The following is a 57,296-nucleotide window of genomic DNA, read 5'->3' on the forward strand; positions in this document are numbered from 1 at the left end:
CATACCCCCACGTTCGCCGACGCTCCGCCGGGACATTTCAGATAGCTGTTCTGCTTTTCCGGTACCAGGTCAACGGAGGCATCGCCGATAACCCAAACCTTATTCATGGCCTTCATTTGCGCCTCCTTATGCCTGTTTCTGCGCCAGGGCGAGCTGAATATCACGATAATATTCGTTGTTAATCAGATACTTTTTCATAAGCAGCCCAACCGCAAGGTGGAACAGAGCCGGAATGAGCGTCATCATCAGCGCAATACCGGTGAGCGAACGTGCGGTCTGTTCAACATCGGCCTGATAGCCAAAGTGGCTCAGCAGGAATCCAAGTATCCCGCCCGCGATCCCCATCCCAAACTTCTGGAAGAAGAGGATGCCGCCAAACGCCAACCCGGAAACGCGCAGACCGGTTTTCTTTTCTCCGTAATCCACCGCTTCGGCGATAGAGGACCAGAACACCGGCATTTGCATATCGCAGAAGAAATTAATAAGAAAATAGAACGCAAACGCCAGGATAAGATTTTCACGCCCGACGGAGAAATACATCAGCGCGCTCAGGATAAAGGTAATAATCTGGGTGTAGCGGAACATCTTAATTTTGTCCCAGAACTTGGTTATCCAGGTGGTAGCGATCATCGCTAAAATAGAGGCAACGACGCCGGTAGTCAGGAAGGGTGAAATCAGGCTATCTCCGCCGTTCAGATAATACTTGGCGTAATAAGCGGCAACGGAACCGCGAATAACATAACCGCACATCAGCAGCAGAATAACAACGCCGAGAATAATCCACTGATCGTTACGTAACAGATATTTAAACTGTTTCCCCACCGATAGCGAGGTAATTTCCGGCTCGCTGCGTTCACGCGTGGTAAGAAAACAGAAGATAAACAGTAAGGCGCCCATCGCCCCCATCAGCCCCATCGAAAACTGGTAACCCAGCGCCTTGTTGCCCTGCCCCAGCCAGACGGCAAGCATCGGTACGACGATAGTCACCAGGAAAGCGGCAATCTTAGTCATCACAAAACGATAGCCGTTGGCGCTTAACCGTTCGACGGGGTCGCTGGTAATGACGCCAATCATCGAAATATAGGGAATGGTGATCGCAGTATAGACCAGGGTCATAAGAATATAGGTGCCATAGGCCCACGCCAGCTTGGCCATATAAGCCATATCAGGCGTAATAAACATCAAATACACGGCGAAACCAAAAGGAATGGCAAACCACAGCAGCCACGGGCGATAACGTCCCCAGCGCGTATTCAGTTTATCGGTCAGAACCCCCATGGCCGGATCGATAATGGCATCAATCATCCGCACAACCACAAACAGTACGCCAACATCAGCGGCGCTCAGGCCGTAGATATCGGTATAGAAATAGGCGAGGAGCAGCTGCATGGCGATAATCACAACGTTTATCGCCATATCTCCCGCGCCGAAGCCGATTTTTTCCACGATAGAAAGTTTCATGTTGATATTCCTTTACGCTTAGCAGCGCAAATCTGGTGAACAATTAATGATGTCACTACATGAAATAAAAACGTTTTTATATATAAGCCATCCACCAGACAATCTATGGAGGCTATGAAGAGAGTGTAACTAACCATCAAAAGATATAAAGGTATACCTTTATATCTTTTGATCGGTTTCACATATTTTTATAGACACGATCTTACCCCAGTTTTAAACCGGGATAAGAATCAATAAGATAATGAGCAGGGGGTGTAACGAAAATCAGCGGGAAGACAAAATGGCGCAACTATGGTCCTGAATCTCTTCCGCCGATGCGCGATTAAGCGTCAGCAGGTTACGCTCGGTCGCCAGCAGAACAAAAGAGTCGTCGCTTTGGCGTACCACCGCCAGCGCATAGCGTCCCATATGATCGCGCGCTTCCGGCACCTCTTCCGCCAGCATCATAAACGGACTACGCTGCGCCAGTTCGCTCTCGGTTACCCGGCGCGCCAGGTATTCATGCCCCATCAGGTCGCTCGGTAGCGGAAGCCAGCGAGTGCTGATACGCGTGAGATCGTTATCCAGTTGTTCCCGAACGTCAGGACGGATGCAAGAAATATGGATATGCAAATGGTCCTGTGAACGACCAAGCCGCGAATTAATCGCCAGCGAGACCGCGCTATCCGGAATATCATGCCCGTATTTTTTACTCATATAGCCGCGAGCCTGCCAGGCCAGCCAGAAAAAGTTGGGCGTAGCGGGTTCCAGCAATAGCGGGCTTTCTGTACCGTTGATACGGTAGGTGGGCATCAATAAATATTGCAACGGACCGTGACGATCTTTAAAGACGACATAGCCGGCGCGAGGTTTGACTTCCGCGCAAGGCGCTGGGTTTTGATGCTGTAACTGATCGGGCAGGCATTGTTCAAGCACGATTTCCCGTAATGCATCAGGGTTGCCGGAAAATTTCCAGTAACCGACGCCCGCCGCGGCGACAATCACTATCACCGCCAGTAAAAAGTAGCCTGTTTTTTTCATGATATGCGTTCCCTGTGACCCATAGACGGGGAAGAGTAACGCAAAATTGTGGCAAAGAAAAAACCCGGTAACATAATACGTTACCGGGTTTATAAACGGTTTAGCGTTTGCTGATTTGGTCGAACGTACCGCCATTAGCGAAGTGATCTTTTTGCGCCTTCGCCCAGCCGCCAAACACCTCGTCAATGGTGAACAGCTTCAGCTTCGGAAACGCATCGTCGTATTTTTTCGCCACGTCAGCATCGCGCGGACGGTAGAAGTTTTTCGCTGCTATCTCCTGCCCTTCCGGCGAGTAGAGATACTTGAGATACGCTTCCGCTACCGCATTCGTCCCTTTCTTCTCAACGACTTTATCCACCACGGACACGGTCGGCTCTGCGAGAATAGATTCACTCGGGGTCACTATCTCGAATTTATCTTTACCCAGTTCGTTCGTCGCCAGCAGCGCTTCGTTTTCCCAGGCAATCAGCACATCACCGATACCGCGTTCAACGAAAGTATTGGTTGAGCCACGCGCGCCGGAGTCCAGCACTTCAACGTTTTTAAACAGGGCTTTGACAAAGTCCTGCGCTTTGGCCTGATCGTTATTGTTGTGGTGCAGGGCGTAGCCCCATGCCGCCAGATAGTTCCAGCGGGCGCCGCCGGAGCTTTTCGGGTTTGGCGTAATCACCGACACACCGGGTTTAATCAGATCGTTCCAGTCATGAATTTGTTTTGGATTGCCTTTGCGGACCAGGAAAACGATGGTGGAGGTGTAAGGTGCTGAGTTATCCGGCAGATGCTTGATCCAGTTTTTATCGATACGACCACGTTCCGCAATAGCGTCCACATCGTAAGCCAGCGCCAGCGTCACGACATCGGCTTCAATGCCGTTAATAACGGAAGTCGCCTGTTTACCCGAACCGCCGTGCGATTGGCGGATCACGACGTTGTCGCCGGTTTCCTGCTTCCAGTGCGCGCTAAACGCTTTGTTGTACTGCTCGTACAGCTCACGCGTTGGATCGTATGATACGTTAAGTAACTGAATATCCTTTGCCAGAAGGCTGGTTGACGCCAGCAATAATGTGAACCCCACGCCCCACTTTTTCATCGCCCGACTCGCTTATGTTGTGTTGTGATGAGCAAAGCGTGCCAGAAAGAGATCCAAACATTAAAGAATAAAAAAAGATTGGCTATAACTTCGAGGAATAAATCTGAGGGATTGCCGGATGGCGGCTAGCGCCTAATCCGGCCTACACGTTTCTGCAACCTGTAGGCCTGATAAGCGTAGCGCCATCAGGCGCGCAAAAACAATCAGTACAGTTTTTTCGCGCACTCCATCCAGTCGCTTTTGAACGGACGCTTCATGTTTTCAATCGCATCGATGATGTCATGATGAACAAGCTGCTCGTTCTGGATACCGACACAACGACCGCCATGGCCTTCCAGCAGCAGGTCAATAGCATACGCGCCCATACGGGAAGCCAGAATGCGATCGTAAGGTACCGGGGAACCACCGCGCTGAATGTGGCCGAGCACCGTCGCACGCGTTTCACGGCCCGTTTCTTTTTCAATAAAGTGCGCCAGTTCGTCAACATCACACATATGTTCGGTGATAGCGACGATAGCGTGTTTTTTCCCTTTCGCGATCCCGGCTTTGATTTCCGCCACCAGATCCTCGCGATTAAATTCAACTTCCGGCACCACGATAAACTCACAGCCGCCAGCAATAGCCGCCGCCAACGTCAGGTCGCCGCAATAACGGCCCATCACCTCAACGATAGAGATACGCTGGTGAGAAGAGGAGGTGTCACGCAGACGGTCAATCGCTTCCACTACAGTGCCGAGAGCAGTGAAATAGCCGATAGTGTAGTCGGTGCCTTTGATGTCGTTATCGATAGTGCCTGGCAGACCGATGCACGGGAAGCCCATTTCAGTCAAACGTTTTGCACCCATATAAGAACCGTCGCCGCCAATAACTACCAGCGCATCGATACCGCGTTTTTTCAGGTTTTCGATCGCGACAGCGCGAATATTTTCGTCACGGAATTCCGGGAAACGGGCAGAACCGAGGAAAGTACCGCCACGGTTGATCATGTCAGATACGCTGTAACGGTCAAGCTGAACCATACGATCTTCATACAGGCCCAGATAGCCGTCATAAATGCCCATGACTTCCAGCCCTTCCGTCAACGCTGCGCGCACAACACCGCGGATTGCCGCGTTCATGCCCGGCGCATCACCGCCGCTTGTCAACACACCGATTTTCTTAATCATGACTACCTCTGAACTTTGGAATGCAAAATGAAATCTATTGCCGGAAGCCGATTTCGCACTTCGAAACGATCCAACGAATATACAGATAGTATAACAATCCCTTCCTGCTGAATTGATTCAGGTCAGGCCAAATGGCGGTAATTTATACACAAAATGCTGGCCTGGCTCACTTTTTAACAATCAATTATACAAGCTCGAACTTCCTGCCTTCCCTGGGGACGACTGAACAGGGATCCTGATGAATAATGACATCTGAACCCGGAAAACGCCGCAAAATCGCCTGCTCTACCTGGTCAGCCACAAAATGCGCCTGAACGAGCGGCAGATTATCTTCCATTTCCAAATGAATCTGAATAAAGCGAGTCGGCCCTGACTGCCGCGTGCGGAGATCGTGCGCGCCGCTGACTCCCGGCCATGACGTCACGATATCAATAATTTCCTGTCGTTCCGCATCGGGCAGCGCGCGATCCAATAATGACTGCACCGCCTCATACCCCATACGTAACGCGCTATACAAAATATAGATGCCGATACCTAACGCAAACAGGGCATCCGCACGATGCCAACCGTACCAGGATAACCCCAGCGCGATAAGAATCGCTCCGTTCATCATAACATCAGACTGATAATGAAGCATATCCGCCCGTACCGCCTGACTTTGGGTCTTGCGTACCACCCAGCGCTGAAACGTGACCAGTATAATAGTGCATATCAGAGCGATGACGGTAACGCCAATCCCCACGCCGGGGTCGTTCATTGGCGTCGGCTTAATCAGATTCTGGATACTGGTCAAAAACAGAAACAACGCCGAACCGGAAATAAACATACTTTGCGCCAGCGCCGCCAGCGACTCCGCTTTACCGTGCCCAAACGTGTGTTCATCATCTGCGGGTTGCAGCGAATAACGCACGACCAACAAATTCGTCAATGACGCGGCAATATCCACCAGCGAGTCCACCAACGCCGCCAGAATACTCACCGATCCCGTATACCACCACGCAAAAATTTTGATCAAAAGTAACGCTGATGCCATCGCCGTTGCCGCGATAGCCGCCCGGCTAACCAGCCGTCCATAGGTTTGATTCATAAATACTCCCGCTATCTTCTGCCGGTAGTATAACGGATGGTTTAAAACAGTAAGCTAATAACAGAATGACAAACTGGAGATAAAAAAAACCCCCACATCATGTGGGGGAAGACAGGGATGGTGTCTATGGCAAGGAAAACAGGGTTGTTACTGGGAACGTGAGTTGCTACTACTCAATAATTTCAACGATGAACTTTTTTGCCATTGCGCCACGTCGCGCAGTTGCTCCATTCGTTGCTGATGCTTTTCATTCAAAACCGCTTGCTGCTCCGGCGTTAACAGGCGATACATCTGGTTACGCACGCGCGCCATTTCGACCTGGCGGGCAACCTGCTCTTGCGCCATTTTTTCTGCCTGAGCGCGCACAGCGCTTTCATCAAATTTTTCTGCGGTGACAAGCCGATGCATTGTCTCCATTTCGCTAACATTAACAGGAGGCTGTTCGTGCCTTGCCTGTTGCATAAGATCTCGCATCTGCTGACGCTGATGTTCGGTTAAACTTATGCCGTCAAACATATGATTTTGCGCGCTACGCTGCGTGGCCCCGTCACCGGGGTGCCAGTTATCGCTTGTAACAACTTCAGCTGCGTGGCTTAAAAAACTGAATGCCAGCGTTGAGGCCATAACAGCAGCGGTAACTTTGCGCATCGCTTGCTCCCAAAATCTTTTCTGTCGCGATTCAACGAGAGACAGTTTACGATTCGGGCTGCAAACATGCGTCAGGGGGTGTAAAACAACGTAAAGTCATGGATTAGCGACGCCTGATGACGTAATTTCTGCCTCGGAGGTACGTAAACAATGAATAAAATCCTGTTAGTTGATGATGACCGAGAGCTGACTTCCCTGTTAAAAGAGCTCCTCGAAATGGAAGGTTTTAATGTCCTGGTGGCCCACGACGGCGAGCAGGCGCTTGAGCTTTTGGATGACAGCATCGATTTACTTTTGCTTGACGTCATGATGCCGAAGAAAAACGGTATCGATACGTTGAAAGCGCTTCGCCAGACACACCAGACGCCTGTCATTATGCTGACCGCGCGCGGCAGCGAGCTGGATCGCGTTCTCGGCCTTGAGCTGGGCGCGGACGACTATTTGCCCAAACCGTTTAACGACCGCGAGCTGGTAGCGCGCATCAGGGCTATTTTGCGCCGTTCCCACTGGAGCGAGCAGCAGCAGAGCAGCGACAACGGCTCGCCGACGCTGGAAGTCGATGCGCTAAGCCTTAATCCGGGCCGCCAGGAAGCCAGTTTCGATGGCCAAACGCTGGAGCTGACCGGTACGGAATTCACCCTGCTCTATTTGCTGGCGCAACACCTCGGCCAGGTGGTTTCCCGTGAACATTTAAGTCAGGAAGTGCTGGGTAAGCGCCTGACGCCGTTCGATCGCGCCATTGATATGCATATTTCTAACCTGCGCCGCAAACTGCCGGAACGCAAAGACGGTCACCCGTGGTTTAAAACATTGCGTGGTCGCGGCTATCTGATGGTTTCCGCTTCATGATAGGAAGTTTAACCGCGCGCATCTTCGCCATCTTCTGGTTGACGCTGGCGCTGGTGCTAATGCTGGTACTGATGTTGCCCAAGCTCGATTCACGCCAGATGACCGAGCTGCTGGACAGCGAACAGCGCCAGGGATTGATGATAGAGCAACATGTAGAAGCTGAACTTGCGAACGATCCGCCCAACGACCTGATGTGGTGGCGTCGCCTGTTCCGCGCGATCGATAAGTGGGCGCCGCCTGGACAGCGGTTATTACTGGTGACCTCTGAAGGACGCGTGATCGGCGCTGAACGCAGCGAAATGCAGATCATTCGTAACTTCATTGGTCAGGCGGATAACGCCGATCATCCGCAGAAGAAAAAATATGGCCGCGTAGAGATGGTGGGGCCGTTCTCCGTTCGCGACGGAGAGGATAATTACCAGCTTTACCTGATTCGGCCGGCCAGCAGTTCGCAATCCGATTTTATTAATCTGCTGTTTGACCGCCCGCTTCTGTTGCTCATTGTCACGATGCTGGTCAGTTCGCCGCTCTTGCTATGGCTGGCATGGAGTCTGGCGAAACCGGCGCGTAAGTTGAAAAACGCGGCTGATGAAGTGGCGCAAGGCAACCTGCGTCAGCATCCGGAGCTGGAGGCGGGTCCGCAGGAGTTCCTCGCCGCTGGCGCCAGTTTTAACCAGATGGTGACGGCGCTGGAACGGATGATGACCTCGCAGCAGCGTTTGCTGTCAGACATCTCCCATGAGCTGCGAACGCCCCTTACGCGCCTGCAACTGGGTACCGCGCTGCTGCGTCGTCGTGGCGGCGAAAGCAAAGAGCTGGAGCGTATTGAAACCGAAGCGCAGCGTCTGGACAGCATGATCAATGACCTGCTGGTGATGTCGCGTAACCAACAGAAAAATGCGCTGGTCAGCGAAACGATGAAAGCCAATCAGCTATGGGGCGAAGTGCTGGATAACGCCGCCTTTGAAGCCGAACAGATGGGCAAGTCGTTAACGGTAAATTATCCGCCGGGGCCGTGGCCGCTCTATGGCAACCCAAACGCGCTGGAAAGCGCGCTGGAAAATATTGTTCGTAATGCGCTGCGCTATTCACATACGAAGATTGAAGTCGGCTTCTCGGTGGATAAAGACGGTATTACGATCACGGTCGATGACGACGGGCCGGGCGTCAGCCCGGAAGACCGCGAGCAGATCTTCCGTCCGTTCTATCGCACTGATGAGGCGCGCGACCGCGAATCTGGCGGCACCGGGCTGGGGCTGGCGATTGTCGAAAGCGCCATGCAGCAGCACCGCGGCTGGGTTAAGGCTGACGATAGCCCGCTGGGTGGGTTGCGGCTCACGCTGTGGCTACCGCTGTACAAGCGAACCTAATGTTATTCATGGCTCGGTAATACTTTCCCTTACCGAGCCTTAACCATTTAAAGCGTATCAAGGATGCTGTCCAATTCATCACCATTCACGCCATACTTTTCCGTTATGAACTTAAACTGTTGATACAACTCAGCTAAAAACTCCTCATCCAGAGACCGCTCCCAAAGCTCCTCAAGAGATTTGAGGTGATACTCTTCGAATAAGATGTGCTTAACTTCTTCCGTACAAGCCTCGAGAATATGTGCGTCCATAATTTACATATCTTTTGTGAATAATTAATAGGTTACCAGCGGAATAAGGCAAATGCCGTCATCCGGCAATGTACACCTGACTGCCTGATGGCGCTACGCTTATCCGGCCTACGCACCGCGCTATCGGGAGATTTCCGGCGTTAAAATCCACTCGGCGCTGTCATTCCACACGTCCATCCGGGTAATTTTGCCATCGCGCACTTCGAAGCGGTCAATAAAGCGGTTATCGGCAAACGGGCGACCGTCGGGCCATTCGCCATACAACGTACCGTTGGAATAAATCACAACGTAATCATCATGCTGCACCGCATCAAACTCGCCCAGCGCCTTCTTCACCCACTTGTAGCGAGCGCCGTTAAACTGCGCGATATCTGCCGCGCCCGCCATCGCCCGGCCTCCGGTGAAGGTAATTTTCACCTCCGGGTGCATATACGTTGCGGCGCGTTCAGCATCGGGAATCATCGAGGCCACCAAAAATTCTTTTACGATCGCCACCGCATTTTCAGCTTCAGTCATAATCCTTCCTTTCATTTTGGCGGAGTTTTATCCCCCCACAGTCGTCTGGCGCTATCTTCAATTTTGCCGCTCAAACGACGCTTCTGCATGGTGCGGCTCCAGCTCGCCGACAGCCCGGCGGCGCTCAACAGCCGGTGATATTGTTCGTCATCAAACGGCATAGACCAGGCGATAACACCCGCTTCATGAACCGAGACATCGCTCAGACGCGACGCCAGTTCCAACGGCGCATCGCTGGAGACCTTACCTGGCGCAATGACCCGATACAGCCAGCCGGTTTTTCCGCTGTTCTGCATAAGGAGGGCCATGTCGCTGATGACAAGGTGGAAATTAAGTTTAAAGCATGGAGAGCGCGGCTGAGTGACCTGGATCAACGCCTCGCCCCAGCGGTAGATGTCGCCAATAAACACGTTGTGTTCGGTCATTCCGTTCGTCGACAGATTCTCGCCAAACGCCGGGGCGCAAAACAGCGTCGCCTGCTCGGGGAACTGGCGAATCCAATCAGCATAGTGTTCGCGGGGGTAATGGCATAGCGCGCGGTCGGGGCCGCCGTGGATTTTCTTTTCGGCCTGCTGATCGCCTGCCAGACCCAGCTCGGTCAGCATGAGTTCGCCGTCGATTTGCACCTTGGCGATAGCGCTCGGGCGGCTGCCGTCATAGTCACGAATTTTGCCAATAAACACGTCAACCGGATAATGCATCTGCTGCTCCTTACGCGGATACAAAAAAAGCGAGTCATCAGACTCGCTTCTACAGACGTGCAATGCAAATTATTTTTTAGCGGCGAAACGCGCTGCTGCTTCGTCCCAGTTCACCACGTTCCAGAACTCTTTGATGTAGTCCGGGCGGCGGTTCTGGAATTTCAGGTAGTAAGCGTGTTCCCACACGTCCAGACCCAGGATCGGGAAGCCAGAAGCGCCGGAAATGGCTTCACCCATCAGCGGGGAATCCTGGTTTGCGGTAGAAACCACAGCCAGTTTGTCGCCTTTCAGCACCAGCCACGCCCAGCCGGAGCCGAAACGGGTTGCTGCTGCTTTTTCGAATTCAGCTTTGAAGTTGTCAACGGAACCGAAGTCACGCTCGATAGCCGCTTTCAGATCGCCCTGCAGAGTGGTGCCTTTTTTCAGCCCTTTCCAGAACAGGCTGTGGTTAGCGTGGCCGCCGGCGTTGTTACGCAGCACGGTTTTTTTGTCCGCTGGCACCTGGTCCAGTTTAGTAATCAGTTCTTCAACCGGCAGGTCAGCAAACTCAGGCAGGTTTTCCAGCGCCGCGTTAGCGTTGTTGACATAGGTTTGATGGTGTTTGGTGTGGTGAATCTCCATCGTCTGCTTATCGAAGTGCGGTTCCAGTGCATCATAAGCGTACGGCAGGGATGGCAGTGTATAACTCATAATCATCTCCATTATTGTCGAGCGGCACAGTGTTAACGCCGCGTAAGCAGTTGGTTCATTATAGTTAATTAAATGATATTGAAAATGATTATCAATGCCGTACTTTTTCCAGGGTTATAAACGTTACGGCATCCGCTGAAAAAAACCGATTTTTACGCCTCCAACCGAAACCGCCTGTTGATGAATTCCTGGAAATCATGAAATGTGAAACAGGGTTTCAAAATCTTTCTTTTGGTGCCAATTTTTATCAGCGGTGGCAAAATCAAGAAGGTTATAATTTCACCATGCAATTACATTCCCGGTAAATTATTACAATTGCGAGGGAATTATGAAGCAACCTGGTTTTATACGTCTGGCTACGTTGGCCTTACTCTCCACACTCTCTTTCTTCTCCCACGGCGAAACCATTTTGCGCCTGGCCTACGCTGAAAATAGCCAGCCGGTAAAAGATGCGTTGCACTTCCTGGGGCAGCAAGTTGAAGAGAAAACGGGCGGCGATATCAAAGTACAGTACTTCCCGGACGGACAGCTTGGCGGCGAGCGCGAACTGGTGGAGTTGACGCAGGTCGGCGTCGTCGACATCACTAAAGTGTCGTCCGGGCTGATGGAGAGTTTTTCGCCTGAGTACGGCGTGTTCTCACTTCCCTACCTGTTTGCCACCGTCGATGAATACTACCGCGTAATGGATAACCCACAGGTGATGGAGCCTGTTTATCAGTCCACCGCCGCACAGGGGTTTGTCGGCGTAGGCTGGTATGATTCCGGCGCGCGTAATTTTTATATGAGCAAAGCGCCGGTTAAACGCATTGAGGATTTACGCGGGAAGAAGATCCGCGTCATGCAGAGTGAGACGGCGATCCAAACTCTCAAACTGCTGGGCGCTTCGCCCATCGCCATGAGCCAGGCGGAGGTCTATACCTCGTTACAACAAGGCATTCTCGACGGCGCGGAAAACAATGAGTTCGCTCTCACCATCGCCCGCCACGGCGAAGTCGCCCGTTATTACACCTACGATATGCACACCCGCATTCCCGATATCCTGCTAATGAGTACCCTCACGCTGGAAAAGCTGACGCCGGAACAGCAGCGCATCGTCGAAGCCGCCATCAAGGCGTCGATCGAATTTGAGAAAGCCGCATGGGACAAGGAAATAGAGAAAACCAGGCTGGCGGCGGTAAAAGATTTCAACGTTGAATTCTACGAGATCGACAAAAAACCCTTCCAGAAGGCAGTACAGCCTATTTACGACGGTCTGAAAAACAAACCACGGCTTTACGGGCTGTATCAACGTATCCAGACAGCAAAAAATTAATCTAATCAGGAAATTAAGATGAACACATTCAGAAAAGGACTTGATTTATTGCTGGGCGCTATCTGTTGCCTGGTGCTGGCGATAATGGTTGGCATCGCCTGCTGGCAGGTGGTGAGCCGCTACATTCTGGGCGTTCCCAGCACCCTTACCGAAGAGATGCTGCGATTTCTCCTGGTGTGGGTATCAATGCTGGGCATGGCTTTTGTCGCCGGTCAGAAACAGCATATCAGCCTGACTCTCTTACTGGATAAGGTGTCGCCGACGATTCGTGGCTGGTGGGATATTATTCTGCAGGTCATTTTTATCGCGTTTTCCATTTGGGTATTGATTATCGGCGGCTTAAAGATTTCTGCGATTTCTATGCTGCAAATCTCCCCTGCGCTGGGCATTCCGATGGGGAAAATTTATTACGCACTCCCCTGCGCGGGCGTACTGATCATCCTCTATGGGCTGCTGAATATCGTTGACGCCCTGAAAGCTATCCATTCCGCCACGGATACCACTGAGCACACTCTGGAGAAATCACATGATTGACCCTATTTTTGCGTCCTGTACGCTAATTGCCGTCTTTGTTGTTTTACTGGCCATGGGCGCGCCTATCGGGATCTGCATCGTTATCGCCTCTTTTAGCACCATGATGCTGGTACTGCCTTTCGATATTTCGATGTTCGCCACCGCGCAAAAAATGTTCTCCAGCCTGGACAGTTTTGCCTTGCTGGCCGTGCCGTTCTTCGTTTTATCCGGGGTGATCATGAATAGCGGGGGAATTGCCGCCCGACTGGTCAATTTTGCCAAACTGTTTACTGGCAAACTGCCCGGCTCGCTCTCTTATACCAACATCGTCGGCAATATGATGTTCGGTGCAATTTCCGGATCGGCAATTGCCGCCTCAACCTCCATCGGCGGCGTGATGGTGCCGATGAGCGCGCGCGAAGGTTACGATCGCGGCTTTGCGGCCGCGGTGAATATCGCCTCCGCGCCGACGGGAATGTTAATTCCGCCCACCACGGCTTTTATCCTTTATGCGCTGGCTAGCGGGGGAACATCGATTGCCGCTCTGTTCGCCGGCGGTCTGGTCGCGGGAGTGCTGTGGGGCGTTGGCTGTATGCTGGTCACGCTGGTAGTCGCTAAGCGTCGAAATTATCGGGTTTTCTTCACCGTCCAAAAAGGCATGGCGCTAAAAGTTGCCGTTGAGGCCATTCCCAGCCTGTTACTGATCGTGATTATCGTCGGCGGCATTGTGCAGGGGATTTTCACCGCCATTGAAGCCTCCGCGATTGCCGTGGTGTATACATTATTGTTGACGATGGTGTTTTACCGCACGCTGAAAATTAAGGATTTGCCTTCGATTTTGCTCCAGACAGTGGTAATGACCGGGGTCATCATGTTCCTGCTGGCAACCTCTTCGGCGATGTCCTTCTCGATGTCGATCACCAATATTCCTGCGGCGCTGAGCGATATGATCCTCGGTATTTCCGCCAATAAACTGGTTATCCTGTTAGTCATTACCGTCTTTTTGTTGATTATCGGCGCATTTATGGATATCGGTCCGGCCATTCTGATTTTTACCCCGATTCTGCTGCCGATCATGGCTAAACTGGGCGTCGATCCGGTGCATTTCGGCATTATCATGATCTATAACCTGGCGATTGGCACCATTACGCCGCCAGTTGGCAGTGGTTTATATGTCGGGGCGAGCGTCGGTAAGGTCAAAGTTGAGGAAGTGATTAAACCGTTGCTGCCTTTTTACGGCGCGATTATCGGCGTTCTGTTATTAATTACCTACATTCCGGAAATCACACTGTTCTTACCCCGTCTACTGGGCATCATGTAAGCGCATAGTTTCCTGCGCATCTCGTTGCCGGATGGCGATTCGCGTCTTATCCGGCCAACGCGCGATAATAATTATCCGCAGGTCATCAACAGGTAAAAAAAACCGGCTACCTATAAAGTAGCCGGAAAAGGGAATAAATAATAAACAGGGATAATGATTAGAATGTGTAGCCTATACCCACGCGGAAACGGGTTTGTCTTTCATCGCTGTTGCTATTGACGGAAACATTACCTACCTCAACGAATGGCGACCATTGATCAATAATATAGGCAGTTCTGAAGTTATATTCATAGTTATCTTTGCCGCCATCGTAAAGATCATATTTATCAGCTTTCTTATAAATTCCTTCGATTGTCCAGTCAAAGTTGTTCCATTTATAACCCGCCCAGACATCCATACGATTGATGGTATCATCATCACGGATATCAGAAGAACGGCGTACATATTCAAAACGATAGCGCGCGCCAACCCACCAGCTTTCATTTAATGTCCACGTCGCGCGGAAGTAAGGCTTATAGGTAGAGTAACCGTTGCCTGTTTCCAGCACAAAACCCGGTTGCCAGGCGACATCACCGGTTTTAAATTGGTAGCTTATCGTATATTCGTTACCCTGTGTTTCCAGGTCATTAAACGCTTTATTGGTGTCATCCCCGCCTGATTTTGAGATAGCTTCTATCGCAAAACCAACACCATTCGCAAACCGATGAGAAATATACGCACGGTCATAGTTAGCTTTACTGTCATCAAGATATTCATGACGAACATCGACATATACTGCATGCGCATTTGTTACAACAAGAGGTAATAGTAAGAAAAGAGATTTTCTCATAACAGAATCCATTTAATTTAAAATTAAAACGTTGTTTCATGTCAGACCGTTACAACCATAATACGCAATGTGAATGGCGACAATATAGACAAAGATCTTTAATTTAAAATTGGGATAATGTTCAAAAAGCAAAATAAAATAAATGAAATTCATATTCGTCATATAAAATAAAAATCAAAACTCCATCAACAACGCCAATATAGGGATTTCCTTATATTTATATTTCATTGATTCCTAACGTTAATTTCAATATATTTAAATTGTAAATACAAATAAAACAATTAAATAATTACTGTATAACTACCCTTTTATCAAACGGTAAGTCAGACTATTCCCATTATGTGATCTCACGCAGCGTTTTCTTTGCATTGTTGCCAGCTAAGTCGTTTCGTGTCGTTATGATGAAGGTATTTTAGAAAACAAATATTACCCACTGATTTAAATAACATCCAGACGGTCACGATGCGCTCCGACTTTTTTAAAACGTGAAGTTAATCACTTCATTAACGTGCTGATTGCCAGAATACACCCAACGGCGGCAATCGTTATAAGGTTACCAGGCTGCGTAATTTTTAAACTCATGCAAACGGAAGGGGTATCCCGTCCATAAAAAATAATGAGGAACATGTCATGAGTAACGCGATTACGATGGGTATTTTCTGGCATTTGATAGGGGCGGCCAGTGCAGCCTGCTTCTATGCCCCGTTCAAGCAAGTGAAACAGTGGTCATGGGAAACCATGTGGTCAGTGGGCGGCATCGTCTCATGGCTTATTCTGCCGTGGACAATTAGCGCTCTGTTACTGCCTGATTTCTGGGCCTATTATGGGCAGTTTAACCTCTCCACCCTTTTACCGGTTTTTCTGTTCGGCGCCATGTGGGGCATCGGCAATATTAACTACGGTCTGACTATGCGTTATCTCGGGATGTCGATGGGTATCGGCATCGCTATTGGCATTACGCTTATCGTCGGCACGCTGATGACGCCTATCATCAACGGTAACTTCGATGTGTTAATCCATACCGAAGGGGGACGCATGACGCTACTTGGCGTTTTTGTCGCGCTGATCGGCGTCGGGATTGTGACGCGCGCCGGACAGTTAAAAGAACGCAAAATGGGCATTAAAGCGGAGGAGTTCAATCTGAAGAAAGGGCTTCTGCTGGCAGTGATGTGCGGTATTTTCTCGGCGGGGATGTCTTTTGCCATGAACGCCGCGAAACCGATGCATGAAGCTGCTGCCGCGCTTGGCGTTGACCCGCTCTATGTCGCGTTGCCGAGTTACGTGGTGATTATGGGCGGCGGCGCGCTGGTGAACCTCGGTTTCTGTTTTATCCGCCTGGCAAAAGTGCAAAATCTGTCGATAAAAGCCGACTTCTCGCTGGCAAGACCGTTGATTATCAGCAATATTCTGCTGTCCGCGCTTGGCGGTCTGATGTGGTATTTACAGTTCTTTTTCTATGCCTGGGGTCACGCGCGCATTCCCGCGCAATATGACTACATGAGCTGGATGCTGCACATGAGCTTCTATGTGCTGTGCGGGGGGCTTGTCGGTCTGGTGCTAAAAGAGTGGAAAAATGCTGGCCGCCGTCCCGTTGCCGTATTAAGCCTCGGCTGCGTGGTAATTATTATCGCGGCGAATATTGTCGGTTTAGGCATGGCCAGTTAATCGCTTTGATTACTGAGATGACGCCATTGGCTCGGCGTCATCCCGGTTTCCCGCGTGAACACCACTGAAAAATAATTACTATCTTCAAAACCGCACTGCATCGAAATCTCGCTAATCATCAGCGGGCTATGCTGAAGCAGATACTGCGCGTGGCAAATACGGACCTGGCGTAAATATTGATTAATCGTCATCCCGGTTTGGGTGCGAAACTGCTGCCGCAGCACCCGTTCGCTGCATTGTTCCTGCTGGCAAAACGCATCCAGCGCAAAGGGACACTCAAGGCTATTAGCCAAAGCGGTAATTAATTTATCCAACAGGGTTTCTCGGGAGGTTGCCGGAAGATCGTCGGTCGCGTAGCGATGCCGTTTTAACGTCATCACCAGTTGACCAAACAGCAATTCCGCCATCTCATTCGCCAGCGGATCGCGTCCATTACTCTCATGTTCAAGCTGGTTAATGACCTGCCGCGCCTGATTCATTCCCATACTGCCCAGCCGCCAGTGAGGATGCCACTGCGCTCCCTGAAAGCCGGGAATCATCGCCTGCCAGTTTACATTGAGTTTCAAACGCTCCGGGCAGTAAATGATATTTTGCAGCACCAGATCGTTAACGGAGGTATAGGAGTGTTTGTCTTCAGCACGAATGTAAAACAGATCGCCGCGGGTAATTCTGTATGGGCGCTCATTAAGAACGTGTAGGCCATTGCCCCGCCAGACCATCACCAGTTCACAAAACTCATGCGTATGTTCCGCAAAAACATCCTGTGGATAGCGATCGGCAACCGTAACGGCCTGCTGCTCATCAGTAAAAAAATCTTTTTTCAAAAGGATTAACTGATTTGCCACCGCAGCACCTCATGTTGAATGCTTGCCGGATGGCGCTACGCTTATTCTGTCTACCGCTCGCCGCCGTAGGCCAGGTAAGGCGCAGCCGCCATCCGGTATTAAAGGGTATAATTATCAGCATATTGGCGACGAAAACGTTGATAGCGTTCGCGTTACTGGATTATCGCATCGCGTCCCTGGCGGATATCCCGCGGCGACCAGTTAAATTCTCGGCGAAACAGAGTCGAAAAGTGGTTACTGTCGCCAAAACCGCAGCGGTACGCGATTTCTGTCACGCTATGATCGCTATGGCGCAATAAATGCCGGGCTTTGATCAAACGCAGGCGATTAAGGTAACGTTGCGGCGTCAGGCCGGTATGCTGTTTAAGCTGACGATGCAGTGTGCGTAGCGACAGCGAAAACTGTTCGGCTACCGCCTCCCAGCAGACCTCCTCCGCAAAATGGTCTTCCAGCCATGCCATCAGTTGGTTGAGTTTGGCGTCGTTATTGGTCGCGCCTTCCATCAGGCTACTGCGGCGTAATAACACCAGTAGTTGCATAAACAAAATTTCGCGATTCGCCACGGCAGGCGCATCCATACCGTCTCCGGCGCGCTCCATCAGACCGACCAACTGGCGCACCTGCTGCAACACACTCTGATTCACCCGCCAGTGAGAAGGATAGTAACCATCCTGCTCCTGCGGCAGCAATTGATCCAACCCCGCCAGGAACTGGAAGGCGTCCGGTGAACGCCACAGTACATTCGTCAGGCATAGGTTGTCGGTATGTTCATATAAATGCCGGTCGTGATCGCGAACAAAACACACGGTACCGCCGCTGATGGTATACGGCTGCCCGTTGAATACATGAATGCCCGTACCGTGTTCCACAATCACGATTTCATGAAAATCATGATGATGTTCAGGGAAAGCGGCTTGCGGCAGACGAGGTTCAATCGCCACGGGCGCTTTACCTGATGGAAAAAAATCCACGCTATGCAGTACGGTCATGGTTGCTTCCTCCTGAATTCAACATGTCCGAATAGTAATTAAGGGTTATCGGCCTCACCTTAAATTTTTGACGCTAAAGCGCGCAAACATGGTCTTTTTTTCAAGAAAAGGCGGGAAAAAGCGGGAAATGCGGACGACATCACACCGGCCTATTAGTAGAAACTGTGAACGCTATCACGTTCATCTTTGCCTTGTTGCCAGCGGCTCATTTTCCTGTCAGTAACGAGAAGGTAGGTCTTTGAGGGCTTTTTTAGACTGTGCGCAATGACTCTAAGAAGGACCTGATTATGACTTTTCGCCATTGTGTCGCGGTTGATCTCGGCGCATCCAGCGGGCGCGTGATGCTGGCGCGTTACGACAGCAAACACCGCACCCTGACGCTACGTGAAATTCACCGTTTTGTGAACTGCCTACAAAAAACAGACGGGTTTGACACCTGGGACATCGACAGTCTGGAAAAGGATATCCGTCTTGGTCTGAAGAAAGTCTGCAATGAAGGCATTCTTATCGACAGCATCGGCATCGACACCTGGGGCGTCGATTATGTCCTGCTGGATAAACAAGGTCAGCGTGTCGGCCTGCCGGTCTCCTACCGCGATAACCGTACCACGGGCATCATGCCGCAAGCGCTGGTCCAGATCGGCAAAAGCGAAATCTATCGCCGCAGCGGGATTCAGTTTCTGCCGTTTAACACCATCTATCAGCTACGCGCGCTGACGAAACAACAGCCTGAGTTAACAGCGCAGGTCGCTCATGCGCTGCTGATGCCCGATTATTTCAGTTACCGCCTGACCGGTGAAATGAACTGGGAATACACCAACGCCACGACCACCCAGTTGGTCAATATCAATACCGATGACTGGGACGATACCCTGCTGGCGTGGACTGGCGCGAAAAAGAGCTGGTTCGGTCGCCCCTCGCACCCTGGCAATGTTATCGGCGACTGGATTTGCCCGCAGGGCAACCGTATTCCGGTGGTAGCCGTCGCCAGCCACGATACCGCCAGCGCCGTTATTGCCTCTCCGCTGGCAAATAAACATAGCGCTTACCTGTCTTCAGGCACCTGGTCGTTGATGGGTTTTGAAAGCAAAAAACCTTACACCACTGACGAGGCGCTGGCCGCCAATATCACCAACGAAGGCGGCGCGGAAGGGCGTTATCGGGTACTGAAAAACATTATGGGTTTGTGGCTGCTCCAGCGTGTGCTGAAAGAACGGCGCATTACCGATCTGCCTGCGCTTATCGCCCAAACAGAAGCGCTGCCGGCCTGCCGTTTCCTGATTAACCCGAATGACGATCGCTTTATCAATCCTGACGATATGCGCGCTGAAATCCAGGCAGCCTGTCGCGAGACCGACCAGCCCGTTCCCGTCAGCGATGCCGAACTGGCGCGCTGCATTTTCGACAGTCTGGCGCTGTTGTATGCCGACATTCTGCACGAACTGGCAAATCTGCGCGGCGAAAAATTTACCCAACTGCATATTGTCGGCGGCGGATGCCAAAACGCGCTACTCAACCAGTTGTGCGCCGATGCATGTGGCATTCGCGTGATGGCCGGGCCGGTTGAAGCCTCCACCCTTGGCAATATTGGTATTCAGCTTATGACCCTCGACGAATTAAACAACGTCGATGACTTCCGTCAGGTCGTCAGCGCTAACTACGACCTGACAACCTATATCCCTAATCCTGATAGTGAAATTGCCCGCCACGTTGCGCAGTTTCAACCCAAACGACAGACAAAGGAGCTTTGCGCATGACCACTCAACTGGAACAAGCCTGGGAACTGGCAAAACAACGTTTCGCCGCAGTAGGTATTGATGTCGAGGAGGCGCTGCGCCAGCTCGATCGCCTGCCGGTTTCCATGCACTGCTGGCAGGGCGACGATGTTGCCGGATTCGAGAACCCGGAAGGTTCGCTGACGGGCGGAATTCAGTCGACCGGCAACTATCCGGGCAAAGCACGCAACGCCACCGAACTGCGCGCCGATCTGGAACAGGCGCTGCGTCTGATCCCAGGACCAAAACGGCTGAACCTACACGCCATTTACCTTGAGTCGGATACGCCGGTTGCCCGCGACCAGATCAAACCGGAGCATTTTAAAAACTGGGTGGAGTGGGCGAAAGCGAACCGGCTGGGGCTGGATTTCAACCCCACCTGTTTTTCTCATCCACTGAGCGCTGACGGTTTTACCCTCTCTCATCCAGACGCGAAAATTCGCCAGTTCTGGATCGATCACTGCAAAGCCAGCCGCCGCGTCTCGGCATACTTTGGTGAGCAGCTCGGTACGCCGTCGGTGATGAACATCTGGATTCCGGACGGCATGAAAGACATTACCGTCGACCGTTTAGCCCCGCGCCAGCGCCTGCTGGAAGCGCTGGATGAGGTCATTAGCGAGAAATTCGACCCGGCGCATCACATCGACGCCGTCGAAAGCAAACTGTTTGGCATCGGCGCGGAAAGCTACACCGTCGGCTCCAATGAGTTCTACATGGGCTACGCCACCAGCCGTCAGACCGCGCTGTGCCTGGATGCGGGCCACTTCCATCCCACTGAAGTGATTTCCGACAAAATTTCCGCCGCCATGCTCTACGTGCCACGGCTGCTGCTGCACGTCAGCCGCCCGGTACGCTGGGATAGCGACCACGTGGTGCTCCTGGACGATGAAACCCAGGCAATTGCCAGCGAGATCGTCCGTCATAACCTGTTCGACCGTGTGCATATCGGCCTGGATTTCTTCGACGCCTCTATCAACCGTGTCGCCGCGTGGGTTATCGGTACCCGCAACATGAAAAAAGCGCTGCTGCGCGCTCTGCTGGAACCCACAGATCAACTGCGTCAGCTTGAAGCCAGCGGCGATTACACCGCGCGTCTGGCGCTGCTGGAAGAGCAAAAATCTCTGCCGTGGCAGGCCGTCTGGGAAATGTATTGCCAGCGTCACGACACGCCGGCTGGCAGCCAGTGGCTGGACAGCGTTCGCGTCTATGAAAAAGAGATCCTGAGCAAACGTAGCTGACAGCGACACCTGATCTGTAGGCCGGATAAGACGCCCGCGTCGCCATCCGGCAATAAATGAAACACGATTGCCGGATGGCGCTGCGCTTATCCGGCCTACGTAAGACCCGAATAACCTTCGGGCAATGAATGGGAACACGAACATGCAAAATATTACCGATTCCTGGTTTGTCCAGGGCATGATTAAAGCCACGTCTGATGCGTGGCTGAAAGGGTGGGACGAACGTAATGGCGGTAACCTGACGCTACGTCTGGATGAAACCGATATCGCGCCTTTTGCGACTAATTTTCACGAAAAACCACGCTATATCGCGCTAAGTCAACCCATGCCGCTGCTGGCGAATACGCCGTTTATCGTTACCGGTTCCGGCAAATTCTTCCGCAACGTGCAGCTCGATCCGGCAGCCAATATAGGCGTGGTCAAAATCGACAGCGACGGCGCAGGCTACCACATTCTGTGGGGCTTAACCCACGACGCGGTACCCACCTCTGAACTCCCGGCGCATTTCCTCTCCCACTGCGAACGCATCAAAGCCACCCACGGCAAAGACCGCGTCATTATGCATTGCCATGCGACTAACCTGATCGCCCTCACCTACGTACTGGAAAACAACACTGCGCTGATCACCCGCAAACTGTGGGAAGGCAGCACCGAATGTCTGGTGGTATTCCCGGACGGTGTCGGCATTCTGCCGTGGATGGTGCCAGGCACCGATGAAATCGGCCAGGCCACCGCGCAAGAAATGCAGAAACATTCGCTGGTGCTGTGGCCGTTCCACGGCGTGTTCGGAAGCGGACCTACGCTGGATGAAACCTTCGGTTTGATAGATACCGCAGAGAAATCCGCTGAGGTATTAGTCAAAATCTATTCGATGGGCGGTATGAAGCAGACCATCACGCGCGAAGAACTGGTCGCACTCGGCAAACGTTTTGGCGTGACACCGCTGGCCAGCGCCGTAGCGCTGTACTGATACCTCCCAACTCAACGCCGGATGCGGCTTTGCCTTATCCGGCCTACAGGCCGGTGCGCATTTTACCGTAGGCCCGATAAGCGTAGCGCCATCGGGCAACAGGGAATTTTTTTAAGGAGAATAGTGATGAGCTTTATGTTGGCACTGCCAAAAATTAGCCTGCATGGCGCTGGAGCGATTGCCGATATGGTGAACCTCGTGGCGAATAAGCAATGGGGCAAAGCGCTGATCGTTACCGATGGTCAACTGGTAAAGCTGGGCCTGCTGGATAGCCTGTTTAGCGCACTGGATGAACATCAAATGTCTTACCACCTGTTTGATGAGGTGTTCCCAAACCCGACAGAAGAGCTGGTGCAGAAAGGTTTTGCGGCGTATCAGAGCGCAGAATGTGACTACATTATCGCCTTCGGCGGCGGCAGCCCGATCGATACCGCAAAAGCGGTGAAAATTCTGACCGCCAACCCAGGTCCATCTACCGCCTACTCCGGCGTCGGCAAAGTGAAAAACGCCGGCGTACCGCTGGTAGCGATTAATACTACGGCAGGTACCGCGGCAGAGATGACCAGCAACGCGGTGATTATCGACTCTGCCCGTAAGGTCAAAGAGGTGATCATCGACCCGAATATCATCCCGGATATTGCCGTGGATGACGCCAGCGTCATGCTGGAAATCCCGGCGTCTGTGACCGCCGCAACCGGCATGGATGCCCTGACCCATGCGGTGGAAGCCTATGTCTCCGTTGGCGCGCATCCGCTCACCGACGCTAACGCGCTGGAAGCGATTCGCTTAATCAATGTGTGGCTACCGAAAGCGGTTGACGATGGTCATAACCTCGAAGCCCGTGAGCAAATGGCATTCGGCCAGTACCTGGCGGGTATGGCGTTCAACAGCGCCGGTTTGGGGCTGGTTCACGCGCTGGCGCACCAGCCGGGCGCAACCCACAACCTGCCGCACGGCGTCTGCAACGCTATCCTGCTGCCAATTGTCGAGAACTTTAACCGTCCGAACGCCGTCGCGCGTTTTGCCCGCATCGCACAGGCGATGGGCGTGGAGACGCGCGGTATGTCTGACGAGGCCGCAAGTCAGGAAGCGATTAACGCTATCCGTACGCTGAGCAAACGCGTCGGCATTCCAGAAGGTTTCAGCACGTTGGGCGTCACAAAAGAAGATATCGAAGGCTGGCTGGATAAAGCCCTCGCCGACCCGTGCGCGCCGTGTAACCCGCGCACCGCCAGCCGCGATGAAGTTCGCGAGCTGTACCTGGAGGCGTTATGATCCGCAAAGCCTTTGTGATGCAGGTAAATGCCGACGCGCACGAGGAGTATCAGCGTCGTCATAACCCAATCTGGCCGGAGCTGGAAGCCGTATTAAAATCTCACGGCGCGCATCACTACGCGATTTATCTCGATCAGGAGCGCAATCTGCTGTTCGCCACCGTTGAGATTGAATCCGAGGAGCGCTGGAACGCCGTTGCCAGCACCGACGTTTGCCAGCGTTGGTGGAAACATATGCGTGACGTTATGCCCGCGAATCCGGATAACAGCCCGGTCAGCGCAGAGCTAAAAGAGGTGTTCTATCTGCAGTAAGTCGTGTGCCCGGTGGCGCAAGCTTACCGGGCCTACGGTTTTATTTTTTGTCGGCCGGATAAGGCGGTTACGCCGCCATCCGGCAATTTCAATTCTGCTCCGCTACCAGGATAGCCTGAGTATCCGGTTCCAGCGCTTTAAAGATATGCGCCTGGTCGCCGGGATAACAAATGTAATCGCCCTCCGCCAGCTCTTCCGGCGCCTCGGTTAAGCCGACGAGGGCTTTTCCCTGCGTAACAATAATATGTTCCACCGACCCCGGCGGATGCGGATGAGAGATCCGGTCGGCCCCCGGCTGCGTCAACAGCAGATAGATATCACGCCGCGCGCCGGGCGGACACGCCGCCAGTAATATCGCCTGATAATGCGCCTGCTCCGCCACGACTTTGGTGCCCTCTCCGCGGCGAATCACCTGCGTTTTTTGTACCTGCGGCTCCAGCAGCCTGGCAAAGGGAATGTCGAGCGCGACGCATAGCGACCATAACGTCTCCAGGCTGGGGTTGCCGTTCCCTGCTTCCAGTTGTGAAAGCGTAGATTTAGCGATGCCTGCGCGCCGCGCAATCTCCGCCAGCGACAGTCCGGTTCGCTGGCGTTCGCGTACCAGGCTTCTGGCAATGACGCTAATAGGTTGTGTCATAAAGCATCCAACGTTCACTATAACGAACGAAATGTTCGTCTTGTAAAGCAAATCTGTTCCGTTCATTATAATGAAAATTCGTTCGATATGACTAAAGAAGATGAAACACTATTTTTCCTGTCTCAAGGGAGACACGATAAAAGCGATATTTTTAGTGTGCCTGGCCGTGGGCGTCGTCGGCATGTCCTATGGCTCACTGGCGATGGCCTACGGTTTCCCACTGTGGGTGCCGTTTGTCCTCTCTATTTTTGTGCTGGCGGGCGCGTCCGAATTTATGTTTATCGGCATTGTTGCCAGCGGCGGCAATCCGTTAGCGGCGGCGGCGGCAGGACTACTGGTGAATGCGCGCCACGTGCCGTTTGGCGTAACGGTGCGCGATTTGGTTGGCACCCGCGCCGCCAGCTTTTTCGGCTGCCATATTATGAATGATGAGAGCGTGGTGTTCGGCCTGTCGCAAAAAACACCCGAACAACGTAAAGCCGCCTACTGGCTATGCGGTCTGGGCGTCGCCCTATTCTGGCCGATTGGCACACTGATTGGCGCAGGTGTCGGCAAACTGCTCCCGGCCCCAGAAACCATCGGTCTGGATGCCGTATTCCCGGCAATCTTACTGGCGCTGGTGATCCCGGCGTTTAAAAACCGCACCACATTGATTCGTGGTTGCAGCGGCGCCGCGCTGTCGCTTGCCGCCGTTCCCTTTGTGGCTGCCGGATTGCCGGTGTTGCTTTCGCTGCTTGGCCTACTGGCGAGGAAAAAATAATGGGCAATATGACGCTATTTATTATCGGTATTGCTCTTTTGTCTGCGGGAACCTATTTGATGCGCCTCGGCGGCGCGAAACTTGGCAGCCGTCTGGCGCTGTCTGAGCGTTCACAGGCGCTGCTCTCGGATGCGGCAACGGTGCTGCTATTCTCCGTCGCGCTGGCGACCACCTTTTACGAAGGCGAACATTTTGCCGGAATGGCGCGCGTTCTTGGGGTTGGCTTCGCCGTATTTTTAGCCTGGCGTAAAATGCCGCTTATTGTGGTGATTATCGCCGCTGCAGTGGTGACCGCGTTATTACGAATGGCGGGTATTAATTAACGTCTTACAGAACAGTTGGACGTGACACCCTATAAGTGATGAAGGCTGGGCCGCCCTATGCTGAAGTGGCTCAGAATTTTCGCATCAGGCGGGATAAATGCTTTCCATATAAATGCCGATCCTCAATGACACTACCAGTACCTTCCAGCGTGACGTCAACATCTTGTGATAGCTTCAGATTACTGGTTTTTCTAATAGCTCTCTTTAGTTAATGTTTACGTCAGCTATTTTTACGGATATTGCCTGATGAAGAATACATAAACGAAAAAAGCGCCTGATCGGCGCTTTTTATTGGCGTTATAGCGTAATTTTATAGGCACTTGCGCCAGCATGTGCGCAGTTAATGTGCCGTCACTCAACGCAGGCGGTTATAATCATCCACCATCTCGTTATAACTTCTCAACGACGCCGGATAAGAATCCGCAACCATCCATCCTGTTGCAGGGTCCTGCACCCGTTTCTTTTCAAAATCAGAATACTCAACATTGTCTCTGATGCGACGAATATATTTTTTAGCTTGTAGCTGATAATCAGCCGCAGAGCTGATGAAAGAAGAATTACGGCCATCAGTATTCACTTCTTTCAATTGCGCAATCATTGTTTCCAGTTCCGCGACTTTTTTCATCATCGCTTCGGCATCAAAGGTATCGGCAGAAATAACCTTGTTGATCTGCTTTGCCGAAATCATGACAGCCAGAGAATAATAGTTAAATGTTTTACCTTCCGCTTCTTCTATTCTCTTCAACTGTGTCAATTGCCGCCTGTCATTTATTTCCTGAATAGCCTCATGATATTTTTCCGAGACGGGTTTAAAATCCTCGATATTCTTCAGTAATGTCTGATGCAGCGCCTTACCTTTAGCAAAGGCATCATCTTTATAGTTTTCCTGGGTATAATATTTTTCCATTTCGTTAATGGTATTACCCAGCGCGGCGGCGCTATCAATATAGCTAACGGCAACGCCATCAATAGGCTCAAGTAATGGCGTTAAGGCGGCCACCTGTTTCATCTCTTTCTGGCAATTCGTTATGTAAGACTCCGTAATACCATAAATGCCATAAACCAGGCTCTCTTTCCCTGTCGGACCTTTTTTAAAGTCTTTCACCCAATCCGCGTAACGCGCCAGACTGCGCTGAACGGGCAATTGAAGTTTATTAAAACAATCGATATAGACATCCATTTTTTCACTATAAACTTCTTCAGCGTCAACCTCCGGCTGAGCTGGCGTTTCTGGCTTCGCCGCCGGGGGCTGAGTTGCCGTTTCTGGCTTCGCTGCTGGGGGCTGCGCTGGACTTTCGCCAGATTGCGTTTCCGGCGTCTGAGAAGGCGCTGGCGTCGCAGGCTGACTGCTGGCGGCCGGCGTCGCCTCGGTTTTAACATTATTGTCATCACATCCTGTTGCGCCCAGGGTCATTAGCGCAATGATTATCGCTGAGGATAATAAATTCCTTTTCATTTAATTGCCTTTTGTATATTTACGTTGGGGTTCTCTTATTTTAACGAACACATTGATATTGATAATGTTAATTATAATGAAATATGGATTAAGTATTTTTTGTGTTGAATAAATTACATACCTGTTTTTTTTCATTAAAATGAATCTGTAAATTTCAATGATATTATTTATAGGTTATTCTAATGAAAAAGGATTTGTTATCATCAATTATTATCGCTATGCTGATGACTGCCGGGCTAAGCGCTTGTGATGAAAAAAAAGCGGACGAACAACCTGTAGCTCAGAGTGCGGATTCATCAGCGAGCAATACACAACCCACATCAGCGGAAAGCGCAGATGCGAACGATGTTCTGAACCAAAAGCTGAATGTTTACATTGATTGTTATAATAATCTCCAGGCAGATATTTACCGTGCTGTAAATCGTTATGCTAACACATTCGACGATTTCCGCATCGGTCCTACCGGTAAGGAAGACGATCCCTCTCCGCTGGTTCCTGTGTATCCTGCATTTATCCAGGACTGCCGGAAAGACATCAAGGCGGCGGCTGAATTAAAGCCGGCGTTTGCCTCTCTGGATAGTGCTGCTCTGGCATTTATTAATGCGGCTGGGCCACTAGCTGAAACAATCAATAGTATGAATAAATACTATGATCAAGATAACTTCAAGGATGATGCCTTTGCTGGCGCTAAAGCGTTCCATAAAACGTTTATAAAACAGTTCGATGAGTTTGATCCCATTGCGAAGAAATATATCGCCGAGATTACCATTATGAGTAAGCAGCATGCGGCTAATGAAATTAAGGCGACCGAGAAGAAAGAAGGTAAATCCATTAAGTACTATACGCTTTTGACGATGCAGGAAGCCGAGACGCTTAATGACGCTGTAGCTGATGATTCTTTTGATGTGGCGGCAGTAAGCAAACAGCTCGCTGATTTTGAAGAGCATACTCAGAAGCTAAACGAGAAGATCAACGTTGATATAGATAAACATCGTAGCTTCCCTGGCTTTATTTCTGAGCTGGAAAAATTCCAGGGCAAGGTGAAAAAACGCATTCGGCGTGTGCGCGATAACGTGGCGTATACCTCGCATGAGCAGGACTACCTCAATAGCGGCAGCGGCGATATGGTAGATGGTTCTTATGAGGCTGTGGTTAAAGCTTATAACGAACTCATCGATACCTATAATGGCTATCATCTTGAGCGTGAGTTCTAAGCTTTTCACGCTGCAAATCGCGTGCATATGACCGCTAAACTGAGCAAATAAGTCGTTAGCGACTGCCGAAAGAGCGCCCCAGGGGCGCTTTTTTCGTTCGAAGTATTACCGGGTAGCAAGCGCCTCGTGAATGGCTGGAATAAGCTGCGGCCCAGCATAAAAACGATTAAAACCTGTATGGCCTCGCCATTATACGTGATTCCGTTATCAAGAGAGGCTGTAAAATTGAGAAAATATATATTTTACGAAAATGTAGAGGGTACTATTTTAGTCTGCGATTAACCGCTGCGGATGGGTATAAATCGTCGCCCGACCCGGCTTACAGAACCCCACCAGCGTAAGATTACACCGTTCAGCGACGTCAACCGCGAGCGTGGTGGCAGCAGAAACCGCAAACAAAATTTCCACACCGCACATCGCCGACTTCTGCACCATTTCGTAACTCGCACGACTGGAAACCAGCGCCGCGCCTTGCCGCCATTCCTCACCCTCCGTGGCGCGGCGGCCGAGCAGTTTATCCAGCGCAACGTGGCGTCCGACATCTTCATGGCCCCCCGCCAGTTCACCCGACGGCATGACCCACGCCGCAGCGTGCGTACAACCCGTCAGCTTACCCGTCGGTTGAAAATCATTCAGATGTTTTAACGCGCGATCAAGGTTACCGAGATTAAACGTTTGGCTAAACGGCAGCGGTTGCACCGGCTTACCGATGTCATTGAGCTGTTCCACGCCACATACGCCGCAACCGGTACGTCCGGCCAACGCGCGACGACGCGCTTTCAGCCCCATAAATCGACGGCTGGAAAGATCAATCTGCACTTCAAGTCCGTTACAGGACGGCACAACGTCCATGCCATAGATTTCACGCGGGCTGTCAATGATCCCTTCCGACAGAGAAAACCCTATTGCGAAATGCGTCAGATCTTTCGGAGAGGCCATCATAACGACATGCGAAATACCGTTATACACCAGTGCCACTGGCACTTCCTCGGCAACATCATCAAGTTGGGGGGACTGCAAATCCTCGCGTTTCCAGAGAGTCAACTGGCGTGAGGTTGTGAAATCAGTCACATTTAGGACTTCTTCAGACAGTATATTGTTCACTTTCTTTTAACCATATAAGAACACACACACCAACATTATGGTATTCTGTTACAACTCCTCCCGGATGGAGGAAAATTTATCCAATTCTGAACCTTTGCGGGCCCGTCCGCAAAGAAAAATAACAACCACTCCCTGAGCGTTTCGGATAGAGAAATGTGAAAGAGAAGTGACAATGTCGAAACAAGGAGCAAACCATGCAGGTCAGCAGAAGGCAGTTCTTTAAGATCTGCGCTGGCGGTATGGCAGGCACCACGGCGGCGGCACTGGGCTTCGCGCCCGGCGTAGCGCTAGCGGAAACACGGCAATATAAACTGCTGCGCACCCGCGAAACCCGTAACACCTGCACCTACTGTTCCGTTGGCTGCGGGCTGTTGATGTACAGCCTCGGCGACGGTGCGAAAAACGCCAAAGCATCTATTTTCCATATCGAAGGGGACCCGGATCATCCGGTAAGCCGTGGCGCGCTGTGCCCGAAAGGGGCCGGTCTGGTGGACTTTATCCACTCTGAAAGCCGCCTGAAATTCCCGCAATACCGCGCGCCGGGTTCAGATAAGTGGCAACAGATCAGTTGGGAAGAAGCGTTTGACCGAATCGCTAAACTGATGAAGGAAGATCGCGACGCCAACTATCAGGCGCAGAACGCCGAAGGCGTTACCGTTAACCGCTGGCTCACCACCGGGATGCTGTGCGCTTCCGCATCCAGTAACGAGACGGGTTATTTAACGCAAAAATTCTCCCGCGCGCTGGGTATGCTCGCGGTCGACAACCAGGCGCGTGTCTGACACGGACCAACGGTAGCAAGTCTTGCTCCAACATTTGGTCGCGGTGCGATGACCAACCACTGGGTCGACATCAAGAACGCCAACCTCGTCGTGGTGATGGGCGGTAACGCCGCAGAAGCTCACCCGGTCGGGTTCCGCTGGGCGATGGAAGCCAAAATTCACAACGGCGCGAAGCTGATTGTGATCGATCCGCGCTTTACGCGTACCGCGTCGGTGGCCGATTTCTATGCGCCAATACGCTCTGGTACTGACATTGCCTTCTTGTCAGGCGTGATGCTGTATCTGCTGACCAACGAAAAATACAACCGTGAATACACCGAGGCCTATACCAATGCCAGCCTGATCGTGCGTGAAGATTTTGGCTTCGATGATGGTCTGTTCACCGGCTATGACGCAGACAAGCGGCAGTACGATAAAACCAGTTGGCACTATGAGCTGGACGAAAACGGTTTTGCCAAACGCGATACGACACTGCAACACCCGCGCTGTGTCTGGAATCTGTTGAAACAGCATGTCTCACGCTATACGCCGGACGTGGTAGAAAATATCTGCGGTACGCCGAAAGCGGACTTCCTGAAAGTGTGCGAGTACATTGCAGAAACCAGCGCAAAAGATAAAACCGCGTCGTTCCTGTACGCGCTGGGCTGGACGCAGCATTCCATCGGCGCGCAGAACATCCGTACTATGGCGATGATCCAGCTTCTGCTCGGTAACATGGGGATGGCGGGCGGCGGCGTTAACGCCCTGCGCGGTCACTCCAACATTCAGGGACTGACCGACTTAGGACTGCTGTCGCAAAGTCTGCCGGGCTACCTGACGCTGCCGAGCGAAAAACAGACCGATTTGCAAACCTATCTGGCTGCCAATACGCCGAAGCCATTGTTGAAGGATCAGGTCAACTACTGGGGCAACTATCCGAAATTCTTCGTCTCGATGATGAAGGCCTTCTTTGGTGATAAAGCGACAGCGGAAAATAGCTGGGGCTTCGACTGGCTACCGAAGTGGGACAAAGGGTACGATGTGCTGCAGTACTTCGAGATGATGAAACAGGGCAAGGTCAACGGCTATATCTGCCAGGGCTTTAACCCGGTGGCCTCATTCCCGAACAAAAACAAAGTGGTCGCGTCGCTTTCCAAACTGAAGTACCTGGTGACTATCGATCCGCTCAACACCGAAACGTCCACCTTCTGGCAAAACCACGGTGAGTCGAACGACGTTGATCCCGCAAAAATCCAGACCGAAGTGTTCCGTCTGCCTTCCACCTGTTTTGCCGAGGAAAATGGTTCCATCGTTAACTCCGGTCGTTGGTTACAGTGGCACTGGAAGGGCGCGGACGCCCCGGGAATTGCCATGACCGACGGCGAAATCCTCGCCGGTATCTTCTTACGCCTGCGTAAGATGTACTCTGAACAGGGCGGCGCCAACCCGGAACAGGTGCTGAATATGACCTGGAACTACACCAAACCATACGAACCCGCCTCTGAAGAAGTGGCGATGGAAAGTAATGGTAAAGCGCTGGCCGATCTTATCGACCCGGCAACCGGCGCGGTGGTAGTGAAGAAAGGTCAACAGCTCAGTTCGTTCGCGCAACTGCGTGATGACGGTACGACGTCCAGCGGCTGCTGGATTTTCGCCGGTAGCTGGACGCCGGAAGGCAACATGATGGCGCGTCGTGATAACGCCGACCCGTCTGGTCTCGGCAACACGCTGGGCTGGGCATGGGCATGGCCGCTTAACCGCCGCATCCTCTATAACCGCGCCTCCGCCGATCCGCAGGGTAATCCCTGGGACCCGAAACGTCAGCTACTGAAATGGGAAGGCGGAAAATGGGCCGGATGGGATATTCCGGACTACAGCGCTGCCGCGCCCGGCAGCGACGTCGGACCGTTTATCATGCAGCCGGAAGGGATGGGTCGCCTGTTTGCTATCGATAAGATGGCGGAAGGGCCGTTCCCGGAACACTACGAGCCGTTTGAAACGCCGCTGGGCACTAACCCGCTGCACCCGAACGTTATCTCTAACCCTGCCGCCCGTATCTTTAAAGACGATGCCGACGCGCTGGGTAAAGCGGATAAGTTCCCGTATGTCGGAACCACTTACCGTCTGACCGAGCACTTCCACTACTGGACCAAGCACGCGTTGCTTAACGCTATCGCCCAGCCGGAACAGTTTGTGGAAATTGGCGAGAAGCTGGCGAATAAGCTCGGCATCGCGCATGGCGATACCGTGAAGGTCTCCTCAAACCGCGGCTATATCAAAGCCAAAGCGGTGGTGACCAAGCGTATTCGCACGCTGAAAGCGGACGGCAAGGATATCGATACCATCGGTATTCCTATTCACTGGGGCTACGAAGGCGTGGCGAAAAAAGGCTTTATCGCCAATACGTTAACGCCTTTCGTCGGTGATGCGAACACGCAAACGCCGGAGTTTAAATCCTTCCTTGTGAACGTGGAAAAGGTGTAACGGAGACGACCTATGGCTTATCAATCGCAAGACATCATTCGTCGTTCCGCCACTAACGGTTTCACCCCCGCGCCCCAGGCGCGGGACCACCAGGAAGAGGTGGCGAAACTCATCGACGTCACCACCTGTATCGGCTGTAAAGCGTGTCAGGTGGCGTGCTCCGAGTGGAACGACATCCGTGATGAAGTGGGCAATAACGTCGGGGTGTATGACAACCCGGCTGATTTGACCGCGAAATCCTGGACGGTGATGCGCTTCTCGGAAGTGGAACAGAACGACAAACTGGAGTGGCTGATCCGTAAGGATGGCTGTATGCACTGCGCCGATCCCGGCTGCCTGAAGGCCTGTCCGGCGGAAGGGGCGATCATTCAGTATGCTAACGGTATTGTCGACTTCCAGTCCGAGCAGTGTATCGGCTGCGGCTACTGTATCGCTGGCTGCCCGTTCAACGTGCCGCGCCTTAACCCGGAAGACAACCGCGTCTATAAATGTACGCTGTGCGTCGACCGCGTGACCGTGGGGCAAGAACCGGCCTGCGTGAAGACCTGTCCAACCGGCGCCATTCATTTTGGCTCGAAAGAGGATATGAAAACGCTGGCGGGCGAGCGGGTGGCGGAACTCAAAACCCGTGGTTATGACAACGCGGGTCTGTACGATCCGGCGGGCGTAGGCGGTACGCATGTCATGTACGTGCTGCATCATGCCGACAAGCCGAATCTGTATCACGGTCTGCCGGAAAACCCGGAAATCAGCGAAACCGTTAAGTTCTGGAAAGGCGTCTGGAAACCGCTCGCCGCGTTCGGTTTTGCCGCGACCTTTGCCGCCAGCGTCTTCCACTATGTCGGCGTCGGCCCGAACCGCGCGGAAGAGGAAGATGACAACCTGCATGAAGAGAAAGACGAGGTGCGCAAATGAAACGACGTGACACCATCGTGCGCTATACGGCGCCGGAACGCATCAACCACTGGATCGTCGCCTTCTGTTTCGTGCTGGCGGCGGTGAGTGGGCTGGGCTTTTTATTCCCATCCTTCAACTGGTTGATGCATATCCTGGGCACCCCACAACTGGCGCGAATTCTGCACCCGTTTGTGGGCGTGGTTATGTTTGCCTCGTTCATCATCATGTTTTTCCGTTATTGGCACCACAATCTAATCAATCGGGATGATATCTTTTGGGCGAAGAATATTCGTAAGATCGTCGTCAACGAGGAAGTGGGTGACACCGGGCGTTATAACTTCGGTCAGAAATGCGTATTCTGGGCGGCGATTATCTTCCTGGTGCTGCTGCTGGTGAGCGGGGTAATTATCTGGCGTCCGTACTTTGCGCCTGCTTTCTCAATCCCGGTGATCCGATTCGCGTTAATGTTGCATTCTTTTGCCGCAGTAGCGTTAATTGTGGTTATCATGGTGCATATCTACGCCGCCCTTTGGGTGAAAGGCACCATTACCGCGATGGTGGAAGGCTGGGTAACCCGGTCGTGGGCGAAGAAACATCACCCACGCTGGTACCGAGAAGTCCGCAAGACAACGGAAAAAGAAACTGAATGAGTATTCGCATAATCCCGCAAGATGAGCTGGGGTCGAGCGAGAAACGTACGGCGGATATGATTCCGCCGTTATTGTTCCCCCGACTCAAAAACGTCTACAACCGCCGCGCCGAACGTCTGCGCGAGCTGGCTGAAAATAACCCGCTGGGCGATTACCTGCGCTTTGCCGCGCTTATCGCGCACGCGCAGGAAGTGGTGCTGTACGACCATCCGCTGGAGATGGATCTGACCGCACGTATTAAAGAAGCGAACGACCAGGGCAAGCCGCCGCTGGATATCCACGTGCTGCCGCGTGATAAGCACTGGCAAAAACTGCTGCATTCGTTAATTGCCGAGCTAAAACCCGAGATGAGCGGCCCCGCGCTGGCGGTGATTGAGAACCTGGAGAAAGCCTCCGAGCAGGAGCTGGAGCAGATGGCCAGCGCGCTGTTTGCCTCGGATTTTGCCTCCGTCAGCAGCGATAAAGCCCCGTTTATCTGGGCCGCGCTCTCCCTTTACTGGGCGCAAATGGCCAGCTTGATTCCAGGCAAAGCCCGCGCGGAATACGGTGAAGCGCGCCAGTATTGCCCGGTGTGCGGTTCGATGCCGGTCTCCAGCATGGTGCAGATCGGCACCACGCAGGGGCTGCGTTATCTGCACTGTAACCTGTGCGAAACCGAATGGCATGTCGTGCGCGTAAAATGCAGTAACTGCGAACAGAGCCGCGACTTACACTACTGGTCGCTGGAAAATGAGCAGGCTGCGGTGAAAGCCGAAAGCTGCGGCGATTGCGGGACTTACCTGAAGATTCTCTATCAGGAAAAAGACCCGAAAGTGGAAGCCGTGGCCGACGACCTCGCCTCGCTGGTGCTGGACGCGCGCATGGAACAGGAGGGCTTCGCCCGCAGTTCCATCAACCCGTTCCTGTTCCCGGGGGAAGGGGAATAAGTTCTCTGGTATACCGGCTAGCAATCTACGTTAGCCGGATCATTGCTCAATAACGCAATGCTTGTATAACGTTTCTCGGGTCGTTGGCAATGGCGCGAAGTAACGCTTTGGCTGGCCCTGTCGGTGAACGTCTTCCTTGCTCCCAGTTGCGCAGCGTATCCACGTTGACCGAAATCAGCTCTGCAAACTTAGATTGCGACAACCCAGATGCCTGCCGTATTTCTTTAATCTTCATTGCATCAATATGAAAGGTACGAGAAGGCTCACGGGTCCCTTCAATGATTTCATTCATTTGAGACATACTTTGAGTTAATCGCTCAAATAACACTTTATCCATCTACCACCTCTCATTCAGCATACGAAGCACCGCTTTTTCCTGCGGCGTGAGATCATCTTTAATGCCTTTTTGATAAATCAGAAGCAAGCGAATCTCATACCGTTGACTACGGTGAAAATAGATAATTCGCACGCCACTACGCTTTCCTTTGCCTCGCACTCCCCAGCGCATTTTTCTCAGGCCGCCCGTTTCCTGAATGACATCACCACAATCTGGATGCTGAGCCATAAAAACCTGAAACTTATGGTATTCATCATCATCGAGCAGTTTTTTAACATCTTCAGTAAAGAGTTCCGTTTCTATAAATTGCATATTCCATACGCCATTGGCTTATAGTAGTGAAAATAATCTATACGTCAATGGCGTATAGCATCATCGTTTCACAGTACAAAAATTAAAAACCCAGCGCCAACCGCATTCCATTTTTTGCGAACCTCTATCCAGAATCATCATCCCCTCGTTTCACCACTTTCCATCCCCAACGAACCAAGTTATAAACTGTACATACATACAGTCAAAGGAGCGTTATATGCCACTGGAAAAAGGAATTGCCGAACTGGTCGCCGGGTTTATCGCGGCGGGACGCCCCTCTTCTCGCGAACAGAATATTGATGACCGGAGGGCGGGCTACATCGCCAGCACGACACTGGCGGGTGAGAAAGAAATTCGGGTGAGTTCGGAAGATATCGTGCTGGAAGGGATGACATTTCGCGTCGTTTCGCCGCCAAACGCATCCGGTTCTCTACCCTGTATCCTCTACTATCACGGCGGCTGTTTTGTTAGCGGCGGCTTTCTGACTCATGACCCCCAGCTACGGCAACTGGCCTGGAAAAGCGGCTGTAAGGTGATTGCCATTCAGTATCGTCTTGCGCCAGAACACACCTTCCCTGCGGCTCATGACGACGCTGAACGCGGGGCCAATATCGTCCATCAATACGCGGAGCAGTTAGGCATCGATCGTGAACATATCACGCTTGCTGGCGACAGCGCAGGCGGGCACCTGGCATTGGTCAGCGCGCTACGCCTGAAATCCACCGCCCACTGGTCTCCGGCGAAGCTGCTGTTGATCTACCCGATGCTTGACGCTACTGCCAGTTTCCCCAGCTATGCCAGCAACGGGCAAGACTACATCATCACCCGCGACACACTACTATCAGGCTTCGAAATGTATCTCCACGATACCGACCTCCGTCACCCGGAAGCCAGTCCGATATGGCGTGAAGATTTTGCCGGTTTACCGCCGGTGCATATCCTCACCGCAGAGTTCGACCCACTGCGTGATGAAGGCGAAGCGCTATATCACCGTCTGAACGACCAGGGCGTGGCGTGTACTTGCCAGCGCTATCTCGGTGTCATCCATGGCTTTTTCCAGCTCGGAGGCGTGAGCCAGGCGGCACGAAGCGCCATGCGAGATGTGGCCTGGCGTGTTGTAAGTCCATCAACAGGCAAAATGACCTAAAATTCAATTTTGTTTTCAACTTGAAAACTGGATAACGTTGCGCTAAATTGTTTTCAGGTTGAAAACTTTGTAATGGAACTACATTGTGCATGTTATCAGCCGAAAACCGTTCAATGAAGCGATGCTCATGTATCCAAACCATGAGCTTGCCCTCACTGAGTTGCTGAATGTTCTTGAGAAAAAAACATTCACTCAGCCTGAAGAGATGAAGCGGTATATTCCTTCACTGGATAATTTTAAGTACAGAGATAAATGGTGGGTGATTGATGTTTCTGGTAACAGCCTGAAACTCATTTCCTACATAGATTTCAGGTTACATAAGATATTTGTGAAACATATCGTTTCCCATGCCGAATATGACAAACTGACCGCATACTATCGAGGTAATAAAGAATGAGAACTCATCGCCAGATGGATGCAACCAGCGCAAAAAAGATCGTTGATACCTTCAGCGATGCGGTAAAAACCGTCCCACTGATGGGGGAAGACCGAAATGACAATGAGTATCGCAGGGCACTAGCGCTAGTGGAGTTTCTGGTCGACCACGACGATCTTGAAAACCCACTATTTGAATTGCTCTGTGCCCGAATCAGTGAATACGAAAAACATGCGCCGGAATTCAAAGCACTCAACCAACACCTGGAGAAAACGCCCCCTGGCGTTTCAGTATTGCGAACGCTCATGGATCAATACGGTCTCAAAGCAGCAGATCTTGCCAACGAACTTGGTTCTAAATCGAACGTCAGCAACATCTTAAATGGCCGCAGAGCACTAACGGTTAATCATATCAAAGCGCTTACACAACGCTTTAAACTACCAGCGGATGCCTTCATCGAGTAGTTGGAGATGTCCAGCTACTCCTCCTCATTCCCGCCCTCTTCATACGGGCCGAACGGTTTCGCAGGTAGTACGATATAAATGCCTTCGAAAATTGCCCCAGCGGTCTCGCCGCCCAACAGTTCAACCTGCAACTGGACACGCGCTTTTTTACCCCGCGCCAGCCTGTCCAAATCACCGCTTAGCGACCCCAAATCAGCCACGGCGTTTGGCTTTCCGCTAATGGGTTTACTGTAGCGAATATGGGCGTCAGCAAGAATAATCGTCCCGCCAAGATGGCGTTCACGGAGCATCAGCCAGATAAGTCCCCATCCGGTCAGCGTCGCCAGGGAGAACAGGCTGCCGGCAAACACCGTGTGATGCGGATTTTGATTACCGGTTTCCGGCATCGTGGTGATAAATTTTTGCCCGGTGTACTGCTGAATGCGCACCCCCATCTTTTCACTCAATGGAATATGCTCATACCAGGCCTGCTGAAGCTGCCCGCACCAGTCGCCGCGATGCAGGATATCATCCAGCGATGCTACCGGTTTAATCATCAGAAAATGGCGGATTGGCGTGGTTGTGGGCGTAGTAATCTCCCCCTGATTGACAAATCCGAGTTTGGCAAAGAACTCAACCGCATCTTCGCGCGCACTGCATGTGACGCGCTTAACGCCTTCCTGGCGAGCAACAGACTCCAGGGTCATCGCCATTAATGTCCCCAGCCCTTTATCCTGTACCGAGGGATGTACAGCCATAAAACGGATAGACGCCTCGTTATCTGCATTGATATACAGGCGGCCCACTGCAACTAAATTTCCTTCTTCGTCCACCACCATTTGATGGTGCGCCAACGCATCCCAGCCATCCCGCTCCGACCCTTTCGGCTGGTGCAGCGGTTTACGCAGCATCTCCCAGCGAAACTGGTAGTAACGTTCTAATTCTTCTTCTGTTTGCGGAACTCGAAGGTGATACATAGCCGTACTCTCTCTTGTTATCCGCGGCCACGCCGGAAGCTGACTCATACCTGGAGCCAGAATGTCACGGGACCGTCATTAACCAGCTCAACCTGCATATCGGCAGCGAAGCGTCCGGTTTGCGTGTTTATCGCCTGCTGGCGGCAGCGTTCGACAAAATATTCATAAAGCGCCTGCGCGCGATCCGGCGCAGCCCCGCCGGAAAAGCTTGGCCGCATACCGCGTTCGGTATCTGCCGCCAGCGTAAACTGCGACACCACCAGCACGCTGCCGCCAGCCTGTTGTACATTCAGATTCATCTTGCCGTCAGCATCGCTGAAGATACGGTATCCCAGCACGCGCTCGCACAGACGATTCGCTTTTTGTTCGTCATCTTCTTTTTCGACACCCAATAACACCAAAAGTCCTGGGCCGATTTCACCCGTCACCTCGTCCTCCACGGTGACGCTGGCACGGGTTACGCGTTGAATTAATGCAATCATGGTTGGTCAGCTTCTTGTTCTGCGGCTTGTTTGAGTTTTCGGTATTCCCCGAGAGTGACAGTTATTTCTGCGCCAAGCAAGACTATACACCAGGTCCAGTATACCCAGACAAACAGGATTGGGATCACTGCCAGTACGCCATAAATGAGCTGATATGACGGGAACATGGTGATATAAAGCGCGAAACCTTTCTTTCCGGCCTCGAACAGCAACGCTGCGACAAACGCGCCGACAAGGGCGTCACGGTTCGGTACGCGAGTTGTTGGGACAATACTGTAAAGTAACCAGAATGAGATCCACGAGAGCAGCAGCGGAAGGATGCGCAATACATTGTCGATGACCGTATTCAGATCGCTGGCCCAGCGTAAAGAAAGCAGGTAGGAGCTGATCGCCAGGCTGGCGCCAGCGAGAAGCGGGCCGAGCGTGAGGATCATCCAGTACACCGCAAAAGAGTACACTTTTGGCCGTGTGCGTTTGCTGCGCCAGATAGTGTTTAAGGCGCTATCAATGGCGTACATCAACAGCAATGCCGTCACAATCAGTCCACAGGCGCCCACCGCCGTCATTTTGTTGGAGTTAGCGACAAACTGCTCAATATAGCGCTGAATCACGTCTCCGGTGGCTGGCATAAAGTTAGCAAAAATAAAATGGCGTAACTGAATGCTGACATCAGAAAACATCGGAAAAGCAGCGAAAAGGGCAAAAACGACGGCAATAAGCGGTACTAAGGAGAGTAATGAGACATAGGCGAGATTTCCCGCCAGAGTCGTCATATTATCCTCATCGATACGCTGCCATAATAGCTTGAGCCAGGCCCGAACAGGGCGCGTATGGCGTCCAGCTTTTTGGTGAACGGTTTTTAGCATAACAGCTTCGCGAAATAGTCAGGGATGGTGGCTTTATCCTTCACCAGAATGCTGGTGATCCCCAACTGGTTGGCCCCTTCTATATTATCGGCATTGTCGTCGAAAAAGACCGCATCGGCAGCGGAAAAACCTTCTTTCTGCAGGACGTGCTGATAAATACGCGCTTCCGGCTTACGCATTCCCAAGTCCTGCGATAAATAGATATGGTCGGCGGCAGCGCGCACCTCCGGATATTCTTCCGGCCAGAAGTGGGTATGCAGTCGGTTAGTATTGGATAGCACCACCACGCGATGCCCCTGCTCGCGCAGTTTATGCATGATAGCAATCACTTCGGGCCGTAATCCGACAAATACCGCCTGCCAGCCGTGTGCAAATTGTTCATAACTGAGCGATAACGCCATTTCATGACAGAAAGCTTCAGCAAACGCTTCGTCCGTTATCTCACCGCGTTCATGTTGGTGAAAAGTCTCGCCCATCGTAAATTTTTGCTTCAGCGAAGCCAGCGGTACTCGACTCAGATCGCTCCACACACCTAATACGCGGTTAAAGTCGATGTCGACAATCACATTACCTAAATCAAAGATGTAGAGCATGTCATTCTCCTTGCTAACCGGGGATGAATAACTGTAGCGGGAAAGGAGAAGTTTGACTATGTATCCCTTTATAAATCAATTAACAAAAAGACAATAGAAACGCAGACGATGCCCAATATCGCCTGCATCACAGCGCCGTTTTATTGGCCGGATAAAGCGCTGACGCGACCCTCCGGCGCAAGGGCGCTTGTCACGCTGAAACGGCGTCGTCCAGCGAAGGACTCACCTGAACCACTTCGATTTGCTGGGATTGAAGTAAATTCTGTAATGCCGGACCGGGATACTCGTCCGTAAACAGAGCGGTAATCTGTGACACATTGCCGATCTCAACCGCCGCAGAAGCATGGTATTTCGTATGATCGGCGGCCAGCAAAATATGTCGCGAGTGGGCCATCATGGTTTTCACTACGCTGGCTTCGTTGACATCAAACTCCAGTAACGCGCCATCGCTCTCTATCGCGCCTACGCTGGTGACGAGATAGTCCGCCCGGAACCCCGCCACAAACGCCGCCGCGGATGGCCCGATAATGCCGCTATTATGCGGGCGCAGCGTGCCGCCAGGCACCATCACTTCAAAACGAGGGTTATTATAAAGAATGTGCGCGACGCGCAGGCTATTGGTGATAATGCGCAGATGATTATGGTTGAGCAGCGCGCGCGCCACCTGCTCAACCGTCGTTCCAATCGTGATAAATATCGTGGAGCCATCCGGAATATAGTCAGCCACGGCTTCCGCAATGGCTTTTTTCTCTTGCGTCCAGGAGACCTCTCGCTGCTCAAAGGCGGTATTGACCACACTGGACGCTCTGCCAGCGCCGCCGTGATGACGCGTAATCAGCCCCTGCTCGCTTAATTTACGAATATCGCGGCGAACCGTCTGGGTAGAGACCTCCAACAAACTGGCTAACTCATCGATATTCATATAGCCGCGCTCATCAATTAGCATTAACAGCCGATCGTGTCGCGGATTACCGGTCAGTTCGGTAAGACTCATGAGCATTCCTCTAAAAGCTTCCTACTGCTCATATTATACAAAAAGTGACAAGAAAGATCGGGTTTGCTCACAATCAGGGATACCCGCCCGGCCACCCGGGCGCGTACACTTCAGCGCGGCAACGCCGCTGGCGAATCTGACAGCCTCTTCGATGGCGTATCCGCTTGCCAGGCCAAATGCCAGTGCGCCATGAAAAACATCGCCCGCGCCGGTAGTATCCACTACCTCCACGGTAAAACCCGGTTGGTGGCGTACCGCCGCTTTTTCCAACCAGTTGCAGCCTTCACTGCCTCGCGTGACATAGACATGTCCATTTGTGAGCATTTGTGCTTTTTTTAGCGCATCAATGGCTTCGCTCATCCCCGTCAGGCGTGCCAGCCCTGGCTCGGAGAAGGCGGCGTGGTCGCTTAACGCCACCAGCTCGCTAATATCCTGCGGCGTAATATCGCCATCAAGAACAGTCATGACGCCAGCCTGACGCGCCAGCGTAAACGCCTGTTTTGCGCCGTCATGCCAGCGCACATCCGCCAACACCACATCCCACTGCGAAAAATCGATGTCGTTAAGCCAGTCGGCGTCAGGTAATAAATCCGGGCTGGGATAATTAACGATAATCCGCTCTCCTTTGGCATCCACCATAATCGCTGACTGCGACGACATGGCCTGCGTGTAGCGGCGGGTATAGCGGGTATTTACCCCCAGGGATTCCAGTTCCGCCAGCAGGCTGTTTCCGGTGTCGTCATCGCCCACACGGCCAATAAAGTCCACCTGCGCGCCCAATTTCGCCGCAGCCACGGCAGCGGTCGCCGCAGGCCCGCCGCCCACTTCCGTATAGCGCTTCGCCACATATTTACCCCCTTCTGTCGGTAATCCTTCCACGTAATAGATGCGATCCATCACGGTAATACCTACACAAGCAATACGAACCATGGTCATTCCTCAAGCATTTTCGATGTGCTCATTTTAATTTCACGAAATGTTTAAAAAGTGACGGCTGTCAATTTTTTGACTATAAATTACAAATACGATCACAAACAGACAGAAAAAGGCTCATTAATGACAAAAAATGACACCACCGTGTTCAGGAGAACGATATGGCAGTTATAGCATTTATCGGGTTGGGACAGATGGGCTCCCCTATGGCGAGCAATCTGCTAAAGCAGGGCCATCAACTCAGCGTCTTCGATGTTAATCCCGACGCCGTACAGCGTCTGGTAGACAAAGGCGCGCAACCTGCAAGCAGCCCGGCTCAGGCAACCATCGGCGCTGAATTTGTTATAACCATGCTCCCGAACGGCGATCTGGTTCGTTCCGTTTTGTTTGGTGAGCAAGGCGTTTGTGAAACTCTTTCCCGTGAAGCGCTGGTCATTGATATGTCCACTATTCATCCGTTGCAAACCGATAAGCTGATTGCCGACATGCAGAGCAAAGGGTTCAGCATGATGGATGTGCCGGTAGGCCGGACATCCGACAACGCGATTACCGGCACATTGTTGCTGCTGGCAGGCGGTACGGCGGAGCAAGTAGAGCGCGCTACCCCTGTTCTGATGGCGATGGGTAATGAGCTGGTCAACACCGGCGGCCCGGGAATGGGTATTCGCGTAAAACTGATCAACAACTACATGAGTATTGCGCTAAATGCGCTCTCCGCCGAAGCCGCCGTGCTGTGTGAAGCGCTGGGGCTTTCCTTCGACGTGGCTTTAAAAGTGATGAGCGGCACTGCCGCAGGCAAAGGGCATTTCACCACCACCTGGCCGAATAAAGTGATGAAAGGGGATCTGTCTCCCGCCTTCATGATCGATCTGGCGCACAAAGATCTTGGCATCGCGTTGGATGTCGCCAATCAACTGCACGTACCGATGCCGCTCGGCGCCGCCTCCCGTGAAGTTTATAACCTGGCGCGGGCCGCAGGCCGCGGTCGGGAAGACTGGAGCGCCATCCTGGAACAGGTGCGCATCAGCGCCGGGCTGACCGCTAACGTAAAAAAGTAACGACTGTATAAAGGAAAATTGAATGAACAACTACACCATCAAAGACATTACGCGAGCGTCCGGCGGGTTTGCCATGCTGGCTGTCGATCAGCGCGAGGCGATGCGTTTAATGTTTGCTGCTGCTGGTGCGAAAACACCCGTTGCCGATAGCGTGCTGACGGATTTCAAAGTGAATGCGGCGAAAATTCTTTCCCCGTATGCCTCTGCCGTTCTGCTGGATCAGCAGTTCTGTTATCGCCAGGCCGTAGAACAAAACGCGGTCGCTAAAAGCTGCGCCATGATCGTCGCGGCGGATGATTTCATCCCGGGCAACGGTATTCCCGTTGATAACGTGGTCATTGATAAAAAAATTAATGCGCAGGCGGTAAAACGGGATGGCGCGAAAGCCTTAAAACTGTTGGTGCTGTGGCGCAGCGACGAAGACGCGCAGCAGCGTCTGGATATGGTCAAGGAATTCAACGAATTATGCCACTCCAATGGTTTGTTGAGCATTATCGAACCGGTTGTACGTCCGCCGCGCTGCGGCGACAAGTTCGATCGCGAGCAGGCGATTATCGATGCGGCCAAAGAGCTGGGCGACAGCGGCGCCGATCTTTACAAAGTTGAAATGCCGCTCTACGGCAAAGGCGCGCGTTCCGATCTTCTTACCGCCTCACAACGCCTGAATGGGCATATCAATATGCCGTGGGTCATCCTCTCTTCCGGTGTGGACGAAAAACTGTTCCCTCGCGCGGTCAGGGTCGCCATGGAAGCTGGCGCATCCGGGTTCCTGGCGGGACGCGCGGTCTGGTCATCAGTAATTGGTCTACCGGATACCGAGCTGATGCTACGTGATGTTTCCGCGCCTAAATTGCAACGTTTAGGTGACATTGTCGATGAAATGATGGCGAAACGTCGTTAATACGAGGATGAAAGAATGAAATGGTTTAACACGTTGAGCCACAACCGCTGGCTGGAGCAGGAAACCGACCGCATCTTTAATTTCGGTAAAAACGCCGTGGTGCCGACAGGCTTCGGCTGGCTGGGAAATAAAGGGCAAATCAAAGAAGAGATGGGCACCCATCTTTGGATCACGGCGCGTATGCTGCACGTTTATTCCGTGGCGGCGTCGATGGGCCGACCGGGCGCTTATGATCTGGTCGATCATGGCATCAAAGCCATGAACGGCGCACTGCGCGACAAAAAATACGGCGGCTGGTATGCCTGCGTTAATGATCAGGGCGTGGTAGATGCCTCTAAACAGGGTTATCAACACTTCTTCGCCTTGCTGGGCGCGGCCAGCGCCGTCACGACCGGGCATCCTGAAGCCAGGAAATTGCTGGATTACACCATAGAAGTGATTGAGAAATACTTCTGGAGTGAAGAAGAGCAGATGTGCCTGGAGTCCTGGGACGAAGCCTTTAGCAAAACCGAAGATTACCGTGGCGGTAACGCCAATATGCACGCCGTCGAAGCGTTCCTGATTGTTTATGACGTTACCCATGACAAAAAATGGCTGGATCGCGCGCTGCGTATCGCGTCGGTAATTATTCATGATGTGGCGCGCAACGGTGATTACCGCGTCAATGAACACTTCGATTCACAGTGGAACCCTATCCGCGACTACAACAAAGATAATCCTGCCCACCGTTTCCGCGCCTACGGCGGTACGCCAGGTCACTGGATTGAGTGGGGCCGTCTGATGCTCCATCTCCATGCTGCGCTGGAGGCCCGCTTCGAAACGCCGCCCGCCTGGCTGTTGGAGGATGCGAAAGGTCTGTTCCATGCCACTATCCGCGACGCCTGGGCGCCAGATGGCGCAGACGGCTTTGTCTACTCAGTCGACTGGGACGGTAAACCTATCGTACGTGAACGCGTGCGCTGGCCGATTGTGGAAGCGATGGGTACGGCCTACGTCCTCTACACCCTGACGGGCGATAGCCAGTATGAAGAGTGGTATCAGAAATGGTGGGACTACTGCATTAAGTACCTGATGGACTATGAAAATGGTTCCTGGTGGCAAGAGCTGGACGCCGATAACAAAGTGACCACCAAAGTGTGGGACGGCAAGCAAGATATTTACCATCTGCTGCACTGCCTGGTCATTCCTCGTCTGCCACTGGCGCCGGGCCTGGCTCCAGCGGTCGCGGCGGGTCTCCTGGATATCAACGCGAAATAGGTCATGAGGATGGCAGCCATGCACAGCGGTGGAAAAACTATTCAGCTTAATGCGGGCCATTACCAGGCGAAAATCGTCACGGTTGGCGCAGGTCTGGCGGAACTGACCCATCATGGACGCCATGTGGTCATCCCGCATAAACCGGAAGAAATACCCATGGCGCATCTGGGGAAAGTATTGATTCCCTGGCCCAATCGCGTGACAAATGGCTGCTACTCCTATAACGGCAAGGTTTTCCAGCTTGCCGTTAACGACCCGGTTTCGCAGACCGCCATTCACGGTCTGTTAGCCTGGCGAGACTGGCAGATTAATTATCAGTCGGCGACGGAAGCGTCGCTAACGATTTTTCTGCCGCCCTCTTACGGCTATCCCTTTGCGTTGATATCGGAAGTGATTTATCGGTTAGATGCCGCCAGTGGGCTGCACGTATTGATTCGTACGCAAAACATTGGTGATAAATCAGCCCCTTATGGCGCGGGCGCACATCCTTATTTGACTTGTAATCTGCAAAGCATCGATAGCTGTGTATTAACACTGCCTGCAAGCGAAGAATTGCCCGCAGGCAGGGATTTTTCCGCATCATGCCTGCTCGGCGAAACGCGCCTTGATCATGCGGTTAAGACCGCGACTACCCCGGCTGAGTGGGAGGTCAGACTTACCAGCCCAACGCAGAACATGTCTACATTTTTACGCAGCAATCAACCCTGGCTACAGATCTATACCGGCGAAAAACTCAGCCGAAAAGGTCTCGCGGTAGAGCCTATGAGCTGCCCGCCCGATGCATTTAATTCCGGGATCGCACTGATTCATCTTGCCCCAAAAGCGATCCATCAACTGCATTTTTCCATCGGCTGCGACTAGCCCAAATGGATTACCGAATTACCCTACATTCACGGAGATTACAATGAATTCTCTACCACAACGGTCAACCGATTTTGAACTGACAACATCACAGGATGGTTTTGCGCTTAGCTGGCAGCAGCGCCTGATTTTACGCCACAGCGCCGAAACCCCCTGTCTGTGGATTGGCGCGGGCGTTGCCGACATTGATATGTTTCGCGGCAACTTCAGCATCAAAGACAAACTTAACGAGAAGATTGCATTAACGGAGGCCACGGTCAGCGAGCTACCCGACGGCTGGCTGGTACAATTCAGCCGTGGCGCAACAATTAGCGCCACCCTTCGCATCTCCGCCGATGAGGCGGGACGCCTGAAGCTGGATCTGCAAAACGACGACCTACACCATAACCGTATCTGGTTACGCCTCGCAGCTAATCCAGACGACCATATCTACGGCTGCGGCGAACAGTTCTCTTATTTCGATTTGCGCGGCAAGCCGTTCCCGCTGTGGACCAGCGAACAGGGCGTTGGCCGTAATAAAACCAGCTATGTCACCTGGCAGGCAGACTGTAAAGAGAACGCCGGCGGCGACTATTACTGGACCTTCTTCCCGCAACCGACCTTTGTCAGCACGCAGAAGTATTACTGCCACGTCGATAATAGCTGCTATATGAATTTCGACTTCAGCGCGCCGGAGTATCACGAGCTGGCGCTGTGGGAAGATAAAACTACGCTGCGTTTTGAGTGTGCCGACACCTACATCGCCCTGCTGGAAAAACTGACTGCGCTGTTAGGCCGCCAGCCGGAGCTGCCGGACTGGGTTTATGACGGCGTCACGCTAGGCATTCAGGGCGGTACGGAAGTTTGCCAGCAAAAACTGGATACCATGCGCAACGCAGGCGTAAAAGTGAACGGTATTTGGGCGCAGGACTGGTCCGGTATCCGCATGACCTCCTTTGGCAAGCGCGTGATGTGGAACTGGAAGTGGAATAGCGACAACTATCCACAGCTGGATAGCCGTATCAAACAGTGGAAAGAAGAAGGCGTACAGTTCCTCTCTTATATCAACCCATACGTCGCCAGTGATAAAGACCTCTGCGCTGAGGCGGCGAAACACGGCTATCTGGCGAAAGACGCCACGGGCGGCGACTATCTGGTCGAGTTTGGCGAATTCTATGGCGGCGTGGTCGATCTGACCAATCCTGAAGCTTACGACTGGTTCAAAGACGTCATCAAAAAGAACATGATCGCGCTCGGCTGCAGCGGCTGGATGGCGGATTTCGGCGAATATCTGCCGACCGACACGTATCTGCACAACGGCGTCAGCGCCGAGATCATGCATAACGCCTGGCCTGCGCTGTGGGCGAAATGTAACTACGAAGCGCTACAGGAGACCGGCAAGCTCGGCGAGATCCTGTTCTTTATGCGTGCGGGTTACACCGGCAGTCAGAAATATTCCACCATGATGTGGGCAGGCGACCAGAACGTTGACTGGAGCCTTGATGATGGTCTGGCCTCTGTAGTGCCTGCGGCATTGTCGCTGGCGATGACCGGCCATGGTCTGCATCACAGCGATATCGGCGGCTACACCACCCTGTTTGACATGAAACGCAGCAAAGAGTTGCTGCTGCGCTGGTGCGATTTCAGCGCCTTTACGCCGATGATGCGCACCCATGAAGGCAACCGCCCCGGCGATAACTGGCAGTTCGACGGCGACGCGGAAACTATTGCCCACTTTGCCCGCATGACCACCGTCTTTACCACGCTGAAACCGTATCTCAAGCAGGCGGTGGCGCAAAACGCGGCTACCGGTCTGCCGGTCATGCGTCCGCTATTCCTGCACTACGAGAACGATGCCACAACCTACACCCTGAAATATCAATATCTGCTCGGTCAGGATCTGCTGGTCGCGCCGGTTCACGAGCAGGGGCGTTGCGACTGGACGCTATACCTGCCGGAAGATCACTGGGTGAATATCTGGACCGGCGAAGTTCACCACGGCGGTGAAATTACCGTGGATGCGCCGATTGGCAAGCCGCCGGTCTTCTATCGCGCAAAGAGCGAGTGGGCTTCACTTTTTGCTTCTTTACGGAATATCTAATACGGCTCGCCCGCAGGGAAACCTGCGGGCAGATGGAGAAGAATAATGAGTCAAACATCATCGAATCCGGCAACCCTACGCTTGCCGTTTAAAGAAAAACTTGCCTACGGACTGGGGGATTTAGGTTCCAATATCCTGTTAGATATCGGGACCCTCTATTTACTCAAATTTTATACCGATGTGCTGGGTTTACCAGGGACTTACGGCGGGATCATTTTCCTGATCGCCAAATTTTTTACCGCATTTACCGATATGGGTACCGGCATTATGCTCGACTCGCGGCGTAAAATTGGTCCGAAGGGCAAATTCCGCCCGTTCGTGCTTTACGCGGCATTTCCAGTAACGCTACTGGCGATTGCTAACTTTGTCGGCACACCGTTTGAGGTGACGGGAAAAACCGTCGTCGCAACGATACTGTTTATGCTGTACGGGCTGGTTTTCAGCATGATGAACTGCTCGTATGGCGCGATGGTGCCCGCGATTACCAAGAACCCGGATGAACGCGCCTCGCTTGCCGCGTGGCGTCAGGGCGGCGCCACTCTCGGCCTGCTGCTGTGTACCGTTGGCTTTGTGCCGGTCATGAACCTGATCGAAGGCAATGCCCAGCTCAGCTATATTTTCGCCGCCACGCTATTTTCATTGTTTGGCCTGCTATTTATGTGGCTGTGCTACGCCGGCGTTAAAGAGCGCTACGTCGAAGTGAAACCTGTCGATAACGCGCAAAAGCCCGGATTATTGCAGTCGTTCCGCGCCATCGCCGGTAACCGTCCGCTGTTTATTCTGTGTATCGCCAACCTTTGTACTCTCGGCGCCTTCAACGTCAAACTGGCGATTCAGGTTTATTACACACAGTACGTTCTTAACGACCCGATCCTCCTCTCCTGGATGGGCTTCTTTAGCATGGGCTGTATTTTTATCGGCGTCTTTTTGATGCCCGGCGCAGTAAGGCGTTTTGGCAAGAAGAAAGTCTATATCGGCGGGCTGTTAATATGGGTGGCGGGCGATCTGCTCAACTACTTCTTTGGCGGCGGCTCGGTCAGTTTTGTCGCCTTCTCCTGCCTGGCGTTCTTCGGTTCCGCCTTCGTCAACAGCCTGAACTGGGCGCTGGTTTCCGACACGGTGGAGTACGGTGAATGGCGCACCGGCGTCCGCTCGGAAGGGACGGTTTACACCGGCTTCACCTTCTTCCGTAAGGTCTCCCAGGCGCTGGCAGGGTTCTTCCCCGGCTGGATGCTGACGCAAATCGGTTATATCCCGAATGTGGTGCAATCGGCAGGCACCGTCGAAGGCCTACGCCAGTTGATCTTTATTTATCCTTGCGTGCTGGCGGTCATCACCATTATTGCGATGGGCTGTTTCTACAACCTCAACGAGAAGATGTACGTGCGAATTGTGGAAGAGATTGAGGCCCGGAAACATACGGTTTAACAACAATAAAATATAACGCCCTGCGGGGCGTTTTGAGAGGCGATTATGTCTAATCATGATCCGCTAACGCTAAAGTTGAGCCTGCGGGAAAAATGCGCCTATGGCGTGGGCGATTTCGGCTCAAATCTGATGCTGTGTATCGGTACGCTGTATCTACTGAAGTTTTATACCGATGAACTCGGGATGCCTGCATATTACGGTGGAATTATCTTTCTGGTGGCGAAATTCTTCACCGCTTTTACCGATATGCTCACCGGCGTATTGCTGGACTCACGCCGTAATATTGGCGCAAAAGGAAAGTTTCGGCCTTTTATTCTGTATGCGTCATTTCCGGTCGCTCTGGTTGCTACTGCGCAATTCTTTGCCACTCACTTTACTTTACCCGTTAAAACAGCCTTCGCGACGGTGCTGTTTATGTTGTTCGGTCTGTTCTACAGCCTGATGAACTGCTCATACGGCGCGATGGTACCCGCTATTACCAAAAATCCGCATGAGCGCGCCCAGCTCGCCGCATGGCGACAAGGCGGTGCTACCATTGGCCTTCTTCTTTGTACCGTAGGTTTTATGCCCATTCAGGCGCTGTTTACCCGTTCCCCTTCGCTGGGTTATCTGATTGCAGCAGTCATCTTTTCGGTCTGCGGGCTGTTCAGCATGTGGTGGTGCTTTAGCGGGGTGAAAGAACGGTATATCGAAACCGTACCTGACACGCATAAACCCAGCATATTGAAGTCCTTCTGCGCGATTTTTCGTAATCCGCCGCTGCTGGTGCTCTGCGTTGCCAATTTGTGCACGCTGGCCGCCTTTAATATCAAGCTGGCCATTCAGGTTTATTACACTCAGTACGTGCTGAACGACATTCATTTGTTGTCATGGATGGGTTTTTTCAGCATGGGCTGTATCCTGATTGGTGTTTTATTAGTACCTGCTGCGGTAAAACGCTTCGGGAAAAAACAGGTTTATCTTGGTGGTCTGATATTGTGGGCCGTTGGCGATATCCTGAATTTTATCTGGGGTGGAACGTCATTCCTGTTTGTCATTTTCTCTTGTATCGCCTTCTTCGGTACTGCTTTCGTCAACAGCCTGAACTGGGCGCTGGTTCCGGATACGGTTGACTACGGTGAATGGAAAACGGGTATTCGCGCTGAAGGCTCGGTGTATACGGGTTATACCTTTTCCCGCAAAATTTCCGCTGCGCTTGCTGGCTTTTTGCCAGGTATTATGCTGACGCAAATCGGTTATATCCCCAACATAGCTCAAAGTGACACCACGTTGCTTGGTTTGCGTCAGCTCATTTTTTTATGGCCTTGCGGTCTTGCCATTATCGCAGCACTAACGATGGGCTTTTTTTATAAGCTCAATGAACAACGTTTCGCTTTTATTATCGAGGAAATTGCCCAACGAAAGAAAACAGGTAATCAAATTGTCGCGACTAATAATAAACAAAGTATTTCTACTGTAAATAATTAAACGACGCTTGCCGCTTTATCCATCCCGATGGATGGCGGCTTCCCTATATTTGAAAAATGGATTTATTATGAAATCTCTGAATACTCTAGTGATATTAACTTCAGTAATATCCACCTCTGTTTTTGCTGGCGCTTATGTAGAAAACCGTGAGGCCTATAACCTGGCGTCTGACCAAATGGAGTTTATGCTGCGCGTCGGCTATAACTCCGATATGGGTGCCGGAATTATGTTGACCAATACCTATACGCTACAGCGTGATGATGAATTAAAGCACGGTTATAATGAGATTGAGGGCTGGTATCCATTATTTAAACCTACAGATAAATTAACCATCCAGCCTGGGGGGTTAATAAACGACAAAAGCATTGGTTCCGGCGGCGCCGTCTATCTGGATGTTAACTATAAATTTACCCCGTGGTTTAATCTTACGGTACGTAACCGATATAATCACAATAATTATAGTTCAACCGATTTGAATGGCGAACTGGATAATAATGACAGCTATGAAATCGGTAACTATTGGAATTTTATCATTACCGATAAATTTTCTTATACCTTTGAACCACACTATTTTTATAACGTTAATGATTTTAATAGTAGTAATGGTACGAAGCATCATTGGGAAATCACCAATACCTTCCGTTATCGTATCAATGAACACTGGTTGCCCTATTTTGAATTACGCTGGTTAGATCGTAACGTGGGCCCCTACCATAGAGAGCAAAACCAGATTCGTATCGGGGCGAAGTATTTCTTCTGATATTATCGCCTCTATTTTCCGAATCTGCATCACAGCGGGTAGTTGTTCTGCCCGCTCACTCATCCTGAATCAGACTCCCGATATCCCGCCCCTAAGCGCCATGATAATATTCGCAAAGCGTTTTACCATATTCATGCTTATAGAGAAGGGAAACAAATGAATAAGCGATTTAATATTGATTGGGACAATGAATTAACCCTGGAACAGCTCATTAATTTGATTTTAACCGATGAAGATCTGCCAAAGCTTCGCTCACTGACCATTGGTAACTGGGGTGATTGTTGGGAAGACGAAACCTGCCAGCCTATTATTGATATGATTGTGGAGAACGCCCCCCGCTTTTCTCACCTGGAATCACTGTTTATCGGTGATATGGAGAGCGAAGACTGCGAGATCTCCTGGATTAAACAAGGTGACTATTCCAGGCTCTATGCGGCGTTACCCAATCTGAAAGAACTGATTATTAAAGGCGCGTCGGATCTGCGACTGGGCGCTATACATCATGAGAAACTGGAGCACCTGGAAATCATTTCCGGCGGCATCCCTTCTAATGTGCTTGCCGAACTACAAAATGCGCAGCTCCCTGCATTAAAAACGCTGAAGCTCTTCCTGGGCGTAGAGGAATACGGTTTTGACGGTTCGCTGGATGACGTGATGACGCTGGCATCGAAAGATCTTTTCCCTCAGCTCACCCATCTGGGGTTGATGAACAGCGAAGAGCAGGATGATATCGCCCGCCGGGTGCTGGAAAGTAATATCCTGCCGCAGCTTAACGTGCTGGAACTCTCATGCGGTACCTTAACGGACAACGGCGCAGAGGCGCTGCTGGAGCATAAAGACCGAATTGCGCATCTGGAAACACTCGATCTCCACCACCACTATTTGACGCCGGAGATGCAGGAAAAGCTAAAAGCCACACTGCCGATAAACCTGAATCTTTCAGAAGCTCTGGAGCCTGATGATTACGATGGCGATATTTATATGAATGCGATGTACACCGAGTGATTGAGTAGGGGAATGTGCACATTCCCCTACTCAACGATAAAGGGATTTATTGTGATTACGCTCATTGGCTCCCATCAGAGCAAGCGCACGCATTATTTTATGCAGGCTGCCGCCGTACTTGGGGAACCCGTCACGGCGCTGACTCATCCGCAAGCGCTGGACGCTTCGCTGACCTCTGGCATCGTTAAAATCGACCCGCCAGTACACAGTGAAACAGACATCCGCAAAATAAACGCGATCGGTCTGGACTATATCCATTTTTTGCAGAACATGGCGGCGCGTCCTGGCGTCACCTGGCTTAACCATCCGGCGGGCCTCATTCACCTGTTGGATAAAAAACGCTGCAAGCGGCGCTTACTGGAACACGGCATCCCCACGCCGCCGTTGGTAGCGGAAGACGTAAAAAGTTTTGCACAGCTCACCGCCATCATGGAGGAAAAAAGGGTCGCCAGCGTGTTCATTAAGCCCTCGCTGGGTTCTGGCGCGGCGGGCGTTATCGCTTTGCGCCGCCAGCCTGATGGCATAAAGCAGGTGCTTTACAGCGCGATTGCCATATCAGGACAACAGCTATTTAACAGCAAAAAAATCCAACAGTATCGTCAGAAAGAAGATATCCAGCTCATTATTGATGGCGTTCTTCAGCAGGAAAACCTCGTCGAACAGTGGCTGCCCAAAGCCAGCGTAAAGCATAAAACCTATGATTTACGCATCGTCTGCCTGGATGGCGAAATTATCTGGCGAGTGGTCAGAACCTCCTCGCAACCCATTACTAACTTACATCTGCAAAACCAGGCTTACTGCTTCGAAAGTCTGGAGTTATCTGCCGCAAAAGTGACTGAGATCGATACGCTCTGTCAAAATGCCATGCGACTTTTCCCTGGCATTCGCTTAGCGGGTATTGATGTTTTACTTACTACCAGCCTGACGCCGTATATTATTGAAATTAATGGCCAGGGTGATTTGATTTATCAGGATGCGCAGCAGAATAATCTAATTTATCAGGCGCAAATCCGGGCCATGAGGAAGCAAAATGTATAATTCAATGGATGAAGTCCCCGTCTCGCTACACGCGTCGATTGACACAGGCGATGGCGAATTCGATATGAATGCGCTAATTAGTAATAACGCTCATATTCTTTTTATTGTGCTGGACTCGTTACGCTACGATATTGCGCTTCAGGAACAAACCGCCGGAAATACGCCAAACCTTAATCATTATGGACAATGGACGAAATGCGAGGCGGCCGGTAATTTTACCTGGCCTTCGCATCACGCCATGTTTTCAGGTTTTATGCCAAAACCTATTGATGATACCGTTAATCAGACCATGCTGTTTTTCCCAAAAGATATCGGACTTGGTCGTAAAGGGCCGAAAAATGCATTTGCCTTTGATGACGCAACATGGATAAAAAGTCTGGAAAATAAAGGCTACCAGACCATCTGTATTGGCGGCGTCTCTTTCTTTAATAACCGCTCCGGCATGGGAAAAGTGTTCCCGTCGATGTTTAAAGAGAGTTACTGGCATCCACGCTTTGCCTGTACGGTTAAAGAAAGTATGGATAACCAGATCCATTATATCCAGAAAATCATGGCCGAGCGTGCTGGCAGCCAACCGGTCATGATGTATATCAATATCGACACGATTCATTACCCTAACCATTTTTACGTTGAGGGCGCGGCCCCTGGCGATACCGTTGAGACCCATGCCGCCGCGCTATGCTATATCGACGCCCGCATCGACGGATTACTGAACATTTTCCGCCAAACCGGCGGCGAAACGTTCGTTATTATCTGTTCCGATCACGGTACCTGCTATGGCGAAGACGGGAAATATTTCCATAGTTTTAATCATCCGATCGTTAATACCGTTCCCTATATGCATTTCTTGCTGAGCTGTAATCATTAATATGAATAACAATGATATTTATCGTCAGTATATGTACAGTTATCCGCATAAGACGGCTTATCGGGAGCTGGAGAACGTCAGCTTTAGCGAAGTAAAACCGCGGATTTACGAGCACGACACACATCTGTATGTTCATATGCCGTTTTGTCAAAGTCGCTGCGGGTTCTGTAATTTATTTACCTGCACTGGCGCAGAGAAGACGTTCATTGATAGCTATATCGACGCGATTATTACCCAGGGCCAACAAATGGCGCTGGCGCCCGTCCACTGGGCAAGCTTTACCGTAGGCGGCGGCACACCTCTGCTATTAAACATTGCGCAATTAGAGAAGTTATTTTTTTCCGTCTTTGATGTGCTCAATGTTGACTGGAATATTTATAAAACAATTGAAACTTCCCCTACGGATACCACGGCAGAAAAAGTAGCGCTATTAAACGCCTTTTCCGTTAATCGCGTCAGTATTGGCGTACAAAGTTTTCATGATAGCGAGTTACATACGCTGCATCGCCGCCACAATGCCGCCAGCGCGCACCAGGCGCTGGAATGGCTAAAGGCGGGTCATTTTCCATCACTCAATATTGATATTATTTACGGCATTCCCGGCCAGACTCACGCAAGCCTGACGGAATCGTTACATCAGGCGCTCGTTTATCAACCGGAAGAGCTTTTTCTTTATCCGCTTTATAATATGCCTCGCCAGGAAAATATGCATAGCTACTACGTTTTAGCCCGCGATCTTTTACGCAACGCGGGCTATACCCAAACGTCCATGCGCCGTTTCGTCCTTAATCCAGCGCCATCCGCCGCGGCGGAAAGCTGCGGATTTGAAAACTCACTGGCGCTCGGCGCGGGCGGCAGAAGTTATCTTGGCAATCTGCATTACTGTTCGCCGTGGTCGTCGAACCTGCAAACATCACGGAAAATCATTCAGGCGTTTATCGACAGCCCGGATAAAACCGTCATTAATCACGGTTATCTGCTCCCCCCTGATGAAATGAAACGCCGCTTTATCATTAAAAATCTATTTTTCTGGCAGGGACTTTCTCTTAGCGATTATCAGCAATATTTTGCCAGCGATGCGCTAAGGGGTTTCCCCGACCTGGAACGCTTTATACGGCAGGGCTACTGTTATCAGAATGGCAGTCGCCTCCGGCTAACGGAGACCGGTATGGCGTTATCCGATTGCCTTGCACCTGTGTTCGTTTCGCCTGAGGTGATGCTACGGGAGAATCGGCAGAGATGAGTACCCCCGCCCTGCGCGATATTCACACGCTGTTTTATCGCGGCTATCTTAAATCGTGTAATTATCATTGCGGCTATTGCCCGTTCCATAAACACGCCCGTAACGATAAAAAACGCGACGAAGCCGCGCTATGGCGCATGGTTGACCATTTGCCTCTTTTAGGTACGCCGTTGAATGTGATGATTACGCCCTATGGCGAGGCGCTACGCTTGCGTTATTACATGGCGGCGCTGGCAGAAATTAGCCGCTATCCTCATGTTCAGGCGGTCGGCATACAAACTAATGCCTCTTTTTCGTTAATGTCATTGCTGGAGGCATTTCGTGCTGGCGGCGGAGATATCTCAAAGCTTCGGTTATGGTGTTCTTTTCATCCCTCACAAATTACCGCTGAGCGCTTTCTCCAGCAGTGTTTAGCGCTCTCTGCCGCCGGAATAACCTGGTGCGCGGGGGCTGTCGCCAGTATGAAAGATATCGACCAGTTTCGTTGGCTACGCCAGCAGTTGCCTGACCAGAATTATTTTTGGTTTAACGCCAACGAGTGTGCCAATACCCGGCATACCGTGGAGGAAACCATCGCCTTCGGCGAACTCGATCCGCTGTATGTGATTGAAACGCAGCAGTGGCCAGCGCAGCTGGATATCTGTACCGCAGGAAGAAAAAGTATTTTTATGAATGCAGAAGGCGATCTTTTTGCTTGTCATATCAGCAAAATTAAAATGGGTAATTTATATCAGCAACGGCTTAATTCTCCCGCCTGCCAGGCAAA

At 51.8% G+C, this 57,296-nt stretch carries 59 protein-coding genes (2 of these 59 cut by a window edge); 34 read left to right on the forward strand and 25 right to left on the reverse strand.

What is annotated here, in order from left to right; genetic code table 11:
* From ABVN44_RS19985 to cpxP, 7 genes are all read right to left on the reverse strand, one after another.
* On the reverse strand, nt 1-116 hold the 5' end (the start) of the coding sequence (locus ABVN44_RS19985) for an aminoimidazole riboside kinase (RefSeq protein WP_023232490.1). The gene continues 844 nt to the left of window position 1, outside the view; the window shows 116 of its 960 coding nt (coding positions 1-116); it begins with the start codon at nt 114-116; the stop codon falls past the left edge of the window.
* A gap of 10 nt (nt 117-126) precedes the next feature.
* Nucleotides 127-1,461: an MFS transporter gene (locus tag ABVN44_RS19990; protein ID WP_000777316.1), complete on the reverse strand. Its 1,335-nt coding sequence runs from the start codon at nt 1,459-1,461 to the stop codon at nt 127-129.
* A gap of 264 nt (nt 1,462-1,725) precedes the next feature.
* On the reverse strand, nt 1,726-2,481 hold the full coding sequence (locus ABVN44_RS19995) for a CDP-diacylglycerol diphosphatase (RefSeq protein ID WP_023232491.1): 756 nt from the start codon (nt 2,479-2,481) through the stop codon (nt 1,726-1,728).
* A 100-nt stretch (nt 2,482-2,581) separates the two neighbouring features.
* Nucleotides 2,582-3,571, reverse strand: coding sequence for a sulfate ABC transporter substrate-binding protein (locus ABVN44_RS20000; RefSeq protein WP_023232492.1), 990 nt, complete (start codon nt 3,569-3,571; stop codon nt 2,582-2,584).
* A gap of 203 nt (nt 3,572-3,774) precedes the next feature.
* Nucleotides 3,775-4,737, reverse strand: a complete 963-nt coding sequence (pfkA, locus tag ABVN44_RS20005) for a 6-phosphofructokinase (RefSeq protein WP_000591793.1) — start codon at nt 4,735-4,737, stop codon at nt 3,775-3,777.
* Nucleotides 4,738-4,921: 184 nt separating this feature from the next.
* Nucleotides 4,922-5,824, reverse strand: coding sequence for a CDF family cation-efflux transporter FieF (gene fieF, locus ABVN44_RS20010; protein ID WP_001077321.1), 903 nt, complete (start codon nt 5,822-5,824; stop codon nt 4,922-4,924).
* Nucleotides 5,825-5,971: 147 nt separating this feature from the next.
* Nucleotides 5,972-6,472, reverse strand: a complete 501-nt coding sequence (gene cpxP, locus ABVN44_RS20015; protein ID WP_001233463.1) for a cell-envelope stress modulator CpxP — start codon at nt 6,470-6,472, stop codon at nt 5,972-5,974.
* Between the two features lie 150 nt (nt 6,473-6,622).
* On the opposite strand from cpxP, the gene cpxR reads away from it, so the two are divergent.
* Both cpxR and cpxA read left to right on the forward strand, forming a co-directional pair.
* A complete protein-coding gene (gene cpxR, locus ABVN44_RS20020; protein WP_001033731.1) occupies nt 6,623-7,321 on the forward strand; it encodes an envelope stress response regulator transcription factor CpxR in 699 nt (232 codons plus the stop codon).
* Nucleotides 7,318-8,691, forward strand: coding sequence for an envelope stress sensor histidine kinase CpxA (gene cpxA / locus ABVN44_RS20025; protein ID WP_000580402.1), 1,374 nt, complete (start codon nt 7,318-7,320; stop codon nt 8,689-8,691). Before cpxR ends, cpxA begins: the two co-directional genes overlap by 4 nt.
* 47 nt (nt 8,692-8,738) lie before the next feature.
* Here cpxA and ABVN44_RS20030 read toward each other — a convergent pair whose 3' ends face one another.
* The 4 genes from ABVN44_RS20030 to sodA all read right to left on the reverse strand — a co-directional run bounded on the left by ABVN44_RS20030 (nt 8,739) and on the right by sodA (nt 10,849).
* Nucleotides 8,739-8,942: a hypothetical protein gene (locus tag ABVN44_RS20030; RefSeq protein ID WP_023232493.1), complete on the reverse strand. Its 204-nt coding sequence runs from the start codon at nt 8,940-8,942 to the stop codon at nt 8,739-8,741.
* A gap of 120 nt (nt 8,943-9,062) precedes the next feature.
* Entirely contained in the window at nt 9,063-9,458 is a 396-nt protein-coding gene (locus tag ABVN44_RS20035; protein WP_023232494.1) for a nuclear transport factor 2 family protein, read from the reverse strand.
* An 11-nt stretch (nt 9,459-9,469) separates the two neighbouring features.
* Nucleotides 9,470-10,159: a 6-hydroxyaminopurine reductase gene (gene yiiM / locus ABVN44_RS20040; RefSeq protein WP_023232495.1), complete on the reverse strand. Its 690-nt coding sequence runs from the start codon at nt 10,157-10,159 to the stop codon at nt 9,470-9,472.
* A 69-nt stretch (nt 10,160-10,228) separates the two neighbouring features.
* A complete protein-coding gene (sodA, locus tag ABVN44_RS20045) occupies nt 10,229-10,849 on the reverse strand; it encodes a superoxide dismutase [Mn] (RefSeq protein ID WP_000122632.1) in 621 nt (206 codons plus the stop codon).
* Nucleotides 10,850-11,177: 328 nt separating this feature from the next.
* On the opposite strand from sodA, the gene ABVN44_RS20050 reads away from it, so the two are divergent.
* Genes ABVN44_RS20050 through ABVN44_RS20060 form a run of 3 tightly spaced genes read left to right on the forward strand, consistent with a single transcriptional unit; the run spans nt 11,178 to nt 13,995 of the window.
* Entirely contained in the window at nt 11,178-12,161 is a 984-nt protein-coding gene (locus tag ABVN44_RS20050) for a TRAP transporter substrate-binding protein (RefSeq protein WP_000812816.1), read from the forward strand.
* 18 nt (nt 12,162-12,179) lie between these two features.
* Nucleotides 12,180-12,695: a TRAP transporter small permease gene (locus ABVN44_RS20055; protein ID WP_001091413.1), complete on the forward strand. Its 516-nt coding sequence runs from the start codon at nt 12,180-12,182 to the stop codon at nt 12,693-12,695.
* The gene (locus ABVN44_RS20060) at nt 12,688-13,995 is read left to right on the forward strand and encodes a TRAP transporter large permease (protein WP_000566800.1); all 1,308 of its coding nucleotides are present in this window, start codon (nt 12,688-12,690) and stop codon (nt 13,993-13,995) included. The genes ABVN44_RS20055 and ABVN44_RS20060 overlap by 8 nt, the downstream gene beginning before the upstream one ends.
* 157 nt (nt 13,996-14,152) lie before the next feature.
* Here the strand turns inward: ABVN44_RS20060 and ABVN44_RS20065 are convergent, their stop codons facing one another.
* Nucleotides 14,153-14,836 (reverse strand): oligogalacturonate-specific porin KdgM family protein, encoded by a 684-nt coding sequence (locus ABVN44_RS20065; RefSeq protein WP_000378721.1) that lies wholly within the window; start codon nt 14,834-14,836, stop codon nt 14,153-14,155.
* 618 nt (nt 14,837-15,454) lie between these two features.
* Here ABVN44_RS20065 and rhaT point away from each other — a divergent pair.
* Entirely contained in the window at nt 15,455-16,489 is a 1,035-nt protein-coding gene (rhaT, locus tag ABVN44_RS20070) for an L-rhamnose/proton symporter RhaT (RefSeq protein WP_000063541.1), read from the forward strand.
* On the opposite strand, the gene rhaR is transcribed toward rhaT, so the two are convergent.
* Together rhaR and rhaS are read right to left on the reverse strand one after the other, a co-directional pair.
* Nucleotides 16,486-17,334 carry an HTH-type transcriptional activator RhaR gene (gene rhaR, locus ABVN44_RS20075; protein ID WP_023232496.1) on the reverse strand — a complete coding sequence of 283 codons (849 nt, stop codon included), beginning with the start codon at nt 17,332-17,334 and terminating at the stop codon, nt 16,486-16,488. The genes rhaT and rhaR overlap by 4 nt on opposite strands.
* Before the next feature lie 152 nt (nt 17,335-17,486).
* Nucleotides 17,487-18,323, reverse strand: coding sequence for an HTH-type transcriptional activator RhaS (gene rhaS, locus ABVN44_RS20080; protein WP_000217112.1), 837 nt, complete (start codon nt 18,321-18,323; stop codon nt 17,487-17,489).
* A gap of 287 nt (nt 18,324-18,610) precedes the next feature.
* On the opposite strand from rhaS, the gene rhaB reads away from it, so the two are divergent.
* The 5 genes from rhaB to rhaM all read left to right on the forward strand — a co-directional run bounded on the left by rhaB (nt 18,611) and on the right by rhaM (nt 23,892).
* Nucleotides 18,611-20,080: a rhamnulokinase gene (gene rhaB / locus ABVN44_RS20085; RefSeq protein ID WP_000143959.1), complete on the forward strand. Its 1,470-nt coding sequence runs from the start codon at nt 18,611-18,613 to the stop codon at nt 20,078-20,080.
* On the forward strand, nt 20,077-21,336 hold the full coding sequence (gene rhaA / locus ABVN44_RS20090; protein WP_000211470.1) for an L-rhamnose isomerase: 1,260 nt from the start codon (nt 20,077-20,079) through the stop codon (nt 21,334-21,336). The genes rhaB and rhaA overlap by 4 nt, the downstream gene beginning before the upstream one ends.
* 142 nt (nt 21,337-21,478) lie before the next feature.
* Nucleotides 21,479-22,306, forward strand: coding sequence for a rhamnulose-1-phosphate aldolase (gene rhaD / locus ABVN44_RS20095; protein WP_023232497.1), 828 nt, complete (start codon nt 21,479-21,481; stop codon nt 22,304-22,306).
* A gap of 126 nt (nt 22,307-22,432) precedes the next feature.
* Nucleotides 22,433-23,581, forward strand: coding sequence for a lactaldehyde reductase (fucO, locus tag ABVN44_RS20100; protein WP_000009254.1), 1,149 nt, complete (start codon nt 22,433-22,435; stop codon nt 23,579-23,581).
* Entirely contained in the window at nt 23,578-23,892 is a 315-nt protein-coding gene (gene rhaM / locus ABVN44_RS20105) for an L-rhamnose mutarotase (RefSeq protein WP_000619478.1), read from the forward strand. Before fucO ends, rhaM begins: the two co-directional genes overlap by 4 nt.
* Nucleotides 23,893-23,980: 88 nt before the next feature.
* On the opposite strand, the gene ABVN44_RS20110 is transcribed toward rhaM, so the two are convergent.
* Nucleotides 23,981-24,529, reverse strand: a complete 549-nt coding sequence (locus ABVN44_RS20110) for a helix-turn-helix domain-containing protein (RefSeq protein ID WP_001517951.1) — start codon at nt 24,527-24,529, stop codon at nt 23,981-23,983.
* Between the two features lie 100 nt (nt 24,530-24,629).
* Here ABVN44_RS20110 and ABVN44_RS20115 point away from each other — a divergent pair, with 100 nt between their 5' ends.
* Both ABVN44_RS20115 and ABVN44_RS20120 read left to right on the forward strand, forming a co-directional pair.
* Nucleotides 24,630-25,289 carry an AzlC family ABC transporter permease gene (locus ABVN44_RS20115; RefSeq protein WP_000683586.1) on the forward strand — a complete coding sequence of 220 codons (660 nt, stop codon included), beginning with the start codon at nt 24,630-24,632 and terminating at the stop codon, nt 25,287-25,289.
* Nucleotides 25,289-25,612 carry an AzlD domain-containing protein gene (locus ABVN44_RS20120; protein WP_000527677.1) on the forward strand — a complete coding sequence of 108 codons (324 nt, stop codon included), beginning with the start codon at nt 25,289-25,291 and terminating at the stop codon, nt 25,610-25,612. The genes ABVN44_RS20115 and ABVN44_RS20120 overlap by 1 nt, the downstream gene beginning before the upstream one ends.
* Nucleotides 25,613-25,967: 355 nt before the next feature.
* Here the strand turns inward: ABVN44_RS20120 and ABVN44_RS20125 are convergent, their stop codons facing one another.
* Nucleotides 25,968-27,068, reverse strand: coding sequence for a YiiG family protein (locus tag ABVN44_RS20125; protein ID WP_000828048.1), 1,101 nt, complete (start codon nt 27,066-27,068; stop codon nt 25,968-25,970).
* Between the two features lie 182 nt (nt 27,069-27,250).
* Between ABVN44_RS20125 and ABVN44_RS20130 the strand changes: the two genes are divergently transcribed.
* On the forward strand, nt 27,251-28,282 hold the full coding sequence (locus ABVN44_RS20130; protein ID WP_023232498.1) for a YiiG family protein: 1,032 nt from the start codon (nt 27,251-27,253) through the stop codon (nt 28,280-28,282).
* A gap of 267 nt (nt 28,283-28,549) precedes the next feature.
* Here the strand turns inward: ABVN44_RS20130 and fdhD are convergent, their stop codons facing one another.
* Nucleotides 28,550-29,386, reverse strand: a complete 837-nt coding sequence (gene fdhD, locus ABVN44_RS20135) for a formate dehydrogenase accessory sulfurtransferase FdhD (RefSeq protein ID WP_001059739.1) — start codon at nt 29,384-29,386, stop codon at nt 28,550-28,552.
* Nucleotides 29,387-29,580: 194 nt separating this feature from the next.
* Between fdhD and fdnG the strand changes: the two genes are divergently transcribed.
* From fdnG to fdhE, 4 genes are read left to right on the forward strand one after another with little or no spacing between them, the layout of a single operon-like run.
* The gene (fdnG, locus tag ABVN44_RS20140; protein WP_077248424.1) at nt 29,581-32,631 is read left to right on the forward strand and encodes a formate dehydrogenase-N subunit alpha; all 3,051 of its coding nucleotides are present in this window, start codon (nt 29,581-29,583) and stop codon (nt 32,629-32,631) included.
* Between the two features lie 12 nt (nt 32,632-32,643).
* Nucleotides 32,644-33,546, forward strand: coding sequence for a formate dehydrogenase subunit beta (gene fdxH, locus ABVN44_RS20145; protein ID WP_000331361.1), 903 nt, complete (start codon nt 32,644-32,646; stop codon nt 33,544-33,546).
* Nucleotides 33,543-34,178, forward strand: a complete 636-nt coding sequence (fdoI, locus tag ABVN44_RS20150; protein ID WP_000829025.1) for a formate dehydrogenase cytochrome b556 subunit — start codon at nt 33,543-33,545, stop codon at nt 34,176-34,178. Before fdxH ends, fdoI begins: the two co-directional genes overlap by 4 nt.
* The gene (fdhE, locus tag ABVN44_RS20155) at nt 34,175-35,104 is read left to right on the forward strand and encodes a formate dehydrogenase accessory protein FdhE (RefSeq protein WP_000027730.1); all 930 of its coding nucleotides are present in this window, start codon (nt 34,175-34,177) and stop codon (nt 35,102-35,104) included. The genes fdoI and fdhE overlap by 4 nt, the downstream gene beginning before the upstream one ends.
* 46 nt (nt 35,105-35,150) lie before the next feature.
* Here the strand turns inward: fdhE and ABVN44_RS20160 are convergent, their stop codons facing one another.
* Nucleotides 35,151-35,441 (reverse strand): DNA-binding transcriptional regulator, encoded by a 291-nt coding sequence (locus tag ABVN44_RS20160; RefSeq protein ID WP_000362050.1) that lies wholly within the window; start codon nt 35,439-35,441, stop codon nt 35,151-35,153.
* A complete protein-coding gene (locus ABVN44_RS20165; RefSeq protein WP_023232499.1) occupies nt 35,442-35,753 on the reverse strand; it encodes a hypothetical protein in 312 nt (103 codons plus the stop codon).
* Between the two features lie 217 nt (nt 35,754-35,970).
* Between ABVN44_RS20165 and ABVN44_RS20170 the strand changes: the two genes are divergently transcribed.
* The 3 genes from ABVN44_RS20170 (at nt 35,971) to ABVN44_RS20180 (ending at nt 37,740) form a co-directional block, all read left to right on the forward strand.
* Entirely contained in the window at nt 35,971-36,900 is a 930-nt protein-coding gene (locus ABVN44_RS20170) for an alpha/beta hydrolase (protein ID WP_023232500.1), read from the forward strand.
* Nucleotides 36,901-36,985: 85 nt separating this feature from the next.
* Nucleotides 36,986-37,297 (forward strand): type II toxin-antitoxin system HigB family toxin, encoded by a 312-nt coding sequence (locus tag ABVN44_RS20175; protein ID WP_000558164.1) that lies wholly within the window; start codon nt 36,986-36,988, stop codon nt 37,295-37,297.
* Entirely contained in the window at nt 37,294-37,740 is a 447-nt protein-coding gene (locus tag ABVN44_RS20180) for a type II toxin-antitoxin system HigA family antitoxin (protein ID WP_001259011.1), read from the forward strand. Before ABVN44_RS20175 ends, ABVN44_RS20180 begins: the two co-directional genes overlap by 4 nt.
* A 14-nt stretch (nt 37,741-37,754) precedes the next feature.
* On the opposite strand, the gene fabY is transcribed toward ABVN44_RS20180, so the two are convergent.
* The 6 genes from fabY to ABVN44_RS20210 all read right to left on the reverse strand — a co-directional run bounded on the left by fabY (nt 37,755) and on the right by ABVN44_RS20210 (nt 42,561).
* Nucleotides 37,755-38,696: a fatty acid biosynthesis protein FabY gene (gene fabY / locus ABVN44_RS20185; protein ID WP_001518251.1), complete on the reverse strand. Its 942-nt coding sequence runs from the start codon at nt 38,694-38,696 to the stop codon at nt 37,755-37,757.
* A gap of 44 nt (nt 38,697-38,740) precedes the next feature.
* Nucleotides 38,741-39,178, reverse strand: a complete 438-nt coding sequence (gene dtd, locus ABVN44_RS20190) for a D-aminoacyl-tRNA deacylase (protein ID WP_000560969.1) — start codon at nt 39,176-39,178, stop codon at nt 38,741-38,743.
* On the reverse strand, nt 39,175-40,044 hold the full coding sequence (locus tag ABVN44_RS20195; RefSeq protein ID WP_023203606.1) for a virulence factor BrkB family protein: 870 nt from the start codon (nt 40,042-40,044) through the stop codon (nt 39,175-39,177). The genes dtd and ABVN44_RS20195 overlap by 4 nt, the downstream gene beginning before the upstream one ends.
* Nucleotides 40,038-40,637 carry a glucose-1-phosphatase gene (gene yihX / locus ABVN44_RS20200; protein WP_000965695.1) on the reverse strand — a complete coding sequence of 200 codons (600 nt, stop codon included), beginning with the start codon at nt 40,635-40,637 and terminating at the stop codon, nt 40,038-40,040. The genes ABVN44_RS20195 and yihX overlap by 7 nt, the downstream gene beginning before the upstream one ends.
* 190 nt (nt 40,638-40,827) lie before the next feature.
* Complete coding sequence (locus ABVN44_RS20205) at nt 40,828-41,631, reverse strand: DeoR/GlpR family DNA-binding transcription regulator (RefSeq protein WP_000059693.1); 804 nt, start codon at nt 41,629-41,631, stop codon at nt 40,828-40,830.
* A 33-nt stretch (nt 41,632-41,664) separates the two neighbouring features.
* Nucleotides 41,665-42,561, reverse strand: a complete 897-nt coding sequence (locus ABVN44_RS20210) for a sugar kinase (RefSeq protein WP_001520529.1) — start codon at nt 42,559-42,561, stop codon at nt 41,665-41,667.
* A gap of 164 nt (nt 42,562-42,725) precedes the next feature.
* Here ABVN44_RS20210 and yihU point away from each other — a divergent pair, with 164 nt between their 5' ends.
* The 13 genes from yihU to ABVN44_RS20275 form a co-directional block, all read left to right on the forward strand.
* Nucleotides 42,726-43,622 (forward strand): sulfolactaldehyde 3-reductase, encoded by an 897-nt coding sequence (yihU, locus tag ABVN44_RS20215; protein ID WP_000268248.1) that lies wholly within the window; start codon nt 42,726-42,728, stop codon nt 43,620-43,622.
* A 22-nt stretch (nt 43,623-43,644) separates the two neighbouring features.
* A complete protein-coding gene (gene yihT / locus ABVN44_RS20220; RefSeq protein ID WP_023232501.1) occupies nt 43,645-44,523 on the forward strand; it encodes a sulfofructosephosphate aldolase in 879 nt (292 codons plus the stop codon).
* A gap of 15 nt (nt 44,524-44,538) precedes the next feature.
* Complete coding sequence (gene yihS, locus ABVN44_RS20225; protein WP_023232502.1) at nt 44,539-45,780, forward strand: sulfoquinovose isomerase; 1,242 nt, start codon at nt 44,539-44,541, stop codon at nt 45,778-45,780.
* Between the two features lie 3 nt (nt 45,781-45,783).
* A complete protein-coding gene (locus ABVN44_RS20230) occupies nt 45,784-46,641 on the forward strand; it encodes an aldose-1-epimerase (RefSeq protein WP_023206316.1) in 858 nt (285 codons plus the stop codon).
* A 43-nt stretch (nt 46,642-46,684) separates the two neighbouring features.
* Nucleotides 46,685-48,721, forward strand: a complete 2,037-nt coding sequence (locus tag ABVN44_RS20235; protein ID WP_023232503.1) for an alpha-glucosidase — start codon at nt 46,685-46,687, stop codon at nt 48,719-48,721.
* A 45-nt stretch (nt 48,722-48,766) separates the two neighbouring features.
* Nucleotides 48,767-50,149 carry an MFS transporter gene (locus tag ABVN44_RS20240; RefSeq protein WP_000084245.1) on the forward strand — a complete coding sequence of 461 codons (1,383 nt, stop codon included), beginning with the start codon at nt 48,767-48,769 and terminating at the stop codon, nt 50,147-50,149.
* A gap of 45 nt (nt 50,150-50,194) precedes the next feature.
* The gene (locus ABVN44_RS20245; protein WP_000064888.1) at nt 50,195-51,616 is read left to right on the forward strand and encodes an MFS transporter; all 1,422 of its coding nucleotides are present in this window, start codon (nt 50,195-50,197) and stop codon (nt 51,614-51,616) included.
* 67 nt (nt 51,617-51,683) lie between these two features.
* Nucleotides 51,684-52,376, forward strand: a complete 693-nt coding sequence (gene ompL / locus ABVN44_RS20250) for a porin OmpL (RefSeq protein WP_000838828.1) — start codon at nt 51,684-51,686, stop codon at nt 52,374-52,376.
* 156 nt (nt 52,377-52,532) lie between these two features.
* On the forward strand, nt 52,533-53,381 hold the full coding sequence (locus ABVN44_RS20255) for an STM4015 family protein (protein WP_023232504.1): 849 nt from the start codon (nt 52,533-52,535) through the stop codon (nt 53,379-53,381).
* 12 nt (nt 53,382-53,393) lie between these two features.
* Complete coding sequence (locus ABVN44_RS20260; RefSeq protein ID WP_077248423.1) at nt 53,394-54,419, forward strand: STM4014 family protein; 1,026 nt, start codon at nt 53,394-53,396, stop codon at nt 54,417-54,419.
* Complete coding sequence (locus tag ABVN44_RS20265; RefSeq protein ID WP_001627355.1) at nt 54,412-55,287, forward strand: STM4013/SEN3800 family hydrolase; 876 nt, start codon at nt 54,412-54,414, stop codon at nt 55,285-55,287. The genes ABVN44_RS20260 and ABVN44_RS20265 overlap by 8 nt, the downstream gene beginning before the upstream one ends.
* A 1-nt stretch (nt 55,288) precedes the next feature.
* Nucleotides 55,289-56,530, forward strand: a complete 1,242-nt coding sequence (locus ABVN44_RS20270) for an STM4012 family radical SAM protein (protein WP_023232505.1) — start codon at nt 55,289-55,291, stop codon at nt 56,528-56,530.
* Nucleotides 56,527-57,296: the 5' portion of an STM4011 family radical SAM protein gene (locus ABVN44_RS20275; RefSeq protein ID WP_048348792.1), read on the forward strand. It continues 109 nt past the right edge of the window; 770 of the gene's 879 nt are visible here — the first part of the coding sequence; its start codon is at nt 56,527-56,529; its stop codon lies beyond the right edge, outside the window. The genes ABVN44_RS20270 and ABVN44_RS20275 overlap by 4 nt, the downstream gene beginning before the upstream one ends.

Source organism: Salmonella sp. SJTUF15570 (genome assembly GCF_043357055.1).
GTDB classification, from domain to species: domain Bacteria; phylum Pseudomonadota; class Gammaproteobacteria; order Enterobacterales; family Enterobacteriaceae; genus Salmonella; species Salmonella enterica.

Coding starts and splice junctions, on each gene's coding strand:
- ABVN44_RS20195 (WP_023203606.1), bottom strand. CDS start 40,044: ATGCTAAAAACCGTTCACCAAAAAGCTGGACGCCATACGCGCCCTGTT.
- ABVN44_RS20180 (WP_001259011.1), top strand. CDS start 37,294: ATGAGAACTCATCGCCAGATGGATGCAACCAGCGCAAAAAAGATCGTT.
- ABVN44_RS20065 (WP_000378721.1), bottom strand. CDS start 14,836: ATGGATTCTGTTATGAGAAAATCTCTTTTCTTACTATTACCTCTTGTT.
- ABVN44_RS20210 (WP_001520529.1), bottom strand. CDS start 42,561: ATGGTTCGTATTGCTTGTGTAGGTATTACCGTGATGGATCGCATCTAT.
- rhaM (WP_000619478.1), top strand. CDS start 23,578: ATGATCCGCAAAGCCTTTGTGATGCAGGTAAATGCCGACGCGCACGAG.
- ABVN44_RS19990 (WP_000777316.1), bottom strand. CDS start 1,461: ATGAAACTTTCTATCGTGGAAAAAATCGGCTTCGGCGCGGGAGATATG.
- fabY (WP_001518251.1), bottom strand. CDS start 38,696: ATGTATCACCTTCGAGTTCCGCAAACAGAAGAAGAATTAGAACGTTAC.
- yihT (WP_023232501.1), top strand. CDS start 43,645: ATGAACAACTACACCATCAAAGACATTACGCGAGCGTCCGGCGGGTTT.
- ABVN44_RS19995 (WP_023232491.1), bottom strand. CDS start 2,481: ATGAAAAAAACAGGCTACTTTTTACTGGCGGTGATAGTGATTGTCGCC.
- ABVN44_RS20240 (WP_000084245.1), top strand. CDS start 48,767: ATGAGTCAAACATCATCGAATCCGGCAACCCTACGCTTGCCGTTTAAA.
- ABVN44_RS20125 (WP_000828048.1), bottom strand. CDS start 27,068: ATGAAAAGGAATTTATTATCCTCAGCGATAATCATTGCGCTAATGACC.
- yiiM (WP_023232495.1), bottom strand. CDS start 10,159: ATGCATTATCCGGTTGACGTGTTTATTGGCAAAATTCGTGACTATGAC.
- dtd (WP_000560969.1), bottom strand. CDS start 39,178: ATGATTGCATTAATTCAACGCGTAACCCGTGCCAGCGTCACCGTGGAG.
- ABVN44_RS20205 (WP_000059693.1), bottom strand. CDS start 41,631: ATGAGTCTTACCGAACTGACCGGTAATCCGCGACACGATCGGCTGTTA.
- rhaB (WP_000143959.1), top strand. CDS start 18,611: ATGACTTTTCGCCATTGTGTCGCGGTTGATCTCGGCGCATCCAGCGGG.
- ABVN44_RS20120 (WP_000527677.1), top strand. CDS start 25,289: ATGGGCAATATGACGCTATTTATTATCGGTATTGCTCTTTTGTCTGCG.
- cpxP (WP_001233463.1), bottom strand. CDS start 6,472: ATGCGCAAAGTTACCGCTGCTGTTATGGCCTCAACGCTGGCATTCAGT.
- yihU (WP_000268248.1), top strand. CDS start 42,726: ATGGCAGTTATAGCATTTATCGGGTTGGGACAGATGGGCTCCCCTATG.
- ABVN44_RS20050 (WP_000812816.1), top strand. CDS start 11,178: ATGAAGCAACCTGGTTTTATACGTCTGGCTACGTTGGCCTTACTCTCC.
- ABVN44_RS20165 (WP_023232499.1), bottom strand. CDS start 35,753: ATGCAATTTATAGAAACGGAACTCTTTACTGAAGATGTTAAAAAACTG.
- ABVN44_RS20035 (WP_023232494.1), bottom strand. CDS start 9,458: ATGACTGAAGCTGAAAATGCGGTGGCGATCGTAAAAGAATTTTTGGTG.
- ABVN44_RS20260 (WP_077248423.1), top strand. CDS start 53,394: ATGTGCACATTCCCCTACTCAACGATAAAGGGATTTATTGTGATTACG.
- sodA (WP_000122632.1), bottom strand. CDS start 10,849: ATGAGTTATACACTGCCATCCCTGCCGTACGCTTATGATGCACTGGAA.
- ABVN44_RS20255 (WP_023232504.1), top strand. CDS start 52,533: ATGAATAAGCGATTTAATATTGATTGGGACAATGAATTAACCCTGGAA.
- ABVN44_RS20000 (WP_023232492.1), bottom strand. CDS start 3,571: ATGAAAAAGTGGGGCGTGGGGTTCACATTATTGCTGGCGTCAACCAGC.
- yihX (WP_000965695.1), bottom strand. CDS start 40,637: ATGCTCTACATCTTTGATTTAGGTAATGTGATTGTCGACATCGACTTT.
- yihS (WP_023232502.1), top strand. CDS start 44,539: ATGAAATGGTTTAACACGTTGAGCCACAACCGCTGGCTGGAGCAGGAA.
- ABVN44_RS20265 (WP_001627355.1), top strand. CDS start 54,412: ATGTATAATTCAATGGATGAAGTCCCCGTCTCGCTACACGCGTCGATT.
- ABVN44_RS20245 (WP_000064888.1), top strand. CDS start 50,195: ATGTCTAATCATGATCCGCTAACGCTAAAGTTGAGCCTGCGGGAAAAA.
- ABVN44_RS20055 (WP_001091413.1), top strand. CDS start 12,180: ATGAACACATTCAGAAAAGGACTTGATTTATTGCTGGGCGCTATCTGT.
- ABVN44_RS20230 (WP_023206316.1), top strand. CDS start 45,784: ATGAGGATGGCAGCCATGCACAGCGGTGGAAAAACTATTCAGCTTAAT.
- fdoI (WP_000829025.1), top strand. CDS start 33,543: ATGAAACGACGTGACACCATCGTGCGCTATACGGCGCCGGAACGCATC.
- ABVN44_RS20130 (WP_023232498.1), top strand. CDS start 27,251: ATGAAAAAGGATTTGTTATCATCAATTATTATCGCTATGCTGATGACT.
- ABVN44_RS20060 (WP_000566800.1), top strand. CDS start 12,688: ATGATTGACCCTATTTTTGCGTCCTGTACGCTAATTGCCGTCTTTGTT.
- ABVN44_RS20115 (WP_000683586.1), top strand. CDS start 24,630: ATGAAACACTATTTTTCCTGTCTCAAGGGAGACACGATAAAAGCGATA.
- fdxH (WP_000331361.1), top strand. CDS start 32,644: ATGGCTTATCAATCGCAAGACATCATTCGTCGTTCCGCCACTAACGGT.
- rhaS (WP_000217112.1), bottom strand. CDS start 18,323: ATGACCGTACTGCATAGCGTGGATTTTTTTCCATCAGGTAAAGCGCCC.
- ABVN44_RS20030 (WP_023232493.1), bottom strand. CDS start 8,942: ATGGACGCACATATTCTCGAGGCTTGTACGGAAGAAGTTAAGCACATC.
- rhaA (WP_000211470.1), top strand. CDS start 20,077: ATGACCACTCAACTGGAACAAGCCTGGGAACTGGCAAAACAACGTTTC.
- ABVN44_RS20110 (WP_001517951.1), bottom strand. CDS start 24,529: ATGACACAACCTATTAGCGTCATTGCCAGAAGCCTGGTACGCGAACGC.
- cpxR (WP_001033731.1), top strand. CDS start 6,623: ATGAATAAAATCCTGTTAGTTGATGATGACCGAGAGCTGACTTCCCTG.
- cpxA (WP_000580402.1), top strand. CDS start 7,318: ATGATAGGAAGTTTAACCGCGCGCATCTTCGCCATCTTCTGGTTGACG.
- ompL (WP_000838828.1), top strand. CDS start 51,684: ATGAAATCTCTGAATACTCTAGTGATATTAACTTCAGTAATATCCACC.
- ABVN44_RS20170 (WP_023232500.1), top strand. CDS start 35,971: ATGCCACTGGAAAAAGGAATTGCCGAACTGGTCGCCGGGTTTATCGCG.
- fieF (WP_001077321.1), bottom strand. CDS start 5,824: ATGAATCAAACCTATGGACGGCTGGTTAGCCGGGCGGCTATCGCGGCA.
- ABVN44_RS20270 (WP_023232505.1), top strand. CDS start 55,289: ATGAATAACAATGATATTTATCGTCAGTATATGTACAGTTATCCGCAT.
- rhaD (WP_023232497.1), top strand. CDS start 21,479: ATGCAAAATATTACCGATTCCTGGTTTGTCCAGGGCATGATTAAAGCC.
- fucO (WP_000009254.1), top strand. CDS start 22,433: ATGAGCTTTATGTTGGCACTGCCAAAAATTAGCCTGCATGGCGCTGGA.
- ABVN44_RS20235 (WP_023232503.1), top strand. CDS start 46,685: ATGAATTCTCTACCACAACGGTCAACCGATTTTGAACTGACAACATCA.
- pfkA (WP_000591793.1), bottom strand. CDS start 4,737: ATGATTAAGAAAATCGGTGTGTTGACAAGCGGCGGTGATGCGCCGGGC.
- fdhE (WP_000027730.1), top strand. CDS start 34,175: ATGAGTATTCGCATAATCCCGCAAGATGAGCTGGGGTCGAGCGAGAAA.
- ABVN44_RS20160 (WP_000362050.1), bottom strand. CDS start 35,441: ATGGATAAAGTGTTATTTGAGCGATTAACTCAAAGTATGTCTCAAATG.
- rhaT (WP_000063541.1), top strand. CDS start 15,455: ATGAGTAACGCGATTACGATGGGTATTTTCTGGCATTTGATAGGGGCG.